General features: G+C 54.7%; 49 protein-coding genes, 1 tRNA gene, 2 pseudogenes and 1 other annotated feature (2 of these 53 running past the window's edge). Of the genes and pseudogenes, 25 read left to right on the forward strand and 27 right to left on the reverse strand.

All coding sequences use genetic code 11. The annotated features are described in order from the left end of the window. The 4 genes from acnA to topA form a co-directional block, all read right to left on the reverse strand. On the reverse strand, positions 1–2,222 hold the 5' portion of the coding sequence (acnA, locus tag ACI2JR_RS01555) for an aconitate hydratase AcnA (protein ID WP_462477669.1). Its footprint begins 451 nt before the window's first position; only the first 2,222 of its 2,673 coding nucleotides appear in the window; the start codon lies at positions 2,220–2,222; the stop codon falls past the left edge of the window. A gap of 392 nt (positions 2,223–2,614) precedes the next feature. Continuing rightward, entirely contained in the window at positions 2,615–2,782 is a 168-nt protein-coding gene (locus ACI2JR_RS01560) for a YmiA family putative membrane protein (RefSeq protein WP_132726447.1), read from the reverse strand. A gap of 244 nt (positions 2,783–3,026) precedes the next feature. Next, on the reverse strand, positions 3,027–4,001 hold the full coding sequence (gene cysB / locus ACI2JR_RS01565) for an HTH-type transcriptional regulator CysB (RefSeq protein WP_004861036.1): 975 nt from the start codon (positions 3,999–4,001) through the stop codon (positions 3,027–3,029). Between the two features lie 331 nt (positions 4,002–4,332). Beyond that, complete coding sequence (gene topA, locus ACI2JR_RS01570) at positions 4,333–6,930, reverse strand: type I DNA topoisomerase (RefSeq protein ID WP_132726450.1); 2,598 nt, start codon at positions 6,928–6,930, stop codon at positions 4,333–4,335. Positions 6,931–7,344: 414 nt separating this feature from the next. Between topA and ACI2JR_RS01575 the strand changes: the two genes are divergently transcribed. Next, positions 7,345–7,596, forward strand: coding sequence for a YciN family protein (locus tag ACI2JR_RS01575; protein ID WP_462477670.1), 252 nt, complete (start codon positions 7,345–7,347; stop codon positions 7,594–7,596). 61 nt (positions 7,597–7,657) lie between these two features. On the opposite strand, the gene sohB is transcribed toward ACI2JR_RS01575, so the two are convergent. Further along, complete coding sequence (gene sohB, locus ACI2JR_RS01580) at positions 7,658–8,704, reverse strand: protease SohB (RefSeq protein ID WP_132726456.1); 1,047 nt, start codon at positions 8,702–8,704, stop codon at positions 7,658–7,660. Between the two features lie 253 nt (positions 8,705–8,957). On the opposite strand from sohB, the gene ACI2JR_RS01585 reads away from it, so the two are divergent. Beyond that, positions 8,958–9,719 carry a YciK family oxidoreductase gene (locus ACI2JR_RS01585; RefSeq protein ID WP_132726458.1) on the forward strand — a complete coding sequence of 254 codons (762 nt, stop codon included), beginning with the start codon at positions 8,958–8,960 and terminating at the stop codon, positions 9,717–9,719. Continuing rightward, positions 9,716–10,306 carry a cob(I)yrinic acid a,c-diamide adenosyltransferase gene (gene cobO, locus ACI2JR_RS01590; RefSeq protein WP_462477671.1) on the forward strand — a complete coding sequence of 197 codons (591 nt, stop codon included), beginning with the start codon at positions 9,716–9,718 and terminating at the stop codon, positions 10,304–10,306. The genes ACI2JR_RS01585 and cobO overlap by 4 nt, the downstream gene beginning before the upstream one ends. On the opposite strand, the gene ACI2JR_RS01595 is transcribed toward cobO, so the two are convergent. The 4 genes and pseudogenes from ACI2JR_RS01595 to rluB all read right to left on the reverse strand — a co-directional run bounded on the left by ACI2JR_RS01595 (position 10,278) and on the right by rluB (position 16,069). Beyond that, positions 10,278–11,252, reverse strand: a complete 975-nt coding sequence (locus tag ACI2JR_RS01595; protein ID WP_132726464.1) for a helix-turn-helix transcriptional regulator — start codon at positions 11,250–11,252, stop codon at positions 10,278–10,280. The genes cobO and ACI2JR_RS01595 overlap by 29 nt on opposite strands. Before the next feature lie 24 nt (positions 11,253–11,276). Next, positions 11,277–13,628 (reverse strand): annotated as a pseudogene (locus ACI2JR_RS01600) (glycoside hydrolase family 3 C-terminal domain-containing protein). Between the two features lie 18 nt (positions 13,629–13,646). Then, a complete protein-coding gene (locus ACI2JR_RS01605; RefSeq protein WP_462477672.1) occupies positions 13,647–15,008 on the reverse strand; it encodes an MFS transporter in 1,362 nt (453 codons plus the stop codon). Between the two features lie 179 nt (positions 15,009–15,187). After that, positions 15,188–16,069 (reverse strand): 23S rRNA pseudouridine(2605) synthase RluB, encoded by an 882-nt coding sequence (rluB, locus tag ACI2JR_RS01610; protein WP_462477673.1) that lies wholly within the window; start codon positions 16,067–16,069, stop codon positions 15,188–15,190. A gap of 113 nt (positions 16,070–16,182) precedes the next feature. Between rluB and ACI2JR_RS01615 the strand changes: the two genes are divergently transcribed. Next, a complete protein-coding gene (locus ACI2JR_RS01615) occupies positions 16,183–16,566 on the forward strand; it encodes a hypothetical protein (RefSeq protein ID WP_462477674.1) in 384 nt (127 codons plus the stop codon). Positions 16,567–16,814: 248 nt separating this feature from the next. Here the strand turns inward: ACI2JR_RS01615 and ACI2JR_RS01620 are convergent, their stop codons facing one another. Together ACI2JR_RS01620 and ACI2JR_RS01625 are read right to left on the reverse strand one after the other, a co-directional pair. After that, a complete protein-coding gene (locus ACI2JR_RS01620; protein WP_032695873.1) occupies positions 16,815–17,435 on the reverse strand; it encodes an L-threonylcarbamoyladenylate synthase in 621 nt (206 codons plus the stop codon). A 15-nt stretch (positions 17,436–17,450) separates the two neighbouring features. Continuing rightward, the gene (locus ACI2JR_RS01625) at positions 17,451–18,314 is read right to left on the reverse strand and encodes a PHP domain-containing protein (protein WP_462477675.1); all 864 of its coding nucleotides are present in this window, start codon (positions 18,312–18,314) and stop codon (positions 17,451–17,453) included. Positions 18,315–18,449: 135 nt separating this feature from the next. Here ACI2JR_RS01625 and trpL point away from each other — a divergent pair, with 135 nt between their 5' ends. From trpL to trpA, 6 genes are all read left to right on the forward strand, one after another. Continuing rightward, positions 18,450–18,497, forward strand: coding sequence for a trp operon leader peptide (trpL, locus tag ACI2JR_RS01630; protein WP_132728090.1), 48 nt, complete (start codon positions 18,450–18,452; stop codon positions 18,495–18,497). Continuing rightward, positions 18,474–18,569 (forward strand) — a sequence feature (Trp leader region). Its footprint overlaps the gene before it by 24 nt. Before the next feature lie 34 nt (positions 18,570–18,603). Continuing rightward, complete coding sequence (locus ACI2JR_RS01635; protein ID WP_462477676.1) at positions 18,604–20,166, forward strand: anthranilate synthase component 1; 1,563 nt, start codon at positions 18,604–18,606, stop codon at positions 20,164–20,166. Next, positions 20,166–21,761, forward strand: a complete 1,596-nt coding sequence (gene trpD, locus ACI2JR_RS01640; RefSeq protein WP_132726481.1) for a bifunctional anthranilate synthase glutamate amidotransferase component TrpG/anthranilate phosphoribosyltransferase TrpD — start codon at positions 20,166–20,168, stop codon at positions 21,759–21,761. The genes ACI2JR_RS01635 and trpD overlap by 1 nt, the downstream gene beginning before the upstream one ends. A gap of 3 nt (positions 21,762–21,764) precedes the next feature. Continuing rightward, the gene (gene trpCF, locus ACI2JR_RS01645; RefSeq protein ID WP_462477677.1) at positions 21,765–23,123 is read left to right on the forward strand and encodes a bifunctional indole-3-glycerol-phosphate synthase TrpC/phosphoribosylanthranilate isomerase TrpF; all 1,359 of its coding nucleotides are present in this window, start codon (positions 21,765–21,767) and stop codon (positions 23,121–23,123) included. A gap of 9 nt (positions 23,124–23,132) precedes the next feature. Further along, on the forward strand, positions 23,133–24,326 hold the full coding sequence (trpB, locus tag ACI2JR_RS01650) for a tryptophan synthase subunit beta (RefSeq protein WP_462477678.1): 1,194 nt from the start codon (positions 23,133–23,135) through the stop codon (positions 24,324–24,326). Next, positions 24,326–25,129 carry a tryptophan synthase subunit alpha gene (gene trpA, locus ACI2JR_RS01655; RefSeq protein WP_132726488.1) on the forward strand — a complete coding sequence of 268 codons (804 nt, stop codon included), beginning with the start codon at positions 24,326–24,328 and terminating at the stop codon, positions 25,127–25,129. Before trpB ends, trpA begins: the two co-directional genes overlap by 1 nt. Before the next feature lie 54 nt (positions 25,130–25,183). Here the strand turns inward: trpA and ACI2JR_RS01660 are convergent, their stop codons facing one another. The 5 genes from ACI2JR_RS01660 to ACI2JR_RS01680 form a co-directional block, all read right to left on the reverse strand. Next, a complete protein-coding gene (locus ACI2JR_RS01660) occupies positions 25,184–26,509 on the reverse strand; it encodes an HlyD family type I secretion periplasmic adaptor subunit (protein WP_462477679.1) in 1,326 nt (441 codons plus the stop codon). After that, entirely contained in the window at positions 26,506–28,611 is a 2,106-nt protein-coding gene (locus ACI2JR_RS01665) for a type I secretion system permease/ATPase (protein WP_462477680.1), read from the reverse strand. Before ACI2JR_RS01665 ends, ACI2JR_RS01660 begins: the two co-directional genes overlap by 4 nt. 12 nt (positions 28,612–28,623) lie before the next feature. After that, complete coding sequence (locus tag ACI2JR_RS01670; RefSeq protein ID WP_462477681.1) at positions 28,624–31,314, reverse strand: calcium-binding protein; 2,691 nt, start codon at positions 31,312–31,314, stop codon at positions 28,624–28,626. A gap of 1,164 nt (positions 31,315–32,478) precedes the next feature. Beyond that, a complete protein-coding gene (locus ACI2JR_RS01675; RefSeq protein WP_462477682.1) occupies positions 32,479–32,877 on the reverse strand; it encodes a hypothetical protein in 399 nt (132 codons plus the stop codon). 500 nt (positions 32,878–33,377) lie between these two features. After that, positions 33,378–33,833, reverse strand: a complete 456-nt coding sequence (locus tag ACI2JR_RS01680; protein ID WP_462477683.1) for a MarR family winged helix-turn-helix transcriptional regulator — start codon at positions 33,831–33,833, stop codon at positions 33,378–33,380. Positions 33,834–33,908: 75 nt separating this feature from the next. Between ACI2JR_RS01680 and ACI2JR_RS01685 the strand changes: the two are divergent. Further along, positions 33,909–34,857: pseudogene (locus ACI2JR_RS01685) on the forward strand (zinc-binding alcohol dehydrogenase family protein). 160 nt (positions 34,858–35,017) lie between these two features. Here ACI2JR_RS01685 and ACI2JR_RS01690 read toward each other — a convergent pair. Beyond that, positions 35,018–35,920 (reverse strand): LysR family transcriptional regulator, encoded by a 903-nt coding sequence (locus ACI2JR_RS01690; RefSeq protein WP_462477684.1) that lies wholly within the window; start codon positions 35,918–35,920, stop codon positions 35,018–35,020. A 121-nt stretch (positions 35,921–36,041) separates the two neighbouring features. Here ACI2JR_RS01690 and ACI2JR_RS01695 point away from each other — a divergent pair, with 121 nt between their 5' ends. The 3 genes from ACI2JR_RS01695 to ACI2JR_RS01705 all read left to right on the forward strand — a co-directional run bounded on the left by ACI2JR_RS01695 (position 36,042) and on the right by ACI2JR_RS01705 (position 38,712). Continuing rightward, positions 36,042–36,743, forward strand: coding sequence for an SDR family NAD(P)-dependent oxidoreductase (locus tag ACI2JR_RS01695; protein ID WP_462477685.1), 702 nt, complete (start codon positions 36,042–36,044; stop codon positions 36,741–36,743). 386 nt (positions 36,744–37,129) lie between these two features. Next, positions 37,130–37,504 carry a helix-turn-helix domain-containing protein gene (locus tag ACI2JR_RS01700; protein ID WP_132726512.1) on the forward strand — a complete coding sequence of 125 codons (375 nt, stop codon included), beginning with the start codon at positions 37,130–37,132 and terminating at the stop codon, positions 37,502–37,504. Positions 37,505–37,548: 44 nt separating this feature from the next. Next, positions 37,549–38,712, forward strand: a complete 1,164-nt coding sequence (locus ACI2JR_RS01705) for a type I restriction endonuclease (RefSeq protein WP_132726515.1) — start codon at positions 37,549–37,551, stop codon at positions 38,710–38,712. A 262-nt stretch (positions 38,713–38,974) separates the two neighbouring features. Here ACI2JR_RS01705 and rcnR read toward each other — a convergent pair whose 3' ends face one another. Then, entirely contained in the window at positions 38,975–39,247 is a 273-nt protein-coding gene (gene rcnR / locus ACI2JR_RS01710; protein WP_462477686.1) for a Ni(II)/Co(II)-binding transcriptional repressor RcnR, read from the reverse strand. Between the two features lie 121 nt (positions 39,248–39,368). Between rcnR and ACI2JR_RS01715 the strand changes: the two genes are divergently transcribed. Continuing rightward, entirely contained in the window at positions 39,369–40,487 is a 1,119-nt protein-coding gene (locus ACI2JR_RS01715) for a nickel/cobalt efflux protein RcnA (protein WP_462477687.1), read from the forward strand. Positions 40,488–40,746: 259 nt separating this feature from the next. Here ACI2JR_RS01715 and ACI2JR_RS01720 read toward each other — a convergent pair. From ACI2JR_RS01720 to ompW, 5 genes are all read right to left on the reverse strand, one after another. Further along, a tRNA-Arg gene (locus tag ACI2JR_RS01720) sits at positions 40,747–40,820 on the reverse strand. An 11-nt stretch (positions 40,821–40,831) separates the two neighbouring features. Next, the gene (gene cspA, locus ACI2JR_RS01725) at positions 40,832–41,044 is read right to left on the reverse strand and encodes a transcription antiterminator/RNA stability regulator CspE (protein ID WP_132726522.1); all 213 of its coding nucleotides are present in this window, start codon (positions 41,042–41,044) and stop codon (positions 40,832–40,834) included. Positions 41,045–41,759: 715 nt separating this feature from the next. Next, complete coding sequence (locus tag ACI2JR_RS01730) at positions 41,760–42,395, reverse strand: DUF421 domain-containing protein (protein WP_132726525.1); 636 nt, start codon at positions 42,393–42,395, stop codon at positions 41,760–41,762. A gap of 8 nt (positions 42,396–42,403) precedes the next feature. After that, positions 42,404–42,850, reverse strand: a complete 447-nt coding sequence (locus tag ACI2JR_RS01735) for a DUF3290 domain-containing protein (protein ID WP_132726527.1) — start codon at positions 42,848–42,850, stop codon at positions 42,404–42,406. A 931-nt stretch (positions 42,851–43,781) separates the two neighbouring features. Continuing rightward, positions 43,782–44,417, reverse strand: a complete 636-nt coding sequence (gene ompW, locus ACI2JR_RS01740) for an outer membrane protein OmpW (protein WP_132726530.1) — start codon at positions 44,415–44,417, stop codon at positions 43,782–43,784. Positions 44,418–44,691: 274 nt separating this feature from the next. On the opposite strand from ompW, the gene ACI2JR_RS01745 reads away from it, so the two are divergent. From ACI2JR_RS01745 to yciA, 5 genes are all read left to right on the forward strand, one after another. Beyond that, positions 44,692–45,105, forward strand: coding sequence for a YkgJ family cysteine cluster protein (locus tag ACI2JR_RS01745; protein WP_462477688.1), 414 nt, complete (start codon positions 44,692–44,694; stop codon positions 45,103–45,105). A 25-nt stretch (positions 45,106–45,130) separates the two neighbouring features. After that, positions 45,131–45,874: a YciC family protein gene (locus ACI2JR_RS01750; RefSeq protein WP_132726535.1), complete on the forward strand. Its 744-nt coding sequence runs from the start codon at positions 45,131–45,133 to the stop codon at positions 45,872–45,874. Positions 45,875–45,928: 54 nt separating this feature from the next. Beyond that, the gene (locus ACI2JR_RS01755; RefSeq protein WP_004860967.1) at positions 45,929–46,468 is read left to right on the forward strand and encodes a septation protein A; all 540 of its coding nucleotides are present in this window, start codon (positions 45,929–45,931) and stop codon (positions 46,466–46,468) included. A 288-nt stretch (positions 46,469–46,756) separates the two neighbouring features. Next, on the forward strand, positions 46,757–48,940 hold the full coding sequence (locus ACI2JR_RS01760) for a TonB-dependent siderophore receptor (protein WP_462477689.1): 2,184 nt from the start codon (positions 46,757–46,759) through the stop codon (positions 48,938–48,940). A 99-nt stretch (positions 48,941–49,039) separates the two neighbouring features. Beyond that, a complete protein-coding gene (gene yciA / locus ACI2JR_RS01765; RefSeq protein WP_095096945.1) occupies positions 49,040–49,438 on the forward strand; it encodes an acyl-CoA thioester hydrolase YciA in 399 nt (132 codons plus the stop codon). Between the two features lie 29 nt (positions 49,439–49,467). On the opposite strand, the gene ACI2JR_RS01770 is transcribed toward yciA, so the two are convergent. After that, positions 49,468–50,004, reverse strand: coding sequence for a YniB family protein (locus tag ACI2JR_RS01770; protein WP_462477690.1), 537 nt, complete (start codon positions 50,002–50,004; stop codon positions 49,468–49,470). Between the two features lie 131 nt (positions 50,005–50,135). On the opposite strand from ACI2JR_RS01770, the gene hxpB reads away from it, so the two are divergent. The 4 genes from hxpB (at position 50,136) to ACI2JR_RS01790 (ending at position 53,921) form a co-directional block, all read left to right on the forward strand. Next, entirely contained in the window at positions 50,136–50,804 is a 669-nt protein-coding gene (gene hxpB / locus ACI2JR_RS01775) for a hexitol phosphatase HxpB (RefSeq protein WP_132726543.1), read from the forward strand. A gap of 149 nt (positions 50,805–50,953) precedes the next feature. Next, positions 50,954–51,715 (forward strand): 2-dehydro-3-deoxy-D-gluconate 5-dehydrogenase KduD, encoded by a 762-nt coding sequence (kduD, locus tag ACI2JR_RS01780; RefSeq protein WP_462477736.1) that lies wholly within the window; start codon positions 50,954–50,956, stop codon positions 51,713–51,715. A gap of 91 nt (positions 51,716–51,806) precedes the next feature. Further along, positions 51,807–52,397, forward strand: coding sequence for a metal-dependent hydrolase (locus ACI2JR_RS01785; RefSeq protein WP_132726548.1), 591 nt, complete (start codon positions 51,807–51,809; stop codon positions 52,395–52,397). A gap of 132 nt (positions 52,398–52,529) precedes the next feature. Next, the gene (locus tag ACI2JR_RS01790) at positions 52,530–53,921 is read left to right on the forward strand and encodes an L-cystine transporter (RefSeq protein ID WP_132726550.1); all 1,392 of its coding nucleotides are present in this window, start codon (positions 52,530–52,532) and stop codon (positions 53,919–53,921) included. Between the two features lie 64 nt (positions 53,922–53,985). On the opposite strand, the gene cedA is transcribed toward ACI2JR_RS01790, so the two are convergent. Continuing rightward, complete coding sequence (gene cedA, locus ACI2JR_RS01795) at positions 53,986–54,225, reverse strand: cell division activator CedA (protein WP_243655201.1); 240 nt, start codon at positions 54,223–54,225, stop codon at positions 53,986–53,988. Positions 54,226–54,436: 211 nt separating this feature from the next. Between cedA and katE the strand changes: the two genes are divergently transcribed. Beyond that, positions 54,437–56,692, forward strand: a complete 2,256-nt coding sequence (gene katE, locus ACI2JR_RS01800; RefSeq protein ID WP_462477691.1) for a catalase HPII — start codon at positions 54,437–54,439, stop codon at positions 56,690–56,692. Positions 56,693–56,797: 105 nt separating this feature from the next. Here the strand turns inward: katE and chbG are convergent, their stop codons facing one another. Together chbG and ACI2JR_RS01810 are read right to left on the reverse strand one after the other, a co-directional pair. Beyond that, on the reverse strand, positions 56,798–57,556 hold the full coding sequence (chbG, locus tag ACI2JR_RS01805; RefSeq protein WP_462477692.1) for a chitin disaccharide deacetylase: 759 nt from the start codon (positions 57,554–57,556) through the stop codon (positions 56,798–56,800). Between the two features lie 12 nt (positions 57,557–57,568). Beyond that, positions 57,569–57,671, reverse strand: partial view of a 6-phospho-beta-glucosidase gene (locus tag ACI2JR_RS01810; RefSeq protein ID WP_462477693.1) — the end only. Its footprint extends 1,244 nt past the window's final position; the window shows 103 of its 1,347 coding nt (coding positions 1,245–1,347); its start codon lies off the right edge, out of view; the stop codon is at positions 57,569–57,571.

Here is a 57,671-nt window from a genome sequence, read left to right on the forward strand (position 1 = left end):
TGTCGGGTCATCCCCCCTTCCACGCCCGGCACCATTTCGTTACGAATGCGGATGTTGGCAAAGGTCCCGCGCATCATCACTTCATGGTTACCGCGGCGGGAGCCGTAGGAGTTAAAGTCAGCGCGCGCCACGCCGTGTTCCTGAAAGTAGCGCCCGGCGGGGCTGTCCGGTTTGATGCTACCGGCGGGTGAAATATGGTCGGTGGTCACCGAGTCGCCCAGCATCGCCAGAATCCGCGCGCCGTGAATATCCTCCACCGGTTCGGGCAGCACGCCCATCTCGTCAAAGAAAGGTGACAGGCGAATATAGGTTGAATCCTCCTGCCAGTCATAGGTATCAGAACGCTCGACGTTAATCGCTTTCCACTCCGGCGTGCCTTCGAACACCTCGGCATACTCTTTGTGGAACATTTCGGTAGAAACCTGCTCAACCGCCTGCGCAATCTCCAGACCGCTCGGCCAGATATCTTTCAGGTACACCGGTTGACCATCTTTACCGGTACCGAGCGGATCGCGGGTCAGATTGACGTTCATATTACCGGCGAGGGCATAGGCCACCACCAGCGGCGGCGAAGCCAGCCAGTTGGTTTTCACCAGCGGATGAATTCGGCCTTCAAAGTTGCGGTTACCGGAAAGCACCGCCCCGACGGTTAAATCCCCTTTTTTGATGGCCTCTTCGATCGGTTCCGGCAATGGCCCGGAGTTGCCGATACAGGTGGTACAGCCATACCCGACCAAGTTGAAACCCAGCTCATCGAGATACGGCGTCAGATTGGCATGGGCCAGATAGTCAGAAACCACTTTTGACCCCGGAGCCAGAGACGCTTTTACCCACGGCTGCGGCTTAAGTCCCAGTTCAACTGCCTTTTTCGCCAGTAGACCGGCGGCCATTAACACGCTGGGGTTAGAGGTATTGGTACAGGAGGTAATCGCGGCAATGGCGACCGCTCCGTCGGGCAGCGAATATTGCTGTCCGTTCAACGTATAGTCAACCGGCAGACGCGCTGTCTGCGTCAGGTTAACCTCCAGCTCGCTGCTGGCGGCGAAGGCCTTCGGCACGTCGCCAAGCGCCACGCGGTCCTGCGGGCGTTTCGGCCCGGCCAGGCTCGCCTCCACGGTGCCCATATCGAGAGCCAGGGTACTGGTAAATACCGGTTCATCGCCGGTCTGGCGCCACATCCCCTGCGCTTTGGCATAGGCTTCCACCAGCGCCACCTGCTCATCGCTACGCCCGCTGAGGCGCATATAGCTCAGGGTCACCGCATCGATCGGGAAAAAGCCGCAGGTCGCGCCATACTCCGGCGCCATATTGGCGATCGTCGCCCGGTCCGCCAGCGGCAGCGAATCGAGGCCATCGCCATAAAACTCCACGAATTTACCGACCACGCCGTGCTGGCGCAGCATCTGGGTTACGGTGAGCACAAGGTCGGTGGCGGTAATGCCTTCGCGCAGTTTCCCGCTCAGCTTAAAGCCCACCACATCCGGGATCAGCATCGATACCGGCTGGCCGAGCATGGCGGCTTCCGCCTCAATGCCGCCGACGCCCCAGCCGAGTACGCCCAGGCCGTTGATCATCGTGGTGTGCGAATCGGTACCGACCAGCGTGTCAGGCCAGGCGACCCACTCGCCGTTTTGTTCTTCGCTCCACACCGCTTTGCCCAGATATTCCAGGTTAACCTGATGGCAAATCCCGGTCCCCGGCGGAACGACGCTAAAGCGGCTGAAGGCCTGCTGCCCCCAACGCAGGAAAACGTATCGTTCGTGGTTGCGATCCATCTCGAGACGAACGTTTTCCTCGAACGCATTTTCGTTACCAAAGCGGTCTACCGTTACCGAGTGGTCAATCACCAGGTCGACGGGGGAAAGCGGATTCACTTTCGCCGTATCTCCCCCCAGACGTTTTACCGCTTCGCGCATTGCCGCTAAATCCACCACCGCAGGCACGCCGGTAAAGTCCTGCATCAGAACGCGCGCCGGACGATAGGCTATCTCCCGGTCGGCGTGAGCGTGCTGCAGCCAGCCCGCCAGCGCCTGGATGTCTTCCGCGGTGACCGAGTCACCGTCCTGCCAGCGCAGCAGGTTTTCGAGTAGTACTTTGAGCGACTTGGGTAGACGGCTCAAATCGCCCAGTTGTTTCGCGGCCAGCGGTAAGCTGTAGTAATGGTAGGTTTTCTCTTTGACCTGTAGCGTATCCTTGCTGGCTGCTCGTAGGGTTGACGACATAGCTCCTCCTTTATCACAGGGATGGCAAGCCCTGATCCTCCTCAGGGTTAATACTAAAGATAACACATACCAGGCATAACACTTTGATAACAACCCAAATTGCTAAAATCGGTAAAATCACCAGCGACAGAAAAGCTGAATAACAACAGGGGGGAATGTTGAAAGAGATTGATGGTTCGGATATAGCCGCGGATGAAATTTATACGAGAGGCCAAAAGGAAAAGAACTAATCGCCAGTGGATTGACGATTAGTTCAACAGAATGGATTATTGATTAAAAGACACTGTGGCGAAATAACTCCTCCTTGTTGCCGTTAGTATATTAAAGTGAATAATTCGTTGCGATTTCTCCGTCATAAAAATGACATATATTCATATTCAGAAAATGCAGGCTCAGCTGATGATCCAAACGTTACAGACGACGAGCGCGATGAGACTCCAGAACATCGCAAGCCCAAGGATGACGGCACTCCAGGCCCTACTCCTTAACACAGGATCAATCTCCGTTTTGTCACTTTCCTGTGACATCGCAAACTTCATATAATCGATATCACGAATCATTTTATCACCACCAATCGCTAAAATTATCAGGTACGATTAAATCTTAATTATGACCGTTCGATTAATCCAGCTAATTCTCTTAGAAATGGATATCTTTCGCCATTAATTTGATCGCGATAGGTATATTTGAAATTGTGGTACGAGGAGTTAACGAAAATTGTGATTTATACGAGGTTTAGCGCTTCGGTTATCGACCATAATAGGTTTTGGCATCCCCGCGAGGATGCCATTATTATTTACAAGGCTACTTTTCTGGCAGCTTAATATCTTTAAACATCGCCTCAATATCTTCATTCGAGCGTAAAGCCACGGCGGTATCGACCACGTCTCGCGTCAAATGCGGCGCAAAACGCTGAATAAAATCATACATATAGCTGCGAAGGAAGGTGCTGCGACGGAAGCCTATTTTGGTGGTGCTGTGGCTGAAAATGCCGTTGGCATCCAGCTTGACCAGGTCAGGATCGGAGACCGGATCAACCGCCATGCTGGCTATCACCCCAACCCCCAGTCCCAGACGAACGTAGGTTTTGATCACGTCGGCATCGGTGGCGGTGAAGACGATCCGCGGCGTCAGCCCGGCGCGGTTGAACGCGGTATCCAGCTCGGAACGGCCGGTAAAGCCAAAGGTATAGGTAACCAGCGGATACTGGGCCAGCTCTTCAATCGTCACCGACCCGCGGGAGGCCAGCGGATGCTCAGGGGTGACGACAATTGAGCGGTTCCAGTGATAGCACGGTAACATGACCAGATCATCGTAGAGATGCAGCGCTTCGGTCGCGATAGCGAAATCAGCATTGCCTTTCGAGACCGCTTCGGCAATCTGCGTCGGCGAGCCCTGATGCATATGCAAGGAGACCCGCGGATAGCGCTCAATAAAGCCTTTAATCACCCCCGGCAGCGCGTAGCGGGCCTGGGTGTGCGTGGTAGCGACATACAGCGAGCCTTTGTCAGGCCAGGTATGCTCCCCGGCCACCGACTTAATCGCATCAACCTTCGACAGGACTTCGCGGGCAATGCGAATGATCTCCTGACCTGCGGGGGTCACCTGAGTCAGGTGTTTGCCGCTCCGGGCAAAAATCTGAATACCGAGCTCATCTTCCAGCATGCGAACCTGCTTGCTGATGCCGGGCTGCGAGGTATACAGGCCTTCGGCGGTAGAGGAGACATTCAGATTATGGTTAACAACCTCAACGATGTAGCGGAGTTGCTGTAGTTTCATGGCTGATATCCGTTAACGCGTAAAATGAATCCGCTTCATACATTTTACGTTCAGGCCGCCTGCTGGTGGGTTACACGGCCCCTGCCATCCCTGCGACTGGCCGTTATGGCGCCACAAAGCATCCTGAAAACGATGATGTATAAGACGATTTAATAATAAAAAAGAGATTAGCTATAACCACTATATCATTTATATCTACAGTGTATAGATACTAACGAAAAATAATAAGCCGGTTATAAGGCTGGCGCCAGGCGCCGCAAGAACGCGCATTTCAGCGGGAAATCCACAGGAAAAAGGGCCGCATGGCGGCCCTTCTGAGAGAGTAAAACGCTTACTTCTTCGCTTCAGTCCATTTGCCGTCAATATAGAAGGCGGACCAACCGGTCGCTTTACCCTCTTTTTCTGACGCCACGTACTGCTGCTTGGTTTTACGGCTAAAACGCACCAGCGTTTTGTTGCCTTCCGGATCCTGCTGCGGCGCATCGGCCAGATAGCGCAGCTTCTCCGCCAGGCGGTCGCGGAAGCGGTACAGCTCCTCCACCAGCGGCGCACGCGTTTCGCGCGATTTCGGGAAGGTGTTGGCCGCGAGGAACACGCCGGCGGCACCGTCACGCAGAACAAAATAGGCGTCCGATTTTTCGCACGGCAGTTCCGGTAGTGGAACCGGATCTTCCTTCGGCGGAGCCACTTCGCCGTTACGCAGAATTTTACGCGTGTTCTTACATTCGTCGTTGGTGCAGGCCATGTACTTACCAAAACGTCCCATTTTCAGGTGCATTTCAGAACCACATTTTTCACACTCCACGATCGGGCCGTCATACCCCTTGATGCGGAACTCGCCTTCTTCGATCTCATAGCCGTCGCAGGTTGGGTTATTACCACAGACGTGCAGCTTGCGCTTCGGATCGATCAGGTAGCTGTCCATCGCCGTACCGCATTTCTGGCAGCGACGCTTGGCGCGCAGCGCATTGGTTTCGGCATCGTCGCCTTCCAGTACGTTGAGCACTTCGTTTTCCGGCACCAGGTTAATGGTGGTCTTGCAGCGCTCCTTCGGCGATAGCGCATAGCCTGAGCAGCCGAGGAACACGCCGGTGCTGGCGGTGCGGATGCCCATCTTGCGACCACAGGTCGGGCAGTCGATGCTGGTCAGTACCATCGGGTTCGGCTGCATGCCGCCCTCTTCCGGATCCTTCTCCGCCGTCTCCAGCTGGGTGGTGAAGTCACCAAAGAAGTGGTCCAGAACCTGGCGCCATTCGGCCTGATGGTTAGCAACCTGGTCGAGGCGATCTTCCATTTGCGCGGTAAAATCGTAGTTCATCAGATCGCGGAAGTTCTCTTCCAGACGATCGGTGACGATCTCACCCATTTTTTCCGCATAGAAGCGGCGGTTTTCCACCCGGACGTAGCCGCGATCCTGAATGGTCGAAATGATCGACGCATAGGTCGACGGACGACCGATTCCGCGTTTTTCCAGCTCTTTAACCAGCGATGCTTCGCTAAAGCGCGCAGGCGGTTTGGTAAAGTGTTGCGCCGGGGTCAGTTCAACCAGGCTTAAGCTCTCGCCTTGATTAACCACCGGTAAAGTCCGATCTTCATCGCCTTTACGCAGCGCGGGCATCACTTTTGTCCAGCCGTCAAAACGCAGGGTACGGCCGCGCGCTTTGAGTTTGAAGTCGCCGGCTTTGACGGTCAGAGTGGTAGAGTCGTACTGCGCTGGCGTCATCTGACAGGCGACGAACTGGCGCCAGATCAGCTGATACAGTTTCAGCGCGTCCGCTTCCATCCCTTTCAGGTCTTCCGCCATCACGTTGACATCAGAAGGACGAATCGCTTCGTGCGCTTCCTGCGAATTTTCTTTGCTGGCGTACTGGTTCGCGTTCTCCGGCAGATACTTTTTACCAAAGTTATCGCCGATATAGCCACGGACCATGCTTAGCGCATCCTGACTGAGGTTGGTCGAGTCAGTACGCATGTAGGTGATGTAGCCCGCTTCATACAGACGCTGCGCCATCATCATGGTTTTCTTTACCCCGAAGCCCAGGCGGGTGCTGGCTGCCTGTTGCAATGTCGAGGTGATAAACGGCGCGCCCGGCTTGCTGCTGGTCGGTTTATCTTCACGCTCCAGCACGCTGTAGCTGGCTTTCTCCAGCAGCGCAACGGCAGCCATGGTTTCATCGCGATTAACCGGACGAAACGGCTTGTCGTTCTTGTGCGTTACCTGCAGCGGTAAAGCCTCACCGCCCGGCGTGGTGGTGCTGGCGTCAATTTCCCAGAACTCTTCCGGAACGAAGGCTTTAATTTCGCGTTCGCGTTCGACCACCAGACGTACGGCAACCGACTGGACGCGGCCCGCGGAGAGACCGCGGGCAATTTTTTTCCACAGCAGCGGGGAAACCATATATCCCACCACGCGGTCCATAAAGCGACGTGCCTGTTGGGCATTGACACGATCGATATTCAGCTCGCCCGGCTTATCAAAGGCCTGACGGATCGCGTTTTTAGTGATTTCGTTGAACACCACGCGGCTATAGCGTTTTTCATCCCCACCGATAACTTCCCGCAGGTGCCATGCAATGGCTTCCCCTTCGCGGTCAAGGTCGGTTGCGAGATAGATATGGTCGGCTTTTTCCGCCAACTGTTTGAGTTCTGAAACTACCTTTTCTTTACCCGGGAGTACTTCATAGTGTGCATTCCAGTCATGCCATGGGTCCACACCCATACGGTTGACCAGTGCGCTACGTTCATCCTTTTTAGGCTTTTTAGCCCCTTTGGTGGAGGTAGAGTCGGCGCTCTTTTTGGAAGCTGAGCCACTGGTCGGCAAATCGCGGATATGACCGACGCTGGATTTCACCACGTAGTCATTACCCAGATACTTATTGATCGTTTTGGCTTTTGCCGGGGACTCAACGATAACGAGAGCTTTACCCATATTCACCTTTACCTAATTTGATTCATCCAGGAATACATCGCACATTTTGATTCACCATCCACTGGCGACGTACGTCAGATGTTGCGACGCCGTCGATGGATATCAACCCTTTGCACGTCCGGTTTCACATCCATAAAACCAGATAGCTGAGTTTACTGACTTTTTCTCAGTCAGGTGACATAGCACGAAGAATTTTTGGCCGAATGTCAAGCAAATCTGTTGCCAGATCGCCGAAAGCGTCACACTGTACCTGATAAAATTCGTTACGCAACTTTATTAGCATGCAAAAGCAAATCCTGCCAGTAAAGTCATGTTTCTTAGACCTTTGCAATTATCCCTGCAATCTAAATGGAAAATTTGCCCCTTCCCGCTACGCGGCGTAAACTAGCGCCCGAAGAATCACAGGAGTGAATTATGCAAGGTACAACCCAACCCATCGATCGCCAGACGCTGCTTGCAATAGCCAATAAACTGATTCGGGAGCATGAAGATACGTTAGCCGGGATCGAAGCCACCGACGTTGTGCAACGTAACGGGGTGCTGGTGTTCAGCGGCGAGTTTTATCTTGATGAGCAAGGTCTGCCGACGGCGAAGAGTACGGCGGTATTTAATATGTTCAAATACCTCGCGCATACGCAGTCTGAGAAGTATCACCTGGCCGATTAAGCCTTCCAGGTTTACCGGGCCGATTACGACAACGCGAGGCATGAGCCTCGCGTTGTGTTATTTACAGCAGCGGCTTTTGCCCCCGCTGCCACCAGCGTAGCAGCAGGCGGTCCGCGCTTTCGGCGGCGCTGCCGGTAAAGCGGTCGAGCATCTTTTTACGCTGCAGATAACGCACGCCGATCACTTCATGGTTGTCGATCAGGCCGAGGATCAGTTCGTCGCTGGTTTCCACCACGTCCACCAGCCCTTTCTCCAGCGCCTGCACGCCATACCAGTGTTCGCCGGTCGCCACCTGCTCGATATCCAGCGTCGGGCGCATTTGGTGGACGAAATCTTTAAACAAACGGTGAGTGTCGTTGAGGTCTTCGCGGAACTTGCGCCGGCCTTCGTCGGTGTTTTCGCCCAGCATCGTTAAGGTGCGTTTGTACTGACCGGCGGTATGCAGTTCAACATCGATGTCCTTATTCTTCAGGAAACGATGAATGTTGGGGATCTGCGCCACCACGCCGATCGAGCCCAGGATGGCGAACGGCGCGGCGACAATTTTGTTCGCCACGCAGGCCATCATGTAGCCGCCGCTGGCCGCCACCTTATCCACCGCCACGGTCAGTGGGATCTGCTTATCGCGCAGGCGCTGCAGCTGTGAGGCCGCCAGGCCGTAGCCGTGAACCACGCCACCGGGGCTTTCCAGCCGCAGAATGACCTGATCGCGCGCTTTCGCCGTTGCCAGCACCGCGGTGATCTCTTCACGTAGGCTGTTGACCTCGTGCGCGTCCATGCTGCCTTTAAAATCCAGCACCCAGGCGCGCGGCTTGCCGTTTGGCTCCGCAGTACCTGACTTCGCCCGCGCTTTTGCCGCTTTCGCCTCCTGCTTGTGCTTTTTCTTTTGCGCTTTGTGCCACTGCTTTTGCTGCGGGCCATCAAGCAGCGCAACCGCCAGCTCTTCACGCATCTCCTTGTATTGCTCGCTAAGATTGGTCACCCGCAGTTCCCCGCGTTGCTTCTTGCGCTGAGTCAGGTTAACGATAATCGCGGCGATCGCCGCAATTGCGACGACAACTGTCGCAATTTTGGCCAAAAACAGGCCATATTGAGCAAGTAATTCCACGTTTTCACCTTGTGCAAACCACTGACGTTGACGCACAGTGTACATCAGCCGTCACAGCGAAGTCTCTGCGCTTTGTGTCCTGTGCGCAACGCCTTCCGGTTTTTTCAGCGACGATGAAATCGTTGCAAGATATTAATTCCGAAAAGAGTTTCCTTTTCGCTGATTGCAATACCCGGCTGTTTCAGGCATAAAACGCAAAAGTGAGATACCGAATACAAAGCGTGATCGTCAGCAGGTCACCCAAGGAGTCGCCGTGCACTATCAACCGCAGAGTCATTTACTCAAAGACCGCATCATCCTGGTTACCGGCGCCAGCGACGGTATCGGCCGTGAAGCCGCGCTGACCTATTCCCGCTACAGCGCCAGCGTTATCCTGGTCGGCCGTAACGAAGAGAAACTGCGCAACGTCGCGCAAGAAATTCAACAGGACGGCGGGATCCCGGCGACCTGGTTTACCCTCGATTTGTTAACCTGCACGCCGCAGGAGTGCCAGCAGCTGGCCCAGCAGATAAGCATCCACTACCCGCGCCTCGACGGCGTGCTGCATAACGCTGGCCTGCTGGGCGACGTCTGTCCGATGGAGCAGCAAAATCCGGAGGTCTGGCAGCAGGTGATGCAGGTCAACGTCAACGGCACCTTTATGCTCACCCAGGCGCTGCTTCCTTTATTACTCAAATCCGAGTCGGGTTCGCTGGTCTTCACCTCTTCCAGCGTCGGCCGCCAGGGGCGTGCCAACTGGGGAGCCTACGCGGCGTCCAAGTTCGCCACGGAAGGGATGATGCAGGTGCTGGCTGAAGAGTATCAGAGCCGTCACCTGCGGGTGAACTGCATTAATCCGGGCGGAACGCGAACCAAAATGCGCGCCGACGCCTTCCCGACGGAAGATCCGCAAAAATTGAAAACCCCCGCCGACATCATGCCGGTTTATCTCTGGCTGATGGGCGATGACAGCCGTCGGAAGACGGGAATGACCTTCGACGCCCAACCGGGGCGTAAACCAGGAATTGCACAATGAGTGATGAACGCTACCGTGAACGCCAGCAGCGGGTAAAAGAGAAAGTGGACGCCCGGGTGGCGGCAGCGCAGGAAGAACGCGGCATTGTGATCGTTTTCACCGGCAACGGCAAAGGTAAAACCACCGCCGGTTTTGGTACCGTAACCCGCGCCATCGGGCATGGCAAGAAAGCGGGCGTTATCCAGTTTATTAAAGGTACCTGGCCCAACGGCGAGCGCAATCTGCTGGAACCGCAGGGCGTTGAGTTTCAGGTCATGGCCACCGGTTTTACCTGGAATACCCAGGATCGTGAAAGCGATACCGCTGCCTGCCTCGCGGTCTGGGAACATGCGCGACGCATGCTGGCTGACGAGACGCTGGATATGGTCCTGCTCGACGAGCTGACCTATATGGTGGCGTATGACTATTTGCCGCTTGCCGAGGTGCTTTCCGCGCTGCGCAATCGCCCGGCACAGCAAACGGTGATTATCACCGGGCGCGGCTGCCACCGCGAGCTCATTGAACTGGCGGATACCGTCAGCGAACTGCGGCCGGTGAAGCACGCATTCGATGCCGGTATCAAAGCGCAGATGGGGATTGATTACTAAGCGCCAGACGCTCGACCAGCGCATGATTGAGCGGCAGACACAGGCAATCCTCGCCTGATGCCAGCGCACTTTGGTGAATATTTTGCCGTGAGACAAAACGCTTGCGGTACTCGGTTGGCGTCATACCGCAGTATTTGTTAAAGGCGGCAATCAGCGACTTATGCTCCTGAAAACCGCAGCTATGGCTGATATCGGTGATCGGCGTACGGGTGTCGCGCAACAGCGCCCGCGCCTTATTCAGCCGCACCAGCGTCAGATACTCTTTAAAATTGTGCCGGCTCACCTTCTTGAACAGCCGCGAGAACCACGAATAGCTCATGCCGCTATGGTTGGCGACCTCGCCGAGCGTCAGGGGCCGGTCAAAGTGCTGGTTAATGAAATCAATCCCTTTTTTGATCATCGCCTCTTCGCGCAGGGAACTCGCCACCTGCGCCGCCGGCTCGCCCGCGCATACCAGCGCATCCAGCAGCAGGTAGGTCGTCGCGATACGCTGAAACGGCGCAGAGTTATCAACCAGCTGGTTTAATAGTGCGATGAGCCGCCGATGCACCTGGCGATCCGCCGGCGTTTGAGAACGCCCCCGGGTACACCAGTTGAGCAGCGGCGCAGGATGCAGTTGATCAAACAGCCCGGGAGAAAACTGAACCGTCACCAGCGAGCTGGCCGCCTCTTCCGCGCACAGCGAATGCACCGCTTCAGCATTGATATACAGCATCTCACCCTGAACCAGCTCCACGCTCTGCTGACCGATAGCGATAGAAAAGCGCCCCGACAGGACGGCGATCAGTTCCGGCGCGGGGTGCCAGTGAGGCTCGCAGTAGCGTACCTCAGCGGCAAAGGCGTTGAGCTTTTCCGCATCGAAGGCGATCAGCTCATAGCCGCTGCTCACCGTATGCCGCCCGGTCTCTGTCGCCGGCCGAGGATGGGTGACGGAAAATGGAAACATGCGTAATCTCCTGGCGCGGGACGATTATTCACGCCCGGCAAGTACGGTATTCAGTTCATCGCGATCGATATCAAGCGCTAAAAACTCCGTCAGCGCAATCAACAGCCCGCAGAACAGATCCGGCGCCAGCTGGATCAGCCGTTCGCGGATCTGCGCCGGCGGCAGCTGGCTCTTGCGGGCGATCAGCGCCACTACCCGACTCAGCGCTTCGGGCTGCTGAATCAGCTGCTGCAGCGAATTGTCGTCACGCAGAGGCACATAGCGAGGCGGGCAATCCACCGTCAGCGGCGCCCCCAGCGTCAGATCGCGCGAGGAGCTCCCCACCCGAATCTGCCAGATCCCCGGCGTAATCACCCAGTCCGCAAGGCCCGGATGATAACAGGCCAGTTCGCTGACCGGTAGCCGCAGGCTGAGGCGGCGGGTTTCGCCAGCGGCCAGCGCCACTTTTGTAAACGCTTTAAGCGCTTGTTCTTCGCGAATCAGCTCCCCGGACGGCGCGCTAACGTACAGTTGTACAATCTCCTTGCCCTCGCGATCGCCGCGGTTAGTCAGATCGAAAGAGACGGTCAGCGTCTCGCCCTCCCCGAGCCGTGACGCAGAGAGCTGCAGCGCGCTGTAGGTAAACCGGGTATAGCTTAAGCCAAAACCAAACGGGAACAGCGGCGTCAGGCGACGTTTATCATAATAGCGATAGCCGACGAAGAGTCCTTCGCCATAGTGATGGCGCAGGTTTTCCCCCGGATAATTGAGCCAGGCGGGTGTCTCTTCGAGGGCGTTCGGTACCGTCACCGTCAGTTTACCGCACGGGTTGCGCTTGCCGAACAGAATTTCCGCCACGGCTCGCCCCATTCCCTGCCCGGCGAAGAAGGTTTCCAGCAGCGCTTTACACCCGGGAAGCCAGGGCATCACTACCGCATCGCTGTTCGCCAGCACCACCACCACATTGGGCTGCACCGCCGCCACTTCGCAAATCAGCTGTTCATGTACCGCAAGGATATTCAGATCGTGACGATCGCCGTTCTCGCCATCTTCACCGACGGCGGTGCTGACGAAGATAACCGCCACGTCCGCCTCCTGAGCCACGGCTCGCGCTTCGGCCAGCGCCTGCTGACAGCTTTGCATATCATCCGGGGCGCCAATCGCCCAGCTCACGTTAAAATCATCCCCGGCGAGATCGAAAATTTCATCAAGCGGACGATCGAGTAAATAAGGAACCGTTGTGGCACAGCCAGACCCCTGAATCACCGGCTCCTGCGCCGGCTTGCCCAGCACCGCAATCCGCCGGGTGCGTTCCGCCCGCAGCGGCAGCAGGTTATCGTCATTCTTCAGCAACACGATAGATTCAGCCGCCAGCTGCTGCGCCAGCGCGTGATGAGCCGGGAAATCCGCCTCGGTTTCCGGGCGGCGATGGCGCTGAACCTTCTCCAGCAGCGCCAGCATCCGCTGGCAGGCGCGGTCAACGACGGCCATCGGCACCTCGCCAGCCTCAATAGCCGCCAGCAGCGTCTGCTTGTCGCGACGGGTTTCCGGCATCGCCAGATCGTTGCCTGCCAGCAGCGATGCCGGACGGTCCTTAATACCATACCAGTCGGACATGACCAGACCGTCATAGCCCCATTCATCACGCAGAACCTAGGTCAGTAAAAAGGGATCCTGCGAGGTCTGTACGCCATTCAGACGGTTGTAGGAAGACATGACCGTCCACGGTTGAGATTTCGCTATCGCCCGCTGGAAGCCGGCAAGGTAGATTTCACGTAGCGCCCGCTCCTCGATGATGGAATCCATTTCCGTACGCCGGTATTCCGAATTATTGGCCGCAAAATGTTTCAGACTGGCGCCGACCCCTTCCTGCTGCAGGCCGTTGATTAACGCCGCGGCAATATCCCCGCTGACTACCGGGTCCTCGGCATAGTATTCGTAGCCTCGTCCGGCCAGCGGCGTACGGCGGATATTGATGCCCGGCCCCAGTAAAATGCCGACGCCCATCTGCTGACATTCGCGCCCGAGCGCCTGCCCCATCTGATAAACCAGCTCCACGTCCCAGCAGCAGGCCAGGCTGGAACCATTGGGAAAACAGGTCGCCGGTAGCGAGGCGCTGAACAGGGCTTCGCTGCCGCCCTTCGCCGCAGGTTCTTCCACGCAGGCCTGGTCGGCGGTCTGGGTGATCACCGAGATAAAGTCGTCCATGCTCCATTTTTCATCACCGTCTATTTGCGCGCTGCTGTAGCGCACGCCGTAGGTGCCATCGGTCATCACGATGTCGGCAATACCATGCTGCGCTAACGAAGCGGTGCGCCACAGGCCGCTGCCGGTCAACAGCGCGACCTTTTCTTCTGCGCTCATCGCGGCAAGAAGGGGGTTAAATTCGGTATTCATCTCTCTGACTCCCTGCGGCTAAAGCGCATTCTGCTTACGCAGGCTAATTTTCTGAACAATGTCACGATAGGTTTTTTCATCCAGCGAATAGCACGCGACAAATATCGCGCTAATCGCAAACATCGCGCCCGGGAATAAGGTCATCAGAATATTAATCCCGTTAATTGCGCCGGCGGTAATGTTCCCCGCATCATAATGGTAGTAGTCCAGCAGCCAGCCTGCACAGCCGCCGCCAATGGCCATCGCGATTTTGGTAATAAAATTAAAGAAGCCATAGATAGCCCCTTCCGTACGTACCCCGTGGTGCCATTCGGCATATTCTACGGTATCGGCAATCATCGTCCACATGGCCACAAACCCCATCCCCAGAGTAATACTGTAGAGACACACCCCGGTCATAATTAGCCACAGATTATGGCCCGCGACAAAATACTGCATCAGCACGCCCAGCACGCCTATCAGTAAGGCCACCAGGGCCATTTTCTTTTTCCCCATCAGGGCAATCGCTTTTTCTGAAACCACCGTTCCGACAATATAAGCCGCAGACTGAATCATAAAGAACGTTGCGGTATAGCCTTCATGACCAATGATGTATTTAATAAAATAGATAGCAATCGCCATCCACACGGTGTAGGCAATATAGAAAAATACGGTAAATAGCGACAGATTAAGCAGCGGGGCATTACCCATCACCGCCCGCAGCATTTCACGCAGCGTCGGAGCAGCCATCTCCTCCTCTTCGCCCACCCGCTCTGTCGTCATCCCGAAGCAGGCGAGGAACAGAAAGGTCGCCAGCAGCGCAAAACAGGAGACGGCGAAGACGTAGCCTGCCTGCTTATCAGTAAACGGTGAAATCAGTATGTCGGCTGTGGTTGAGACAATTAAATAGCCGACAATAGCCAGCACAAACCGATATACCGACAGCGATGAACGGGAAGCTTCGTGCTGGGTCAGACGATTGGTCAGCGCCGAATAAGGGGTATTCACTGCCGTATATGCCAGGCAATACAGCGTATAAGAGATCAGCGCAAAATAAAATTTTGCCTCACCGCCTACCGGCACAAAACACAAGACGGTTAACAAGCCTAATGGTAGCGAACCATAGAATAACCAGGGACGCAACTTGCCATATCGGCTGTGGGTTTTATCAATAGCAAAGCCGATCGCAATATTAAAAACCGCATCAATAACCCGGGCTATAACAAATATCAGGCTAGCCTGTACCGCACTGATACCGTAAATATTGGTATAAAAAAAGAGTAAAAACAGAGAGACAAAGCCGAAAGATAAATTTGAGGCAAAGTCACCAAAGCCATAACCTATTTTCTCTTTGACGCCGATAACCACATAGCTTGCCGATAGTGTTCCTGCTGTATCCATTTTTGGCGACCTGTTTTGTAATCAGTGGCGACAGTATATGGCGTTAGCGGAAACCGCACTTTGCGTTATTTGTCCGGGCGTTTCCTGTTTTTTGTCTTTATGCAGAAGTGTGAAAAGAATCACATGCAAGGAAGGTAGCGCAGAGAAATCCGGCGGGAGCCCCGCCGGATTTAATAAGATTAGCCGTTGCTACGGCTGCCGCCCGAACGGCGGTTGTTGCTGTTCCCCACCTGGGAATGGCGTTTCACCGCACGGCGAATCTGATTCGCCTTCATCCGGCGGCGATCTTTCTCTACCGCGACCTTCGAGGTGGTTTCCGCAGGCAGTTCAACCAGCTCACGCAGGTAGTTGGTTTGCGCCAGATCCAGCTCGGTATAGCCGCCGCGAGGCAGGCCTTTCGGCAACGGAATATCGCCGTAGCGGACGCGGATCAGGCGGCTGACCTGAACGCCGACCGCTTCCCACAGGCGACGGACTTCACGGTTGCGCCCTTCGGTCAGCGTCACGTTGTACCACTGGTTAATCCCTTCACCACCGGCAAATTTAATGGTTTTGAACGCCGCCGGGCCATCTTCCAGCTGCACGCCGCGTGACAGCTGACGCAGTTTGTCATCATCCACCTGGCCGAACACGCGCACGGCGTATTCACGCTCAACTTCGCGGCTCGGGTGCATCAGACGGTTTGCCAGTTCACCATCGGTGGTAAACAGCAGCAGGCCACAGGTGTTGACGTCCAGACGCCCCACCGCAATCCAGCGCGCGCCGCGCAGTTTCGGCAAACGGTCAAACACCGTCGGGCGGCCTTCCGGATCGTTACGGGTACAGAGCTCGCCTTCCGGCTTGTAGTACGCCAGCACGCGGCAAATCTGCTCGGCAGACTCTTTCACCGAAATCAGATGACCATCGATACGAATTTTTAAACCAGCCACGATCTCTACGCGATCGCCGAGGGTGGAGATTTTACCATCGACGCTGACGCGACCAGCTTCGATTTTAGCTTCAATTTCACGGCGGGAGCCGTGGCCGGCGCGAGCCAGCACTTTCTGTAATTTCTCGCTCATTGAGCTTCCTTAAGGTGTCGCCTTCCCAGGCGTCTGGTATGCATTCAAAAACAACGAGTTAGCTTGAACTTAAACTTAACTCACTGATCTGTAACTATTTCATGGTACACAGTATGGCAAACAACGTGTCACACAAGCTGTCACACACTATGATTCGTGGGCGCACATACTACACGAATTTTAGACTAAATGATTCAACTAGTTTTGTACGTCTGAGTCTCGGTACTGACAGTCAAAAACAAGCTGGAGTGATCATAAATCAGATCCGCCCGTATATCCCTCTCGTGCAGAACGGGACTATGGATATTGAGGAATTTAAGAGAAAGATACAGGGCTACCGCACCGCCACTAAACAGGGCTTTGCTCACTACCTGCGACGTGCCCTTGAAAGCGATGTCGAGGTGATACAAAGCGCGGCTAAAATGGTCACACCACATGATGACTATCATGATGGCTATGTCGATTCGGGGCCGGCGGGCTGGGTAACGAGATTTTGAGCAGTACTCAACAGCCGGAAATTGGCACTGGCCTACAGAGTGGTTTCGTGGTGGTGCTGATTGCCATCCTGCTGGATCGGCTGTCGGCAAGCTTTGCAGGACGCGACGCCCCCCTTGCGCCAGAAAGACGATGCTTCATGGGCTGTTTCGACTCAGTGCGAAATAGCGCGGCGGGGGGTGTTATCCTGCATCAGGAATGGGGACCCCGACAGCCAGGGTCGCAATGCTGCCGGGGAATACGGAGTCCGTTACTGGAACGGTTTAACGTCGCCGACGCCTTCACGCAGCACGACCGGCGCGTCTTCGGTCAGGTCGATAACGGTGGTGGGCTGCTGGCCCAGATAGCCGCCGTGGATAATCAAATCCACCAGCTTCTCCAGCCGGTCCTTGATCTCTTCCGGGTCGGATTCAGTGAATTCGCTGCCGGGCAGCATCAGCGATGTCGACAGCATCGGTTCGCCGAGGGTCTCCAGCAGCGCCTGCGCGATCGGATTCGACGGCACGCGCATGCCGATGGTTTTCCGCTTTTCCTGCAGCAGGCGGCGCGGCACCTCTTTGGTCCCCTTGAGGATAAAGGTGTAGTTCCCCGGCGTGTTGTTTTTAATCAGCCGGAACGCCACGTTATCGACAAACGCATAGGTCGACAGCTCGGACAGATCCCGGCACATCAGCGTGAAGTTGTGGCCATCTGGCAGCTGACGAATGCGGCAAATACGCTCCATAGCGCCTTTATCTTCGATTTTGCATCCCAGCGCGTAACCGGAATCGGTGGGATAAACGATCACCCCCCCCTTACGCACAATCTCCACCGCCTGGTTAATCAACCGCGCCTGTGGGTTGTCCGGATGGATATAAAAAAACTGGCTCATACTTCCCTCTCAATTTTATTCTGCGGCCGTTTCCCAGCTGTGCCAGATCCCTTCAACGCCGGCGGGTAGCCAGAGTTTGCGGCCCAGTTCGATCCACGGGCAAGGCTGATGAAAATCAGAACCTTGTGAACCGAGAAGACCAAACTGTACGGCGTACGAGGCAAGCTGCGTACGCTCATGCGGGGCCTGCTGGCACTGTGCCAGCTCCATCGCATCGCCACCCTGCTCGCTAAAGTGGGCCAACAGCCGTTTCAACCACTTGGCGGAGAGGTCGTAACGCCCGGGATGGGCGATAACCGCTTTGCCGCCAGAATGATGAATGACATCAATCGCTTGTTTTATTGTACACCACTGTGGTGGAACGTAACCGGTTTTCCCGCGGGCGAGATATTTTTTAAAAACGTCGGCGATATTACCGGCATGACCGGCTTCGACCAGAAAGCGAGCAAAATGTCCGCGCGTCACCGCCCCGCCGTCAGCAAGCTTCATTGCCCCTTCCCAGGCGCCGGGGATCCGCGCCTTCTCTAAACGCTCGGCGATCATCTGCGCCCGCAGCTGACGCCGCGCCTTCTGCTCCTCCAGCAGGCTGGTCATCGCCGGGTGCACAATATCAATATTCAAGCCGACAATATGAATCTCATGGTTTTCCCACAGAGTGGAAATTTCCACCCCGCTCACCAGAGTAAGGGGTAACTCCGCGCGGGCAATTTCCGCGCGGGCGGCGGGGATCGCGGCGACGGTGTCGTGGTCGGTAATCGCCAGCGTCCCGACCCGCATCTGGTGAGCGCGATGAACAAGTTCTTGCGGAGTCAGTCGCCCATCAGAGGCGGTGGTGTGGCTGTGCAGATCGTAAATCACTGCATAATTAGTGTCGCTCAAGGTGACTCCTGCTGGACATGGACTTAAATTAGCGCATTATCATAACGACTCGCGGAGAAAATCTGCAAACAGGGGTTGACTTTATTCCTCTGGACTAGTTAACTAGTACGAAAGTTCACATGAAGGGGTATCACGATGAAAACGCAAGTTATCACTCTGCACGGCTGGTGGCGCACCTCCTGATATCGGGCGGCGTGATCGCGTTTTGCACTCAGCATACAGATACCCGGCCCGCCAATGAGCGGGCTTTTTATTGGACAAAATATTATACCGAAAGGCGAGAACAATAATGCAAACATCAAAACCGGCACTCGAGCTTCTCACCAGCGACGCCATCTACCGTGAAAACCCGACGGCACTGTTCCACCAGCTGTGCGGCGCCCGCCCGGCCACGCTGCTGCTGGAATCAGCGGATATCGACAGTAAAGATGATTTAAAAAGCCTGCTGCTGGTGGACAGCGCGCTGCGCATCACCGCCCTGGGTGACACTGTCACTATCCAGGCGCTGTCCGCCAACGGCGCGGCGCTGCTGGATTTACTCGATAACACCCTGCCCGCGGGCATCGAAAACCAGCGTCAGCCAAACAGTCGGGTGATGAAATTTCCGCCGATCAGCGCCCTGCTGGATGAAGACGCGCGCTTATGCTCGCTATCCGTCTTCGACGCCTTCCGTTTGTTGCAGGAGCTGGTGATCGTTCCGCCGGACGAGCGCGAAGCGATGTTCTTCGGCGGCCTGTTTGCCTATGACCTGGTGGCCGGTTTCGAAAACCTGCCCGAGCTGGAGAGCGACACCGCCTGCCCGGACTACTGTTTCTACCTGGCCGAAACCCTGCTGGTTATCGACCACCAGACTAAAAATACCCGTATCCAGTCGAGTCTGTTCACCCCGCTGGAGAGTGAAAAACAGCGTCTGACCCAGCGTATCGCCCAGCTTCGCCAGCAGCTCAACGAGCCGCCAGCGCCGCTGCCGGTCACCAAAGTCGAAGCGATGACCTGCGACTGCGATCAGAGTGATGAAGAGTACGGCGCCGTGGTGCGTAAAATGCAGCGCGCCATCCGCGCCGGCGAGATTTTTCAGGTTGTGCCTTCACGTCGCTTTTCTCTGCCCTGCCCATCGGCGCTGGCAGCCTACGACGTGCTGAAAAAGAGCAACCCGAGCCCGTATATGTTCTTTATGCAGGATAACGACTTCTCGCTGTTCGGCGCATCGCCGGAAAGCTCGCTGAAATATGACGCCGTCAGCCGCCAGATTGAGATCTACCCGATTGCCGGCACCCGCCCGCGCGGCCGCCGTGCCGACGGGTCGCTGGATCGCGATCTCGACAGCCGCATCGAACTGGAAATGCGTACCGATCACAAAGAGCTTTCCGAGCATTTGATGCTGGTTGACCTCGCTCGTAACGACCTCGCGCGCATCTGTACGCCGGGCAGCCGCTACGTCGCCGACCTGACCAAAGTCGACCGTTACTCCTTCGTGATGCACCTGGTGTCGCGTGTGGTCGGTGAACTGCGCAGCGATCTCGACGTCCTGCATGCCTATCGCGCCTGTATGAACATGGGCACCCTTAGCGGCGCGCCGAAGGTCCGGGCAATGCAGCTTATCGCCGCCGCCGAAGGCAAGCGTCGCGGCAGCTACGGCGGCGCGGTGGGCTATTTTACCGCCCACGGCGACCTTGATACCTGCATCGTGATTCGCTCCGCCTATGTGCAGGATGGCATCGCCACCGTCCAGGCCGGCGCCGGTATCGTTCTGGATTCAGTGCCTCAGTCCGAAGCGGATGAAACCCGCAATAAAGCTCGCGCGGTGCTGCGCGCAATCGCCCAGGCCCACCACGCTAAGGAGACTTTCTGATGGCCGACATTCTGCTGCTCGATAATATCGATTCTTTTACCTATAACCTGGCAGACCAGCTGCGCGCGAACGGCCATAACGTGGTGATTTACCGTAACTCGGTGCCGGCGCAGACCTTAATTGAGCGTATCGGCACCATGGACAACCCGGTGCTGATGCTCTCCCCGGGCCCGGGTACCCCCAGCGAAGCGGGCTGTATGCCGGAGCTGCTGACCCGAATGCGCGGCAAGCTGCCGATCATCGGCATCTGCCTCGGTCACCAGGCGATCGTGGAAGCCTACGGCGGCTACGTCGGCCAGGCCGGCGAAATCCTGCACGGTAAAGCCTCCAGCATCGAACATGACGGTCAGGCGATGTTTGCCGGCCTGCCCAACCCGCTGCCGGTGGCGCGTTATCACTCGTTGGTCGGCAGCAATATTCCGGCCGGGCTGACGATTAACGCCAACTTTAACGGGATGGTCATGGCGGTGCGTCATGATGCCGATCGCGTCTGCGGCTTCCAGTTCCACCCGGAGTCGATTCTCACCACCCAGGGCGCACGTCTGCTGGAACAGACCCTGGCATGGGCGCTGCAAAAGCTCGAACAGACCAACGTCATCCAGCCGATTCTCGAAAAGCTGTACCAGGCGCAAACCCTGAGCCAGCAGGAAAGCCATCAGCTGTTCTCTGCGGTGGTGCGCGGGGAAGTCAAGCCGGAGCAACTGGCGGCCGCGCTGGTGAGCATGAAGGTGCGCGGTGAACAGCCGCAGGAGATTGCCGGCGCCGCCACCGCCCTGCTGGAAAATGCCGCCCCGTTCCCGCGTCCTGACTACCTGTTCGCCGATATCGTCGGTACCGGCGGCGACGGCAGCAACAGTATCAATATCTCCACCGCCAGCGCCTTTGTCGCCGCGGCCTGCGGTCTGAAGGTGGCGAAGCACGGCAACCGTAGCGTGTCGAGCAAATCAGGCTCTTCCGACCTGCTGGCGGCGTTTGGCATCAATCTGGATATGCCAGCCGATAGGTCCCGCGCCGCGCTCGATGAGCTGGGCGTCTGCTTCCTGTTTGCGCCGAAGTATCACACCGGTTTCCGCCATGCGATGCCGGTCCGTCAGCAGTTGAAGACCCGTACCCTGTTCAACGTGCTGGGGCCGTTAATCAACCCGGCGCATCCGCCGCTGGCATTGATTGGCGTCTACAGCCCGGAGCTGGTCCTGCCGATCGCCGAAACCCTGCGCGTGCTGGGCTACCAGCGCGCGGCGGTGGTTCACAGCGGCGGGATGGATGAAGTGTCGCTGCATGCGCCGACGGTGGTCGCCGAACTGAATAACGGCGAAATCAAGAGTTATCAACTGACGGCAACCGATTTTGGCCTGACGCCTTACCATCAGGAGCAGCTGGCTGGCGGTACGCCGGAAGAAAACCGTGACATTCTGACACGCTTGCTACAAGGTAAAGGTGAAGCCGCTCATGAAGCCGCAGTCGCCGCCAATGTGGCCATGTTGATGCGTTTGTACGGGCACGAAGACCTGAAGGCCAACGCACAGCAGGTCATCGACGTGCTGCACAGCGGAGCGGCCTATGACAGAGTGACCGCATTAGCGGCAAGAGGGTAAATAATGCAGACCGTTTTAGCAAAAATCGTTGCCGACAAAGCGATTTGGGTAGAAGCCCGCAAACAACAGCAACCGTTAGCCAGTTTTCAGAACGACGTCGTCCCGACCCAGCGTAATTTTTACGATGCTCTCGCCGGGACGCGCACCGCGTTTATTCTGGAGTGCAAGAAGGCCTCGCCGTCGAAAGGGTTGATTCGTCAGGATTTTGACCCGGCGGCTATCGCCGGCGTCTATAAAAATTACGCCTCGGCCATCTCCGTCCTGTGCGACGAGAAATATTTCCAGGGCAGCTTCGACTTTCTGCCGATCGTCAGCGCCATCGCGCCGCAGCCGATTCTGTGCAAGGATTTCACCATCGATCCTTACCAGATCTACCTGGCGCGCTACTACCAGGCCGACGCCTGCCTGCTGATGCTGTCGGTGCTTAACGACGACCAGTATCGCCAGCTGGCCGCCGTGGCCCATAGCCTGAACATGGGCGTGCTGACCGAGGTCAGCAACGAAGAGGAGCTGGAGCGCGCCATCGCGCTGAAGGCCAAAGTGGTCGGCATCAACAACCGCGACCTGCGCGATATGTCGATTGATCTGAACCGCACCCGCCAGCTGGCGCCGCGCCTGGATCATGATGTGACGGTTATCAGCGAATCCGGTATTCATACTTATGCCGAAGTGCGCGAACTCAGCCATTTTGCCAACGGTTTCCTGATCGGTTCCGCCTTGATGGAGCAGGCGGATCTCGATGCCGCCGTGAAGCGCGTGCTGCTTGGCGAGAATAAAGTCTGCGGCCTGACCCGCCCGCAGGATGCGCAGATCGCCTGTGAGTCCGGGGCGATTTATGGCGGGCTGATCTTTGTGCCGTCCTCCCCGCGCGTCGTCAACGAGCCCCAGGCGAAGGAGATTATTCAGGCCGCCGGGCTGCGCTACGTGGGCGTGTTCCGCGATGCGCCGATCGACGAGGTGGTTGCCCGGGCGCAAAACCTGCGGCTGGCCGCCGTGCAACTGCATGGTAACGAAGATCAGGCTTATATCGACGCCCTGCGCGCGGCCCTCGCGGAGTCGGTGCAGATCTGGAAAGCCCTCAGCGTCAGCGACACGCTGCCGCCGCGCAACCTCAACCATGTCGATAAATACCTTTTCGATAATGGCCAGGGCGGCAGCGGGCAACGTTTCGACTGGACGCTGCTGCAAGGCCAGGACCTGCGGAACGTCATTCTGGCGGGCGGACTCGGCGCCGATAACTGTGTAGACGCCGCCAAAAGCGGCTGTGCCGGACTCGATTTCAATTCAGGCGTAGAGTCGCAGCCGGGTATTAAAGATGCCAGCAAACTGGCCGCGGTATTTCAAACCCTGCGCGCATATTAAGGAGTAATAATGAGCACTTTACTGAACCCCTATTTTGGCGAATTTGGCGGGATGTACGTCCCACAGATTCTGATGCCTGCCCTGCGCCAGCTGGAAGAAGCTTTCGTTAGCGCGCAGAAAGATCCTGAGTTTCAGGCTGAATTTAGCGACCTGCTGAAAAACTACGCCGGTCGCCCCACGGCATTGACCAAATGCCGTAACCTGACCGAAGGCACCCGCACCACGCTGTACCTGAAGCGTGAAGATCTGCTGCACGGCGGCGCACATAAAACCAACCAGGTGTTGGGCCAGGCGCTGCTTGCCAAACGGATGGGTAAAACCGAAATTATTGCCGAAACCGGCGCCGGCCAGCACGGCGTGGCTTCCGCGCTCGCCAGCGCCCTGCTCGGCCTGAAGTGCCGCATCTATATGGGGGCAAAAGACGTCGAGCGTCAGTCGCCAAACGTCTTCCGTATGCGTTTAATGGGCGCGGAAGTGATCCCGGTCCACAGCGGTTCCGCCACGCTGAAAGATGCCTGTAACGAGGCGCTGCGCGACTGGTCTGGCAGCTACGAGACCGCGCACTATATGCTCGGTACCGCAGCGGGCCCGCACCCGTTCCCGACCATCGTGCGTGAATTCCAGCGGATGATTGGCGAAGAGACCAAAGCGCAGATTCTGGAAAAAGAAGGACGTCTGCCGGATGCGGTTATCGCCTGCGTCGGCGGCGGCTCTAACGCTATCGGCATGTTTGCCGATTTTATCGATGAAACCAGCGTCGGCCTGATCGGCGTGGAGCCGGCGGGTCACGGGATTGAAACCGGTGAGCACGGCGCGCCGCTGAAGCATGGTCGCGTCGGCATCTACTTCGGGATGAAGTCGCCGATGATGCAAACCGCAGACGGCCAGATTGAAGAGTCCTACTCCATTTCCGCCGGTCTGGATTTCCCGTCCGTTGGCCCGCAGCACGCTTTCCTCAACAGCACCGGCCGCGCCGATTACGTGTCGATTACCGATAACGAAGCGCTGGAGGCCTTCAAAGCGCTCTCCCGCCATGAAGGGATTATTCCGGCGCTGGAGTCCTCCCATGCTCTGGCTCACGCGCTGAAAATGATGCGTGAAAACCCGGAAAAAGAGCAGCTGCTGGTGGTTAACCTGTCCGGTCGCGGCGATAAAGACATCTTCACCGTACACGATATTCTGAAAGCGCGAGGGGAAATCTGATGGAACGTTATGAGACGCTATTTGCACAACTGAAAACCCGCCGGGAAGGCGCGTTTGTTCCCTTCGTCACCCTCGGCGATCCGAACCCTGAACTGTCGCTGAAGATCATCGATACGCTGATTGAAGCCGGCGCCGACGCCCTGGAACTGGGGATCCCCTTCTCCGACCCGCTGGCGGATGGCCCGACGATTCAGGGCGCGACCCTGCGCGCCTTTGCCGCGGGCGTTAACCCGGCGCAATGTTTTGAAATGCTGGCGGCGATTCGCCACAAACACCCGACTATCCCGATTGGCCTGCTGATGTACGCCAACCTGGTATTCAGCCCGGGTATCGACGAATTCTATGCCCAGTGCGAACGCGTGGGCGTCGATTCGGTGCTGGTCGCCGATGTCCCGATCGAAGAGTCCGCGCCGTTCCGCCAAGCGGCGTTGCGCCACAACATCGCGCCGATCTTCATCTGCCCGCCGAACGCCGATGATGACCTGCTGCGCCAGATTGCCTCCTGGGGCCGCGGCTATACCTACCTGCTGTCGCGCGCCGGCGTTACCGGAGCAGAAAACCGCGCCGCGCTGCCGCTGCACCACCTGGTGCAAAAGCTGGCAGAGTACAACGCCGCCCCGCCGCTGCAGGGTTTTGGCATCTCCGCGCCGGAGCAGGTGACCGCCGCGCTTGAAGCCGGGGCCGCCGGGGCGATTTCCGGTTCGGCGATCGTGAAAATCATCGAGCGCAACGTTAACGATCCGCAGACCATGCTGGCCGAGCTCAAAGCATTCGTGCAGAGCCTGAAGGCGGCGACGCGCTAATCTCGAACGCGACATAAAGTAACGAGGTAACGGCTTTAACCGCGAAAGCCGTTACTAGCGCTGTTTACCCACCCCATCCAGCGCTTCCATCACGGGACTCAGCAGATAGCTCAGGATTGTCCTGCGTCCCGTTTTTATTTCGCCGGTGACCTGCATTCCCGGCTCAAGAGGCTTTTCCTCTCCTTCAACCAGCAACGTTCGCCGTTTCAGGGAAATCACCGCCCGGTAAACCAGCCCCAGCTCCCGATCCTCAATAGCATCGGCCGAGACCTGCCGGAGTTCACCCGCCACCCAGCCATAGCGGGTGAAGTCAAAGGTACTGATTTTCACCGCCGCCTTTTGCCCGGGCCGTAGAAAACCGACGTCCTGGTTCCTGACCATGACTTCCGCTACCCGTTCACCGCTATCGGGAACGATCTTCAGCAGCTCCTGCGCAGGCTCCACGGCGCCGCCGGCATCCCTGAAGACCAATGACTCCACCGTTCCGCTAACCGGCGCGCGCAACAGGTATTGTGCGCTCAGGGACCGGAGCTGATTGAGCTGGGTTTCCAGCACCCGGTTTTCATCGCTGCGCTCCGCGCGCTCTTTGGCAAGGGCATTGGTTTTATCGGCCGTTCTGGCCTGCGCTTCTTCATCTATCTGATGGAGGCTGTCACGCACCTCCTGTAAGCGGGTTTCTGCGGCCACCACCCGATGGCGGGACTCGGTATATTTTTTCCCGCTCTCCAGCAGGCTGTCCCGACTGGTGAGCTTTTTCTGGTACAGTGATTCCAGCGCCTGATACTGTTCTCTGAAAACCGGCAGCAAATTTTCAGCCAGCGCTTTTTCCACCTCCCCCTCAGCCAGCTGCGCCAGCAGAACCGCTCTTCTGCTGTCAAACACCGCTTTTTCACGGCGATCCGCCTCGATTTCCGCCGTTAGCCGTAACGCCGCCTGTTCCGCCAGGGCAGCATCCTCTTGTTGATACGCGGGAGGAAGCTGAGCGGCAACGATCCCCTGATGATAGTAATGGTAAAGCAATGTCAGGCGCGCGATGTGAAACCGGTTAATACGCTGACGCAGCCGGTTCTCTTTTATTTGCGCCTGTAAATGGCCGTCGTTAAATTTGATCAGCGGCTGCCCCTGGGCCACGTGCATCCCCTCCCGCACCATCACCGCCGCAACTTCTGCGGTGACCGCGGCATTCACCGGGCGCGACAGTTCGCTCACCACGATTTTCCCCTGCGTCACGGCAACAATATCAACTTCGCCCCAGGCTGCCCATAAGAGCGCCGCGGACATCGTCAACATCACGCACCAGATGATGCCCCTGCCCGCAGGCGAAGGCGGCGTATCCTGAACTTCCAGCACCGCGGGGAGAAATTCCCGGTAGCGCTTCATCCGGCCATCCCCTGCTGTAGCGCATATAAACGCGCGTACAGACCATTCTCGGCAAGCAGCGCAGCATGCGTTCCCTGCTCGCCGATACCGCCCCTTTCCATCACGATAATACGGTCGGCCAGCCGCACGGCGGACAGGCGGTGGGCGATAATAAATACCGTCCTCCCCCGGCATATTTCCACCATATTGTGGTGAATAATCCGTTCAGATTCGTAGTCCAGCGCGCTGGTGGCTTCATCGAGAATCAATACTTTCGGGTCAGTTACCAGCGCACGGGCAAGGCCGATACGCTGTTTCTGCCCGCCGGAAAGCTGCCCGCCGTGTTCGCCAACCGGTGTGTCATAGCCCATCGGCAGTTCACTGATAAACTCATGGGCGCCGGCCAGCGCGGCAGCGGCCATCACCTCCTCCTGAGAAGCATCCGGCACGGCAAGGGCGATATTCTCCCGCAGGGTACCGGAGAAAAGCTGAGTTTCCTGTAACACAACGCCAACCTGACGGCGTAACCATTGCGGATCGGTATGGGCAATATCCGTACCATCGATAAATATCTGGCCGGCAGAAGGTAAATACAGCCTTTGCATCAGCCTCGCCAGGGTACTTTTCCCCGAGCCAGAGCGCCCCACAATGCCAATGACCTCACCTGGCCTTACGGATAACGTCACTCTGTTCAGTACCTGGACGCCGCCGGGATGGTAGGCAAAACTGATCCCAGCGAACCTTACCGCCCCCTGCATTTGGGCGAGCGCGATGCCGCTCACCGGCTGTTGTTCGGTAGGCATATTCAGAATATCCCCCAGCCGTTTGATGGAAACCGAGACCTGCTGGATGTCCTGCCATAGCTGTACGAGGCGCAGCACCGGCGCGGTAACCTGACCGGCAAACATGTTAAAGGCAATCAGGGCGCCGACCGTCATTTCGCCCTGAATAACCTGCTGCGCGCCGTACCACAGGATCGCCACGCTGGTTACCCGGCTGATAAAGCGGGAAATCTGCCCGGCTATATTGCCCAAATTCTGCGTTCTGAAGCAGCTGCTGACAAAAGCGGCGATTCGGGTATCCCAGCGACGGACCATATGATGCTCAACCGCCATCGCTTTCAGCGGCTCGATCGCCGTGATGCTCTCCACCAGAAAAGCCTGATTTTGTGCTCCCTGACGAAACTGATCGTTGAGACGGCGGCGTAGAGATGGCGTGATAATTGCCGATAAAATGGCATAAAAAACCAGTGAAATGATGACGATAAGGGTCAATGGAATACTGTAGAACGCCATGACGACAAAAAAGATCACCATAAAGAGCAGATCGGTACAGAGCGTCAAAGCGCTGCCGGTGAGAAATTCCCGTACCGTTTTGAGTTCGTGAACCCGCGCGACGGTCACTCCTGCCTGCCGTTCCTTAAACCACGCCAGCGGCAGAGCCAGAAGATGACGAAAAAGCAACGAGCTCAGGGTGACATCAATTCTTTGCGCGGTATGTGCCAGCTGGTAGGTTCGGAGTCCATCCAGCATGACTTCAGCAACGGTAACGCAGAGCATTCCCAGCGCCAGGACGTCCAGCGTCGTCAGACTCTGATGGGCCAAAACTTTATCAACCACAACCTGGAAAAAAAGGGGGGTGATCAATGCCAGCAGCTGAATAAAAAATGAGGCCAGCAAGACTTCACCCACCAGCCTGCGATACTGCATAAACGCCTGCCAGAACCAGCGCAGATTAAACTCGTTAGCCAGCTTCTCCACAGAGAAGCGCTGGCTAAATAAAAAACCGCCGATCCTGGCCCCCTCCACAGGCGAGTACACGGAGGGTTGCGGCCGATCGACCTCCTGAACCAGCCATTGCCCGTCCTTAACCGCCAACAGCACGATATATCCCCGATCGGGTAAATGAACCAGCGCCGGCAGAGGTAAGCGCGAAGTAACGCGCAGGCGGGGATAGTAGCGACAACGAAAGCCACAATGGCGGGCCGCACGCACCAGTTGCAGGGTGATGTGATGTTCCGTATCGACAAAAAATTGCTCACGCAGGGCGCGGATATTCACCGCCGTACCGTGGTAGCGGGCGATCAATCGCAACCCCTGCCATAGATTATCATCCGATGACATAACGCAGCTCCACTAATAGCCAACGGCTGTGCGCCAGCTTTCCGCCGTCGTTTGCGCGGTAGCCAGCGGTATAGCAACCCCGGCATCGTCCGCATCATCAACGTCGCCCGAGGCCAGAAACTGGCAGATCTCCTGCTTCAACAGCGCGATGTCTGTCGTGCTTTCCGCGGTGTCCATGACCGGTAAAGGAATATTGTGTTCGATATAATTCAGCACGTCCTCCGGCAGCCATAGCGTGCCATCGGCGAAGGCGATCTGCTCCACCTGATAGTAGTCCAGACTGAAGTAACCCCGGATAATCACGCTGTCCGCCCGGTCGCGGAAGCTGAGCACCAGGCTGTCATGGCCCTGCACCCGCTGCCGGGAGAGCACCGCCTGCTCCGCCAGCAGCCCTTCTCCCAGCCGCAGCGTGTCCGTCCCGCTGCTCTCGATAATCGTGTCCTGCCCGTCTCCGGCGTTAAAGAGGTAAATATCGTTACCGCTGCCGCCTTTCAGGGTGTCTTTTCCCGTTCCGCCGTGGAGCAGATCGTTGCCGAAGCTGCCGTCGAGGGTGTCATCTCCCGCCTCGCCGTACAGCGCATCGTTGCCGCTGTCCCCGGTCAGCACGTCATTCCCGCCTCCGGCGCGGATCTCACTCCCCTCCCGGTAGGCCTGCAGGCTCTGCGCCGCCGCCGTTCCTGCCAGCAGCATCGCCTTCACGGTGGCCACGTCCCAAACCGTGCCGTCGGCAAAGACAATCTGCTCCACCTGATAGTTGTCCAGACTGAAGTACCCCTGGATAATCACGCTGTCCGCCCGGTCGCGGAAGCCGAGCACCAGGCTGTCATGGCCCTGCACCCGCTGCCGGGAGAGCACCGCCTGCTCCGCCAGCAGCCCTTCTCCCAGCCGCAGCGTGTCCGTCCCGCTGCTCTCGATAATCGTGTCCTGCCCGTCTCCGGCGTTAAAGAGGTAAATATCGTTACCGCTGCCGCCTTTCAGGGTGTCTTTTCCCGTTCCGCCGTGGAGCAGATCGTTGCCGAAGCTGCCGTCGAGGGTGTCATCTCCCGCCTCGCCGTACAGCGCATCGTTGCCGCTGTCCCCGGTCAGCACGTCATTCCCGCCTCCGGCGCGGATCTCACTCCCCTCCCGGTAGGCCTGCAGGCTCTGCGCCGCCGCCGTTCCCGCCAGCAGCATCGCCTTCACGGTGGCCACGTCCCAAACCGTGCCGTCGGCAAAGACAATCTGCTCCACCTGATAGTTGTCCAGACTGAAGTACCCCTGGATAATCACGCTGTCCGCCCGGTCGCGGAAGCCGAGCACCAGGCTGTCATGGCCCTGCACCCGCTGCCGGGAGAGTACTGCCTGCTCCGCCAGCAGCCCCTCCCCGAGCCGCAGCGTGTCCGTCCCGCTGCTCTCAATAATCGTGTCCTGCCCGTCTCCGGCGTTAAAGAGGTAAATATCGTTACCGCTGCCGCCTTTCAGGGTATCGTTCCCTTTCCCTCCCCACAGTACATCGTTCGTGTTTTTTCCCGTCACGACATCCGCATTGTCACTACCGATAAATGTCAACGCCTCAGGAATCCCTAATCTCATGCGGACGTCCGCAAAGGATGGCAGGTATTCCATATATGCATACAAGACATTACTCACCCGCAAATAACGCTCCATATCCGTATGCATCAAAGTATTCAGATGTGCCTCAAATGCTTCAAAGTTCAGCGTCAAACCGCTGAGATCGGAGTCAAGTTGCAGATGAATGAAATCAAAATCGCTGGCATACAGTGTTGAGGTCAGCAGGCAGGCTTCGGTATAGGCAGCAAAACGGCGGTATTCATCCTGTAATAAGGCCGCGGCATTGCTCAGAGGGTTAACCGTACCGTTAACCGTGTTCTGGTATCCCCTGCCAGCAGCGGTTTCGATAACCGCAAGCTTGCGGGCATCGATATAGCTCCCGCGACTGTTTTCCGCGATATCCGCTACGCCAGCCCAGGTAAAAAGGAGCTTTTCGATGAGGCCAGACGCTTTAGCGGCCAGAGGATCGGCCACAAACTGCTGAACCAGTGCGATAAGTTGCGGATTAAGACTCATCGCCGTATGCAGATCGGCCATATTGCCAAACCCGCGGATATACGGTAGAGCCTGAATTTCAGCGGACAGGGTGACATTGCCTGTGTAGCGTGAGTATCCCTTGTTCGCCGCAAACCAGACGTCCGTCGATTGGCCGACAGAGCCATCGGTATGCGTAATGCTGCCGGTTTGCCGGTGGGCATTTCCCTGTTCATCAACATATTGCGACGTGCTGTATCCGGTGCCAATGGCAGCCACACCGGCCTCTTCGAGAGAAAGTAACTCTCCTTCGTCAACCCGACCATTACTGTTACCATCCTGCCAGATACGTAACGATGCCCAGATAGCGTCATTGCTGTTCAACTGCCCGTCTTTATTTTCATCCAGTTCCTGCAAGGCCTGATAGCCATTGGCCGCCAGTTTGCCATTTTTCAGCAGCGTATTATTGCCAAAGAGTTCACTTCCGCTATCAATCTGCCCGTTACCATCACGATCAAATATCAGTAACCCGTCGTCCGGGGCCACCCAGCCGGTATTTTCCGCAAACTGGTTACCATCGTGATCGAAGAAAACACCGCTGCTGACGGATAAGGTTTCGATGCCATCGCCGTCGAGGTCAATAATAATGGGGCTGGCCTGGTTTTCCGCATTTGACATATCGGGTCCTTCTGACGAAAGAAGCGAATCCAGCATACCGGGAGGAAGAATAAACCGCCCTGTTTCAGCATCAAAAAGCCCATATTTATTCACACTATCAAGCCAGATCCCTGCCATAGTTTTCGCCGTGTCTGATGTCAGGAATGATGCAATTCCCAGAGTTGTCGCTACTCCAGCAACAAAGGGATTAGCTGTATATCCTGCAACAATTGTGGCTAAATCGGCGCCTACACCTAACCAGTCACTAACCGTATCAGTTCCGTTTTTATATTTATCCATTAAGTTGATAAGAGAGGCAGTTGCGCCAAATTTCCCACTCACAACGCGGATAAATTGCGCCTTGTCAGGTACATGGCCAGCAAGAAGTATTTCAAGGTAGTTTTGAGCATTATCAACCAATACAAATGATAACTCATGCTCTTCAGATATGCTTTTTTTATCATCACTCATAGGTATCCACCTCTGACAACATTAAGAATAAATGAAAGATCGTATATAACAACAAGAAAAGAAGTTGCATACCATCGTATTAAATTAAGAAACATCAAGAGCCATGACGATTCTTTTTTTCGGCGCATCTGATCCTCCTTAACATAATTAAGTCAGATGTGGCAAACCAGCAAGACAAAAGAGAAAAGAAAACAGTCATAGATAAAATAACAACTGATAGCCACCCTGCCAACTCATTAGAACTTCGATGTATATAAAATAAGTACCCAATGCCTTGCGATGGAAAGAGGACCACCATCAAAACAATCATTATTGCGAAGTTTTTCTTTTCCCTTGCAGCTAGATTATCTGTCATTGCATCCTCTTATGTGTTAGTCCAATATCTTTTTTATTAACTATAAATGGCCGACATCTCACCACGGTAAATAAATTAATTATCTTTAATAGTTGCGGTGTATGACATAAAATCATCCTAATTTTATTACTTACCATAATGACGTCGAAAAAGTAACGTATAGATGGAAAAATCCGCGCCAGAACTATAAAGCTCCGGAATTATAATGTAGGACCCAGTGTCCATCTTGCGTAAGTAATCATAACCTACACCGCTATTCTCTAATAGTGGCTCAATGTCGGGGTAAGCATTAATCTTCGGTATCAATATTTCATGCAAGAGTTCCCCGGTTTGAGCGTCATAAATACGGTTCGTCCCAGTCAATTCATTTTTAAGTAAGATCTGATCCTCTCAAAAGCCCTATTAAAAACAACATCTACTACCTTGAGGTCCTCCGACGTAAGCTTACTCGTTGTTCTTCTTTCCCGTGGACTATCTGTATCAAAGTAAATCCCCACGATATAATTCCCAGACTTTTCCACCGTAACATAAAGCTGATTAGGAGACAGTTTTCTTAATGGCTTGTTACCAACGTTCCCCTCTGCTGTGGATTGCGCCACTGCTGCACTGGATTGCTCCGCGTGGGTATATGGCGATATGGCCAGGAGAAACAATCCGACCAGAACAGCAACAGTACGCCAGCAGCGTTTTATAAAAAATATGTTTTGGGGCGAATCGAACTGCCTTTGCCTGGGGGTGATACAGAGCTGACCTTGCATACAAAATCCTTATCCTTGTTAGTGCTAATTTAATTGGATTTTATTTACTCCTGTTCTTCAGTGAGATCAAATGAAATCAGACAATAATTTTATTGTTATAAAATTCAATATATTAACCTGTTCTTTCATAAAAGAAAGCAAGTATATTCATTCATTGTATTTATCAAATACAGAATAATATTCACTAAAGAAACCAATGAAAGAAAGTCAGATTTTTATTTCATCATAAGTAATATAAAAGATCTTATGCTTTTGTCTTTTTCATTCTCCATCGTGATAAATAAAGACCTCTGTCTCTGGCTTTTATCAATGGCCTTGCCATTATCATCCAATTCGACAAAATGCTCGGCCGCAAGCCCTGCTGTTTTCTCACCAACGGATTATTATTGCGGCTGAGGAATACGCCACAACAAGTATGGGGGACGGCAATGCCTATAATCTTCGAAACCGCAGTTCGGTTACGAGCGTTTGTCCAGATGTTGAAGGCGGACACCAGACGACTACTTCCGCTGCAAGCTGTCGGCGTATTTGCGCGTCAGGCGAAACAGCGCCTCTACCTCTTCCTCAGCCCACTCTGCCAGCACCTGATTCATCAGTCGTGTCCTCGCCACCGCGATGCGTTCAACCACTGTTTTTCCCTGCTCGCTCAAGGTGACTTCGCTGATCCGCCGATCGTGGGCATTAGGCTGTTTTAGCGCCAGCCCCTGCGCCTCCAGTTTTTTTACCTGCCGACTGACGGTGGTGTAATCGCGCCCCAGGCTATCCGCCAGCTCAACCACCCCAACCGGACCATAGCGCCCGATGGCCACCAGCAGCGGAAACAGGATCTGATCGAGCTGAACGTCTGCCGCCTGCAGCAGCTGTTCATCACGTACGGGCTGATTCATCACGCTGATAATATCGAGCAGCGCGCAGTGGAAATCAGTGATGTCGTAAACATTATGTTCATATTGCATATATTTTTTAACCGGGTATAGTGCCGTTATCCATTATGTGCATTTTACACATAATTGCCTTCAGGAGATAACATTATGAAAGCAGCCGTCGTTTTCGATCTGCAGCAGGGTCCTGTCTGGGCCGATTTTACACATCCACAGGCCGATGCCCGTCACGCCCTGGTAAAGGTGAATGCCGCCGCCATCAGCCATGTGGTGAAAGGTCGCGCCTCCGGTAAGCATTACAGTTTCGACGGCCGGCTACCATTTGTGGTCGGCATCGATGGCGTCGGGAACGCTTGCCGATGGGCAGCGGGTCTATTTTGCCTTCCCTGCTGCGCCCTGGGGCAGCATGGCGCAGTGGGCGCCGGTCCCCCATGAAAACTGCCTGCCAATACCGGACGGGCTGGAAGAGACCACCGCTGCGGCGATGGCTAATCCCGGTATGTCCGCGTGGGCCGCGCTGGTTAAACGCGCCGGGTTCAAAGCGGGTGAAACCGTGCTGATTAATGGTGCGACCGGCAGCGCCGGGCAGCTTACGGTGCAGGTCGCACGTTTCCTGGGTGCCAGAAAAGTCATTGCTACCGGGCGGAATGCGCAGGCGCTGGCCGCCCTTGGCGCCGATGTTTGCATCCATTTAACGGCGGACGATCCGACGCTGCACGCGCAGTTTAGCGAGCAGGCCGCGCAGCAGATTGATGTGGTCGTGGATTATTTATGGGGTCATAGCGCCGAATTACTGTTGCCGGCGCTGGCAAAACAGAGCCCAGGTCACGCGCCGGTGCGCTATGTGCAGGTCGGCTCGCTTTCCGGCGCTGAAATTGCGCTCAACGGCGCGGTGCTGAGAGCCGCCCCGCTACAGCTGATGGGTAGCGGTATTGGCAGCCTGTCGATGTCGCAGCTGCTGGCGGCTACCGGTGAAATGTTGCAGGCCGCCGTGGCGGGCGGTTTTACTATCGCCATCACTCCCCTTCCGCTGAGCGAGGTGGCGAGCGCATGGCCGCGCGATGACAGCCAGAAACGCACCGTTTTTGTGATTAATTAAAAAAAATCGCTTCCGCACAAAAGATGGGGTTGATATCTTAGATGAGAACTATTATCTTTCTCATTACCGAATAGTTGAGCAAAACACTCAGGTATTCGGTACGACATTGCTCACATTGCTTCCAGTATTTTTCGCCCGCACTTGTGCGGGCTTTTTTTTGTCACGCCCTCTGCTGGCAAACGCTGAGCACCTGCTGACGTAACCACCGGTGGCCAGGCTCATGCTCCTGGCGAGGATGCCACATCTGTGAAACGGTAATCTCCGGGGTTTTAACCGGGAGCTCAAAAACAACCACGCCCTCGGGCACGCCATAGCGTAGATAGGATGCCGGCACCAGCGTAAGCAGCTGAGAACGACAGGCAACCGCCAACGCAGCCGCAAACCCAGGTACCACAGCGGCAATTTTACGGCTCAGGCCACATTGCGCTAACGCGTCATCCACGGGTCCGCGGACCATTCCGTGGCGGGAAGCGATCACGTGCTCGCAGGCAGCGTATTGCTCCCGGCTCATCTCTCCAGACTGCGCCAGCGGATGGGTGGTACTGAATACGCCAACAAAACGGTCGCGAAACAGCGCCTGCAGGCGAATTTCCGGCCCCATATTTTTCAGGACGCCAATCTCGAGATCCACCCGCCCATCGCGCAGAAATTGCGGGTCTTTCTCACTCTTCACGACAAAGTTAAGCATCACCCCCGGCGCCTGCGCCGCACAGGCGCGAATCAGTGCCGGACCAAAGGTTTCGACAAATCCCTCATTAGTCCGCAAGGTGAATGTTTGTTCCAGCGTCGGGAGATTGAGCGGCGCAGCCGGGCTGTGCAATACCGATCGCATCTCGAAGACCACATTTTGCGTTCGCGCTTTTATGCTTTGCGCATGGGGCGTTAGTACCATTTTACGCCCGGCTCTCACCAGTAACGGGTCGCCGGTCACAACACGCAGGCGGGTCAGCGTACGGCTCATTGCCGAAGCGCTAAGGCCCAAGCGCCGTGCCGCCCTCGCGACGCTCTCTTCCGCCAGTAAAACATCCAGCGCGACAAGTAAATTAAAATCGGGGTCGTTCATCTGCGTTCCTGAATTGAGATAAGGCGTTTGTTGCATCTTATAACTGCAAATGCTGCGTCTTCCGCCTGATATATCCTATCACTATAGTCAGAGACTCACGTTTTACTTAAGGAGTTTGATTATGACCACGATCGTTCGTCCGACAGTACTGATTGTCGGCGCTTCACGCGGGCTCGGCCACGCCATGGCGGGAGAATTCCTGCGCCATGGCTGGAATGTGATCGGCACCGTACGCGACATTCAGCATCCCACTCCGCTTCATCAACTCGCGCAGGACCACCCTGAGCGGGTGCGCATGGAAACGCTGGATATTTGTGATGATGACCAGCTGGCCGCGCTGGATACAAAGCTCGCCGCTGACCGCCTGGATATGCTGTTTGTCAATGCGGGAACTACCAATCGCGATCCGACGCAGACCATCGGCGAAGTCTCCAGCGAGGAGTTTATTCAGGTGATGCTGACGAATGCCCTTGCACCAATGCGGGTGCTTGAACGTCTTCAGCACCATGTGGCTGCACAGGGATTACTGGGCGTGATGTCCTCAGGTCAGGGCAGCCTGACCAATAACATCAGCGGCCAGCGCGAGCTGTACCGTGGCAGCAAAGCGGCACTCAATATGTTTATGCGCAGTTTTGCCGCCCGTTCGCCGTCACATCCGCTGGTGGTGATGGCGCCGGGCTGGATCCGCACCGCGCTAGGCGGTGACGACGCGCCGCTGAGTATCGAAGAGACGATTCCTCATCTGGTTACCGTTCTGCTGGCAAAACAGCAGAGGCCTGGCCTGGAATACCTGGATTATCAAGGAAGAACCGTTCCGTGGTGAACCCGGCATCCCGCTCTCTTTCAGCGCGTACCCGCCCTGAAAGAGAGCGGGACGATTAGCCCGCAGAGTGCATCCCCCACCGCGGCAGGACGCCGGTGTTGAATTTGACGCCGGAACAGCCATCGCCAGGAAGATCGTCTCATATCAAAAAAAAGACAGCATCATGAATGAATGCTGAAGAGATATAAAATAAAACGTAAAAAAGAATCCCAACTATCCTATTTCATTGTTAAAAAATCACATAACAACGTATCAAAGAAAATAAATATCCTTCAGTTTGTTATTTCACTCACAAAAAATGTCTATGAAACCGTCTATCTTCAGGAAAAAACACAATTTGTGCTTTATCCTGAACACGAATAGAGGTTACGAGGACGCGCCACTATATGCTGAAAGGAGAAAACGAAAAGATAGCATCCCGCCTGAAAGAAGCACGAGGGATGCGAGGGGTTTCACAAAAAGCACTAGCCGAGATGTGCGGCTGGACTCAATCTCGCATTGGCAATTATGAGTCGGGAATACGTTGCATCGGCGTCAGTGATGCAATAATTTTATCCAAATTTTTAGGGATGGCCCCTGCTGAGCTGATGTTTGGTAAAGATGACAGCATGTCCTTATGCAATGATGAGAAAAAATTACTGCATATATTCAGGCAGTTACCAAAGCCCGATCAAAAACAAATGCTACGAGTATTTAGCCGCAGATTAAAAGAAATTGATGAATATGTCGAAAAATACCTTAAGGGCCGTCATCCACGTTAAACGCCCTTTTAAATCTACTACACACGCAAAGGTAACTGAAGGTAATGGAAAACTTCAAATTAAGACTTAAAAATCACATTGAACATGTCAAAAATGTTGGTATTCATTGCACAACTGAAGAAACAACCAAACAGGCATTGATATTACCGTTTTTGGATACTCTTGGCTTTAATTCGTATGATCCGCAGAAAGTAAAAGCAGAATATGGTGCTGATTTCCCCGGTGTAAAAGCGGGAGAAAGAGTCGACTATGCTCTCTTTTGCCAGGGGGTGCCGGTCATGTTCATTGAGGCAAAAGCCTTTAAAGAGAAGATTGATAACCACTGCCCACAGCTTTCACGCTACTTTAACTGTACTCCAGAGGTAACAATCTCAGCGATAACAAATGGATTAGAATGGCGTTTTTTCACTGATCTCCAGGAAAAAAACATCATGGACCCAACACCATTCTTAAGAATTAGAATGGACAGCATTACTGACGCAGATGCCGAGCAACTATTTAGGTTTCGTCATGATAAATTTAAACCTGAAGCGCTAAGAACTCTTGCTGAAGAAAGCGTATACATCTCCGCCTTCTCAAAAGTTATAAGCTCTAGCCTGAAAGATATTGATTCTGAATTTGTAAGATATGTTGCATCGCGTGCAAATATTGGTCGTCAACTCAATCAACGATTTATTGACTCAATCACACCTTTAGTCAGAGAGGCGGTACAACGTTCCGTTAGCGCTATGGTGGTATCCGGTCTTTCCGCAAATGCGCAGATCGTCGATGAAACGACTGCTCAAGAAGTCAGTGAGGTCGCGGTCACTGACGCCGCAGCCGATGTGGTTGATCCAGATAATCCAAACATTGTGACAACACCAAATGAGCGTTCGCTTTTTGAAAAGATAGTTTCAATAATAGGTGCCGATAAAGATGTTCAGGCTAAAGATACTGAATCATATTATGGTGTTCTCTATCAGGGAAAAACAAACAGATGGATCGTGCGCTATTATGATAAAAAGAGCCGTTCGTCTATACAAATACCTATTGAATTAACACCAATTGCAATCAATGAGATCTCACGAGCCCGACTTGAGCATGATGGTACAAGAATATACCTCGACAAACCTGAGGATATTCTAAGGATATCAGGATTGATATTAGATGCTTTCCAGTATGTAACCAATGATGAAAACTTCAAAAAGAAAAAAAATGAAACCGCCTGAAGCATCCTAAATCCCGCTATATGCGGGATTTTTTAACAACCTTTCTGAATGGTCAACATCGCCAGGACCACAGCCGGTCGAGGACATCAATATCCACAGTTTTGCGCAGGTACCGGCGACCGATGTTGAATTCTCGCCAGCGATTTTCATCGCGGCTTCTGGCTTTGCACAATGGGGAGTGGTATGAGATCGAGGATTGATGATAGCCACGGCCGCCGCCCTGGCGCTCGAACCAACGCAATCAGACTGGCGTGTAGATTGTCTATTTAATGTAGGAATCCAGTACCTTCAATACCACCTCCAGATCCTCCGCTCGTTTCGCCTCTTCTCCCTCATGAACGATATGCTCTACCAGATGGCCCTTTATGACCTCACGCATTAACCCATTTACCGCCCCGCGTATCGCGGCAATCTGCTGCAGTACCGCCGCACATTCATGCGGTTCATCGAGCATTTTTTTCAGCGCAATAACCTGGCCCTGAATCTTGTTGGTACGGGCTTTAAGCTTTTGCTGGTCACGGATTGTATGCGACATACTGAAATCTCTTACGCAAAAAAACGTGCTTAACTATACCATTACCATTCTACTGGGGGGTAGTATATTGTACTGGGGGGGAGTAGAATTCCGACATTGCACATTCTCAGGAATCTTTCCCATGCCCGAATTTACCGCCCTTCTTCAGCAAGGGAATGCCTGGTTCTTCATTCCCAGCGCTGTTCTGCTAGGCGCCCTCCACGGGCTGGAACCCGGGCATTCAAAAACGATGATGGCTGCGTTTATTATCGCCATAAGAGGCAGTGCCAGGCAGGCTGCCATGCTTGGTCTGGCGGCAACCCTTTCCCATACCGCTATCGTGTGGATCATTGCCTTTGGTGGAATGTATATCAGCCAGCGATTTACCGCCGAATCGGCTGAGCCGTGGCTGCAGCTGGTTTCTGCGGTCATCATTCTGGCTACCGCATCCTGGATGTTCTGGCGTACCTGGAATGGAGAGAGAAACTGGCTTGCTGCTATCCAGGAAAGCGAAAAACAGCACCATCACGATGAATCAAAGGTGATCGATACCGGGCATGGCAGCGTTGAAGTGTCCATTTTTGCCGAGAATCAACCTCCACACTGGCGTTTACGCACGCTCAGCGGCAGGAAATGGGAGGCCAATGGGGTGTCATTAGTCACACAACGTGAAGGAGGTACATTCTCTCAGGTTTTTGATTTTGTTGATCATGGTGAGTACCTGCAATCCGCATCAGCGATTCCTGAACCACATGCTTTCAGCGTCCGTCTTTCTCTGGGCCATCGCGGCCATGTTCACGATTATGCCCTGCAGTTCCATGACCATGGGCACCCTCATGACCCCCCCACGCTCGATGGGTTTGATGTGAACTCAAAAGCGTATCAGGACGCCCACCAACGGGCGCATGCTAACGACATTCAGCAACGCTTTAGCGGGAAAGAGGCCACAAACTGGCAGATTTTGCTGTTTGGTCTGACGGGGGGATTGATACCTTGTCCGGCGGCGATTACGGTCATGTTAATCTGCATTCAGCTAAAAGCGTTGGCCCTGGGAGGGGCCCTGGTGGTTTGTTTCAGCATTGGGCTGGCCCTGACGTTGGTTACGGTTGGCGTTGGCGCTGCGGTTAGCGTCCGCCAGGTTGCAAAACGCTGGCCTGGTTTGAATACGCTTGCCAGAAGAGCCCCTTATTTTTCAAGCGCATTGATTGCCGCAGTGGGAATTTATATGGCGATCCACAGCGGACTCAGCCTGGTGCGCTGAGGTTCGCTAATAAACAAAAATCGGGGTAAAACTCACCACAGAAAAAGGATTTTTCCAATGCGTGGCGGACAGCGTTAGCCAATAAAGTCATCGCGAGTGGCACCGGGTAAAAATAAATAAGCGCCTGAGCGCAATACCGGTGAATTGACAGGTAAATTTCCAACGGGCGTCGTTCTGGCCTTTACCCGTCAGCTGGAATATTTCAGGCTTCAGAAACCACACAACCCTGCCATGAGGCAGGGTTGTGTGTAGAGATTGATCCGCCATCGAGTACTCGAACCCCGAACCGTAGAGGTAGAAGCTCTATGCTCTATCCCGTTGAGCTAATGGCGAATTTAACTCATTTAAATTGCAGAGACATTGCCAGCAGAAGGACCTTTCTGGCCATCCTCAACGGTAAACTCAACCTTCTGGCCTTCGTTCAGCGTTTTAAAACCGCCGCTCTGGATGGCAGAGAAATGCACAAACACGTCTTTGCTACCATTATCAGGGGTGATAAAGCCAAATCCTTTGGACTCATTAAACCATTTTACTAAACCAGTCATTTTGTTAGACATAAATAATACCTTTCTATAAACAGTAGCCTTACGGCGAAATGGCCTTCGCACAGAAAACAATTACTCACGATAAGAAGGCTCAAAAGAAAGGATTATCTATGGATAACACTTGAGATGAGGACTGCTTTACTAAACCGCTTTATCATGTCTGTGTACTAAACCGACTCTCCATTAGTCACACGAATCCTTCTTTATCGCAAGCGTTATTTATAACTTATTTATAACAAAGTCCGCCGGTCGGCATGATTAGCCAGGCCAAATTGGCCGTCAATCTACCGCCCGGCGGAATGTGCCCCCTGAGATCGGTTGTTCCTGATGAGGACAGGCATAAAATATCCGCCGGGTTTTCAGGAACCAGGAGCGTTGCCTGTTCACCTGCCCCAGGCGCAAAGACTGACCCACAGATTTAACCGAACCATATCAGCAAAATTATGCTCAATCGCGGCAATGTTTCGCCCAGGAAAGCGTGAGAAAACTGGCCATATGATGATTAAGATTGCATTTAACATCGTTCTCCCTATACCACCGCTACCCTTCTAACACTCCGATAAGCCCATTTTTTAAGACATTTTAATCGTTATCGCCGGACAAAAAACTGCCGGCCATCGCGATGGCCCCTCTCAGCGAGATAAATAGCAGATAGCATGCGCATGATTTAACAACGAGTACCCTCTCAATAATTGCCAGAACTTAAAGTCAGACTTTAATCTGGCTATCATCTTTCATATCCATACAAATTAATTCTGCCAGACAAATATTCACCTAAATAGACTTCACTGATTTTGCCAAAACCTTGCTCTGCAATTTTTGCCTCGAGCCATTCTTTGTCCTTATTAATAATCTCAAGAAGATCATGATTAGCTAAGCCATCCACTATTATTGGATAACGGATGTTCTCATCTCCGCTTTGGATAATAGTCAACTGACCATTTTGCTCGAGAACCACGCGCTTCAGTTCTTCCACTTCATAAACACCATTAGCTCTTAATTTAAACATCAAGTCATTGGCCGAAACTCCATTTCTTAGACACTCTTTAACATCAACCGTGCCATTATGTACTAGCGTAATGGGTTTACCATCAATAACTCGCTTAATAAAACGATTATTTTCTTTTAAAAACTTAAGAACAAACACCAGCAATGTCCAGATAATTAGCACCAGAACAAATTGCAGTACGGTAATCGATTCATTGTAAATCACGCCTCCGATAATTCCACCAAGAACATAGTTTTGCACCTGATCCATTGCAGATGAGGGAGCCAGATTGCCTTTCCCCATGAGATTTATTTGCACAATCAGACACAGTATTCCGAGTCCCAATTTTATAATAATAGGCATGTATATGATCATCTCGTTCCTCATTTTACTATGATAGTGGCATCCGGATTGGTTAACCAGGCTGGCACCAGGCTATAAGTGTTTTGATCGGCACTTAAATTCACCCGATAATAGCGATCATTAACTTTAACAATCACGCCATCCGATAACTGCAGCGAACTGGTAAAAATAGAATCCATGCTGACACTTTTTTCTTTTGCCAATACCCTGACAAAATTAACCATTTGCGATGATTGTGAGTGTATATTTTCACTGTTCGTATAATCAGAATATTGAACACCTGAAATGAAAAGCAAAAACAAGAAGGCGATAATCGTTAAGTCCCGGTACTTAGTCTGCAGACGATGACGCATATACAGACTAAAAACAACAATCAAAATAAACAACGCGCTGAAGATAATAATATACTTCAAATAATCATTTAGATTCGACTGCGTTTGCAGATAACTTATGCCATAAAACTTCATATAGCTACCATTCCTGGTTGTTTAAGGTTTTTGGTTTCTGTAATTATAGTAAATTACTATCAATCCACTCTCTGATGATAAGCAATAATTATCTAATAGCATCAGAGGTTTGTCATTGAGTTTTTCATCCGCAGTCACGGATACGCAGTATAAAGCCCCGATCGTCACAGCGCCCGCGAGGGTGATTTATTGTCTGATGCCGCCACTTCCCGCTGCGCGATTGGCCAACGTCGCCAGGATTATCGAGTGAGGTAAGTCCTAAAGTGATTTCCGGGCTTAACTGATGGATGGTTTTACCAGCAGCGCGAGAGTAATATTTTCTGGCTATGGTCTGCCACCATAGCGACTTGCTCACCTGCGGGCTCTTGCATACGGCTCACAGGTGAGCATCCCAATCCTACGAGGAAGTATTTGTCAATTATCTTCCTCCCTGCAGCGATCGCTTCTACGCACCTGCTTTCGCGTAATGTTATTCAACAGCGCCGGGCGTCACACTCTATCACTTCAGGCTTTGCATACAGTAAAGCTCCATCTATTCCTAATACTAAAGAGGTGCGCAATCAGTGATATATCTGCAGATGATTAAATGACGTGAAGAACTTAATTCTCCTGACAATGAACCTGGTGGTGTTCTCGTTACCCCCCTATAATATTAGGGTGAATAAATTACTATCACCTGGATATCTGGATATATAGTTTATCCTGAGATGTCTGGTTCATTTTACCGGGATATTTACAGTAGTAATAAAAGAAGTATTATTTGAGGAGGCAGCTGATATTCAAGCGCTCTATCTATCAGAGAAATGACACGCAGATTTTCCCGGCCATAGCAGTAAGACGCTGACCGATCGCTACACTGATGCGCGCAGGATAACGCGGACAAAACTGGCCATATGATGACCAGTTTTGTCGCTGGGTTTTGCACAAAAACTCAGAACCGATATCCCGCAGAGAACATAAACACCCACGGGTCGATACGGGTACTGACTTTCTGGTCCACGCCGCCGGCTTTGAATTTCACATCGGTGTCGATATCCATGTACCACACCGACATGTTGATCAGCCAGTCACGGTCAATCAGGTAATCCAGCCCCACCTGACCTGCCGCCCCCCAGGAATCCTTGAGGCTCAGATCGGACAGCCCGGCGTCTTTACCGGTGTCGTTGAAGTCTTCATTGAAGAAGGTGGTGTAGTTAATACCTGCCCCGATATATGGGCGCACTTTGCTCTGCGCGTCACCGAAGTACCACTGCGCCATTAACGTTGGCGGCAGTTGATGTACGGTGGCGATGGTGCCCGTCGGCCCGGTCCCCACCTTGTGGCGAAACGGCGTGGCCGCCAGCAGTTCAACGCCGATATTGTCTGTCGCCATATAGGTAAAGGTTAACCCCAGCTGAGTGTTGTTACTGACGTTAAACCCACCGAGGCTGCCTAACACATTATCAGAGCCTTCCGTCGGACGGACGGTGGCCGAACCTGCCCGAATAAAAAACTCCCCGGCTTCATGCGCCCAGACGCTGCCGGAAAGCGTACTTAAAATGATGCCAACCGCTGCTAACTTCTTCATATCCACTTCCTCATTATGGTTATTCAGCGCGGGTCAATATACCCATAACGAGTTACTTTTGATCCGTTCTGGATCACATAAAGTCGTGAGATTTAACATTTATTGATCCAGATTAATTTTTACTTTCATAGCAATACCGGAAAACTCACTTTCGCATCAATTTTCAGTTTCCAGACAGCAAAAAAAATTTTTCGCCTCCTCTTGCCGGCCGCGAGGCGTCTGGATAATTTATCTGCCGACAATCTGTGTTGATGCGTTTTTATCAGGTGTAATCATGAGTGAAATCAACCCGTGCATGACGTGCGGTGCCTGTTGTGCGTATTTTCGAGTCTCCTTCTACTGGGCGGAAGCCGACGACGCCGGCGGCGTTGTGCCAACGCAGCTTACCGAGCCGCTGACCCCTTTTCTGCGCTGCATGAGCGGCACCAACCAACGCCAGAGCCGCTGCACCGCCCTGCAGGGCGAAATCGGTCAATCGGTGCACTGCTCGATTTATCCGAATCGCCCCTCTCCCTGCCGCGAATTCGCCCTGTCCGGTGAACACGGCGAGGTGAATGAAGCCTGCAACCGGGCCCGCGCGCGCTACGGCCTGCCGCCGCTCATCCCTCTTTACAAAGATATACCTGGACTGACAACGGCAGAGGCTGCTACCCAGGAGGGATTTGCGGTACAATCGCCGGCTAGTTAACACCTGCAATACTCAAGGAGAGTGCATGTCTATCACGGCGAAGTCCGTCTACCGTGACACGGGGAATTTTTTTCGTAATCAGTTCGTCACCATTTTACTGATTGCGTTGTTATGCGCGTTAATTACGGTAGTCCTTGGCCATGCTTTTTCACCCAGCGAAGAGCAGCTCTCGATTCTGAGCGAAGGGGATAATCTGGCGGGTAGCGCCGGGTTGTTTGAGCTGGTACAGAATATGACCCCCGAGCAACAGCAGATCCTGCTGCGCGCCTCGGCCGCATCGACCTTCTCCGGTCTGGTGGGGAACGCCATTCTTGCCGGCGGCGTGCTGCTGATGATTCAGCTGATCTCGGCCGGACAGCGAGTCAGCGCGCTGCGCGCTATCGGCGCTTCCGCGCCGGTGCTGCCGAAACTGCTGCTGCTGATCCTGTTCACCACCTTTGTGGTGCAGATAGGCATGATGCTGGTACTGGTGCCGGGCGTGTTGTTGGCTATCGTCCTCGCCTTTGCCCCCATCATGCTGGTGCAGGACAAGCTGGGGATATTCAGCGCCATGCGCAGCAGCATTCGCCTGGTGTGGGCCAATATGCGCCTGGTCGCTCCGGCGGTGCTCGGCTGGCTGCTGGCGAAAACGCTGCTGCTGCTGTTCGCATCCAGCTTCGCGGTGCTGACGCCGAACGTCGGCGCGGTGGTGATCAATACCCTCAGTAATCTGATTTCCGCACTGTTGCTGATCTATTTGTTCCGCTTGTATATGCTTATCCGCAACTAAACTTAATCTGGGCCGGGAGCATTCCCGGCCCAACCTGAACGACGGGCCCGATGTATGAAGCAGTTTCTCGATTTTTTACCGCTGGTAGTCTTCTTCGCATTCTACAAGCTCTATGATATCTACGCCGCGACCACCGCCCTTATTATCGCCACCGCTATCGTGCTGATCTACACCTGGGTACGCTATCGCAAAGTCGAGAAAATGGCGCTGATCACCTTTGTGCTGGTGGCCGTTTTTGGCGGTCTGACGATTTTCTTCCATAACGATGAGTTTATTAAATGGAAGGTCACCGTCATCTACGCCCTGTTTGCCGGCGCGCTGCTGTTCAGCCAATGGGTCATGAAAAAGCCGCTGATTCAGCGCATGCTGGGCAAAGAGCTGACCCTGCCGCAGCAGGTCTGGTCGCGTCTGAACCTCGCCTGGGCGCTGTTTTTCATTCTCTGCGGGCTGGCGAATATCTATATCGCGTTCTGGTTGCCACAGAATATCTGGGTCAATTTCAAGGTCTTCGGTCTCACGGCGCTGACGCTGGTTTTCACCCTGCTGAGCGGCGTTTACATCTATCGCCACATGCCCCAGGACGATAACCACTAAGCTGCGCTATCGCGACACGCATCGCTCCCTGCGTGTCGCTTTTCCGGTGTTTTCCCCAGCTATTTCGCTCGCGCTATCATACCCCGGCTTTAGGCCACCTCTGCGCCAATAAGCCCCTTTCTGCCATCTGAGCATCCTGTTTTTTTATTCACTCTTTCTGCTACAACAAGGGAAAATTGCGCCAATTGTGAGGATTTACTGGAGATCGCGCCTCACATATTGTAATGATAATTATTATCATTGATATTCCCAGTCTCATTTTTTAACGATTTGATATGGATTTTTACAATGAGACCACACAAATATTATGCCCTTACTCCCCTTGCCCTGGCGTTTGCTGGCTTACTCACTCCTGATGCCTTTGCTGAAGAAACAGAACAAGATACCGAAACCATGGTGGTGCACAGCACGGCTGAAGAGGCGCTGAAGCAACAGCCTGGCGTGTCGATCATTACCGCTGAAGATATCGCTAAGGACCCGCCGGTCAACGATCTTTCAGAGATTATTCGCAAGATGCCGGGCGTCAATTTGACCGGCAACAGCGCCAGCGGCAGCCGCGGCAACAACCGACAAATTGATATTCGCGGTATGGGCCCGGAAAACACGCTGATTCTGATTGACGGCGTTCCCACTACCTCGCGTAATTCGGTACGTTACAGCTGGCGTGGAGAACGCGATACCCGCGGCGACAGTAACTGGGTGCCGGCGGAAATGGTCGAACGCATTGAAGTTCTGCGCGGCCCGGCGGCGGCTCGCTACGGTTCGGGCGCGGCCGGCGGCGTCGTCAACATCATCACCAAACGCCCCACCAACGACTGGCATGGCTCGCTCTCGCTTTACACCAATCAGCCGGAAAATAACAAAGAGGGCGCCACCAATCGCGCTAACTTTAACCTCAGCGGGCCGCTGGCCGGCGATGCGCTGACCATGCGCCTGTACGGTAACATCAATAAAACCGACGCTGACGCCTGGGACATTAACCACGCGCAAAACGGTTCCTATGCCGCCGGGCGCGAAGGGGTGCGGAATAAAGATATCAACGCCCTGCTGTCGTGGAAACTGACGCCGCAGCAGATCGTTGATTTTAACTATGCCTATAGCCGCCAGGGCAACATTTACGCTGGCGATACCCAATACAGCAACGGCAACCTGAGTCCCGACGGCCTGGTGAGTAATCTCTACGGCCATGAGACCAACCGTATGTATCGCCAGACCTGGGGAGTGACCTATAACGGCCTTTGGGACTGGGGGCAGTCAAAAGCCGGGGTCTACTACGAAAAAACCAATAATACCCGGCTGCAGGAGGGATCGACCGGGCGCGTGGAAGGGATGATCAACAGCGATGAGTACGCCACCAGCCGCCTCGAGTCCTGGCGGTCGACCGGCGAGCTGAATCTCCCCTTCCACTGGCTGACCGCTCAGACCCTGACCCTCGGCATGGAGTGGAACCGGGATGAACTCAACGATCCGGCTTCGATGCAGTCGACCAGCGTCACCAACGAGACCATTCCCGGTACCTCGGGCGATCCTTCGCAGCGCAACACCAAAAACAGCGCCACCCTTACCGGCCTCTATCTGGAAGATAATATCGAAGCGACGCCGGGCACCAATATTATCCCGGGCCTGCGCTTTGACTACCACAATGAGTTTGGCAGCAACTGGAGTCCAAGCCTGAACCTGTCGCAGGAACTTGGCGAGATGTTCAAAGTGAAAGCCGGTATCGCCCGCGTCTTCAAGGCTCCTAACCTCTACCAGTCCAGCGAAGGCTATCTGCTGTCTACCCGCGGTAACGGCTGCCCGAACACCATCAGCACCGGCAGCTGCTATCTGCTGGGCAACCCGGATCTCGACCCGGAAATCAGCATCAACAAAGAGCTCGGCCTGGAATTTAACCTCAACGGCTATAACGCCGGGATTACCTGGTTCCGCAACGATTACAAAAACAAAATCGTCTCCGGTACCGAGGTGCTTGGCTATACCTCCGGCGGGAATAATATTCTGCAGTGGCAAAACGGCGGAAAAGCGGTGGTGGAAGGGCTGGAAGGAAATCTGCTGGTTCCGCTCATTGCCGATACCCTTAACTGGCGTACCAACGCGACCTATATGATCAAATCGGAAAACAAAGATACCGGCAACCCGCTGTCGATCATTCCGAAATATACCATCAACACCATGCTCGACTGGCAGGTGAACAGCAAGCTGTCGGCAAACGTGAACTGGACCATGTACGGCCGCCAGAAGCCGCGCCAGTACGCGGAAATCCGCAATGAAACCGGCTCGCTCGCCACCAATGAAGTCGGCGCCTATTCCGTTGTCGGTATCGGCGCGAACTATCAGCTGATGAAAGATCTGCGCCTGAACGCCGGCATCAGCAACCTTTTCGATAAGCAAATTTATCGCGAAAACGAAGGGGCTTCGACCTATAACGAACCCGGTCGCGCCTATTACGCCGGCGTCACCCTCTCCTTCTGATCCCCAGCGCCCGCTTCTGCGGGCGTATTCCCCTGTTTTCTCCCTGCCATTTTCATAGTAGCATCGCGCTGATCTTCTTTGACCAGCACAGAGTACAGAATGACTACAACAGATCTCGCCCCGAAGGGCGAAATGGTTTTACGCACCCTGGCCATGCCGGCGGATACCAACGCCAATGGCGATATTTTTGGCGGCTGGCTGATGTCGCAGATGGATATCGGCGGCGCGATTATGGCCAAAGAGATTGCGCACGGTCGCGTGGTAACCGTGCGCGTCGACGGGATGACCTTTTTGCGGCCGGTGGCGGTGGGCGACGTCGTATGCTGCTACGCGCGCTGCGTGAAGCGCGGCAATACCTCGATCACCATCAATATCGAAGTGTGGGTGAAGAAGGTGTCGTCAGAGCCGATTGGCCAGCGTTACAAAGCCACGGAAGCGCTGTTTATCTACGTGGCCGTGGATAATCAGGGTAAGCCGCGCGCGATACCGGGCGAGTAACAGAGTGCCCGGCGTGCCGGGCCATTCCTCTACAGGAAGCCGAGCAGAGAGAAGAAAATATAGCCAAGAACGATAATCACCACCGGCAGCACGTACAGCGGAAAATATTGCACCAGAATGGTATGGCGAGGCACCACGATACGTTCAGCAATTTGCTCACGCGTTAAGCCTTCCGCCCCTTTCGCCTGTTCCAGAATCAGCTGATCCTCAATGCCTTCGCGGAGGAATTTCGCCTGACGCGCCATACGCGCGCCGGAAGCCTGCAGCGCCATACCGACAAACACCAGGATATAGATAATCCAGAAGCCAATATTCAGGCTGTGTTTAAAATCCGGCAGCGGCGAGTTGTACCAGAAAAAGTTAAGAAACGGCGTATTGAAGCGCATCATTTCGATCATCACATGCGCAAAATCCATCATTACCGCATCAATGCCCGGCTTTTTTTCGCTGTGCTCGTACATAAACTTCAGTACCGAAATCAGCGTTGAAATCACCGTTGGAATAAAAATCACCCAGCCCAAAATACGTTTAAGTACCGCAATGCGTCCAGCTTGTTGATACGTCATGGATTCCCCTTGTTGAAGACGCCTTATCCACCCTAAGTCTACCCTCAGCGGCGAATTTCGCCCAATAATGCGCGGTATGATATACCATGAGAACAAATTCGTTATCTACTTACGCTACAGGAGAGGGACTTATGTCAGCCAGGCGACAAATTCATGCCGCTATTTTCGATATGGATGGATTACTGATTGATTCCGAGCCGCTCTGGGATCAGGCGGAGCTGGAGGTGGTCGCAAGCCTCGGAGTCGATATCAGCCGCCGCGGCGAACTGCCCGACACGCTGGGACTGCGCATCGATTTAGTCGTCGACCTGTGGTTTGCCCAACAGCCATGGCCAGGCCCGGATCGCGACGACGTCACCGCCCGGATTATCAGCCGGGCGATTGAATTGGTGGAAGCGTCCCGTCCGCTGCTGCCCGGCGTACGCGATGCCGTAGCGCTATGTAAAGCGCAGGGGTTGAAAGTTGGCCTGGCATCCGCGTCGCCGCTGCGAATGCTGGAAAAAGTGCTCGCCATGTTTGAACTGCGTGACCAGTTCGACGCCCTTGCCTCCGCAGAATCGCTGCCCTACAGCAAACCGCATCCTCAGGTCTATCTCAACTGCGCCGCCAGCCTGGGCGTAGACCCGATGAGCTGTGTCGCGCTGGAAGATTCCGTTAACGGCATGATCGCCAGCAAAGCGGCGCGTATGCGCTCCATCGTCGTTCCTGCCAGGGAGAACAGCCACGACCCGCGCTTTGTTCTCGCAGACGTTAAACTGACATCGCTGGAATCACTTGTCGCCGCCGATCTTCTCGGCTAAACGCCTGCCGCATGGCGAGGGAGCGAAGGCTGTCTCGCCATTAAAGAAATAAAACACCGTTTCAATTTAAATTGTTTTTTCCTCCTTCAGCCTCTATGCTTGAGCAAAACAGCGTGGTTTAACGCAGCAATCAGCATACAGAGGTGCATATGGTACTTAACGCCTTCGACCTTACGGGTAAGGTCGCTATCGTGACGGGATGTGACACCGGACTAGGCCAGGGAATGACGTTGGGCCTCGCGCAGGCCGGGTGCGATATTGTCGGCGTCAATCGCAAGATTCCACATGAAACCGCCGAAAAGGTTCAGGCGCTGGGCCGTCGGTTCACCGCGATTCAGGCCGACCTCAGCCGTCAGGATGAAGTGACCGGGATCGTGGAGACTGCGGTCGCCGCCATGGGCCATGTGGATATTCTGGTGAATAACGCCGGCACGATTCGCCGCGCCGATGCGCTGACCTTTAGCGAAAAAGACTGGGACGACGTCGTTGATCTCAATCTGAAATCGGTGTTTTTTTTATCGCAGGCGGTGGCCAGGCAGTTCATTGAGCAAGGCAGCGGTGGGAAAATTATTAATATCGCCTCGATGCTCTCTTTCCAGGGAGGCATTCGCGTGCCCTCTTATACCGCCTCCAAGAGCGGCGTTCTGGGATTGACCCGCCTGCTGGCTAACGAATGGGCCGGGCATCAGATCAACGTCAACGCCATCGCGCCGGGATATATGGCCACCAATAATACCCAGCCGCTGCGCGATGATGCCGATCGCAGCAAGGAGATACTTGACCGTATTCCGGCCGGGCGCTGGGGGGGAGCGGACGATCTGCAAGGGCCGGTGGTGTTCCTGGCCTCCAGGGCGGCGGATTACGTCAATGGCTACACCCTGGCGGTAGATGGCGGATGGCTGGCACGTTAATGATTTTGTGACAAAGAGTTACACCGTCACCTCTTTCACACACTGTATAAAAACCCTATACTGTATGGATTGACAGTTTAGGGTTTTTATCATGACGGCGGAAGGCCATCTCTTCTTTTCTATCGCCTGTGCGGTATTTGCTAAAAATGCGGAACTCACCCCCGTACTGGCACAGGGCGACTGGTGGCACATTGTCCCCTCCGCGGTGCTGACCTGCCTGCTGCCGGATATCGACCATCCGAAGTCATTTCTCGGGCAGCGCTTAAGCTGGATATCAAAACCGGTGGCCCGCGCGTTTGGCCACCGGGGATTTACCCATAGCCTGCTGGCGGTATTTGGCGCGATGACGCTATTCTATCTGAAAGTACCCGAGAGCTGGTTTGTGCCCGCCGATGCCCTCCAGGGGCTGGTTCTCGGCTATCTCAGCCATATTCTTGCCGATATGCTCACCCCCGCAGGCGTACCGCTGCTGTGGCCCTGCCGCTGGCGTTTTCGTCTGCCGATCCTCGCGCCGCGTAAAGGCAACCAGCTGGAGCGGGCGCTGTGTATGGCGCTGTTTGTCTACGCCGTCTGGATGCCGCAAACGATCGCCGAAAACAGCGCCGTGCGCTGGTCATCGGGGATGATTAATTCACTGCAGATCACCTTCAATCGCTTTATTAGTCACCAGAGCGGGCGATAAACAGACAAAACAAGCGAAATAGTTATAACCAATTCCATTTGAATATAAGTAATAAAAGCCTCTTCTGCTAACCTTGCGCCATTAAAGCTGGTACCAGACCAGCCGGAATAAAAATCTATCAGGAGAACGGGGATGAACTTTCCATTAATAGCGAACGTTGTCGTGTTCGCGGTTTTGCTGTTTGCGCTGGCCCAAACCCGCCACAAGCAGTGGAGCCTCGCCAAAAAAGTACTGGTCGGCCTCGTCATTGGCGTGGTGTTCGGCCTGGCGCTGCAGCTTATTTATGGCGCTGACAGCCAGGTGCTGAAAGATTCCATTCAATGGTTCAATATCGTCGGTAACGGCTATGTACAGCTGCTGCAGATGATCGTGATGCCGTTGGTATTCGCCTCAATCCTCAGCGCGGTCGCCCGTCTGCACAATGCGTCTCAGCTGGGTAAAATCAGCTTCCTGAGCATCGGTACGCTGCTGTTCACCACGCTGATTGCGGCGCTGGTCGGTGTGCTGGTGACCAATCTGTTCGGTCTGACCGCCGAAGGTCTGGTTCAGGGGAGCGCGGAGACCGCACGTCTGAACGCGATTCAGAGCAACTACGTCGGTAAAGTGGCTGACCTCAGCGTACCGCAGCTGATCCTCTCCTTCGTGCCGAAAAACCCGTTTGCTGACCTGACCGGCGCCAATCCGACCTCGATCATCAGCATCGTTATCTTCTCCGCCTTCCTCGGCGTCGCCGCGCTGAAGCTGTTGAAAGATGACGTGGAGAAAGGTCAACGCGTCCTGACCGCCATTGACACCCTGCAAGGGTGGGTGATGAAACTGGTGCGTCTGGTGATGCAGCTCACCCCGTACGGCGTGCTGGCGCTGATGACCAAAGTCGTTGCCGGTTCGAACCTGCAGGACATCATCAAGCTCGGTAGCTTCGTTGTCGCCTCTTACCTCGGCCTGGGGATCATGTTTGTGGTTCACGGTCTGCTGCTGGCGGTTAACGGCGTGAGCCCGCTGAAATACTTCCGTAAAGTGTGGCCGGTGCTGACTTTCGCCTTCACCAGCCGTTCCAGCGCCGCGTCTATTCCGCTGAACGTCGAAGCGCAAACCCGTCGCCTGGGCGTCCCGGAATCTATCGCCAGCTTCTCCGCCTCTTTTGGCGCCACTATCGGTCAGAACGGCTGTGCCGGCCTCTACCCGGCAATGCTGGCGGTGATGGTCGCGCCGACGGTGGGAATCAACCCGTTTGACCCGCTGTGGATTGCGACGCTGGTCGGCATCGTCACCGTGAGTTCCGCAGGGGTCGCGGGCGTCGGCGGCGGCGCAACCTTTGCGGCGCTGATCGTCCTGCCGGCCATGGGTCTGCCGGTGACGCTGGTGGCGCTGCTTATTTCCGTCGAACCGCTGATCGACATGGGCCGTACGGCATTGAACGTGAACGGTTCAATGACGGCCGGTACCCTGACCAGCCAATGGCTGCGCCAGACCGACAAAACGATTCTCGACAGCGAAGAAGACGCCGAACTGGCGCATCGCTAAGCCGCCAGGCACAAAAAAACCGCAGATAACCCTCTGCGGTTTTTTTTTATTTCTCGCGCCCCGGTCAGGAGGCCATTTCGCCATCCTGCCGCGTCTGCACGGCCCAACGCTGCGCCGCTTCCGGTACGCTAAACGGCGGGGAGCGACGGAAATGCTCGCCCATCAGAACAAAGGCGACATACTTACCGCGCAGCAGCCACACATCGCGAAAACCGTCCATTTTGACGGCGTGTTCCGGAGGGGCTGGTTCCACCCGAGGCACGTAGCTAATGACAGGGCGGTTTTGTTGGCGAAGTGTTTTCATAACCAATAGATTCACTAAACAAAGCGGGAAACAGAAACAGCTATCATAGCCGATTGCCTGACCTTTCGTCGCCCCTTACGTGTGTTCTGTTCTCCCCGCCGGGCGATAGTTTTCACGCCTCCAGCCGGTTCATCTGGTGAGATGTTCTATAGTTAGAAGGGTTTTGGTACCGCAACGACCATTTTTCAGTAATGAAAACAGGAGACGAGCAATGTCTGATAAGAACCATAAATCACAAAACCACAAAGCGCCCCACGACGCCAGCGAATCGCAACCCGGTCTGGATGCTCTGGCTCCGGATGATCAATCATGGCGCCCGACGCCGCACCCCACGGCGCCCGGGGAAGAACCCAGCGCGCCGGGAAGCCTCAAAGCGCCCGATATCCACAGCCGTAAACTTGACGCGCTGGCTCATCAGCGCAAAGACAGCGAAAACGTCCCCCTGACCACCAATCAAGGGGTACGTATTGCCGACGATCAGAATTCGCTACGCGCGGGGAACCGGGGGCCCACGCTGCTGGAAGACTTTATTCTGCGTGAAAAAATTACCCACTTTGACCATGAGCGGATCCCGGAACGAATCGTCCATGCGCGCGGATCGGCGGCGCACGGTTATTTTCAGCCCTATCGCAACCTGAGCGACGTCACAAAAGCGGATTTCCTCTCCGATCCCGCAAAGAAAACCCCGGTATTCGTACGTTTCTCTACCGTCCAGGGCGGGGCCGGTTCGGCCGATACGGTGCGCGACATTCGCGGCTTCGCCACCAAATTTTATACCGATGAAGGTATTTTTGACCTGGTCGGGAACAACACCCCAATCTTCTTCATCCAGGATGCGCTGAAATTCCCCGATTTTGTGCATGCCGTGAAGCCTGAACCGCACTGGGCTATCCCGCAAGGACAAAGCGCCCATGACACCTTCTGGGATTACGTCTCGCTGCAGCCGGAAACGTTACATAACGTGATGTGGGCGATGTCCGACCGCGGGCTACCGCGCAGCTATCGCACCATGGAAGGCTTTGGCATTCACACTTTCCGCCTGATCAATGCCGACGGTAAGGCCACCTTTGTCCGTTTTCACTGGAAACCGCTGGCCGGGAAAGCCTCTTTACTCTGGGATGAGTCGCAAAAGCTGACCGGTCGGGACCCGGATTTCCATCGCCGCGATCTGTGGGAAGCGATAGAAGCCGGCGATTATCCGGAATATGAGCTGGGCCTGCAGCTGATCCCGGAGGAGGATGAACAGGCGTTTGACTTCGATCTGCTGGATCCCACCAAGCTGATCCCCGAGGCGCTGGTTCCGGTACAGAGGGTCGGAAAAATGGTGCTTAACCGCAATCCGGATAACTTCTTCGCCGAAAATGAACAGGTGGCGTTCCACCCAGGCCATATCGTACCGGGGATAGATTTCAGCAACGACCCGTTACTGCAGGGCCGCCTTTTCTCGTATACCGATACGCAGATTAGCCGTCTGGGCGGGCCTAACTTTCATGAAATCCCGATTAACAAACCCACCTGCCCGTATCACAACTTCCAGCGCGACGGCATGCACCGGATGGATATTGATACCAACCCCGCCAACTACGAGCCGAACTCGATCAACGATAACTGGCCGCGCGAAACGCCCCCGGCCCCTAAGCGCGGCGGTTTTGAGACGTACGCCGAGCGTGTCGACGGTGAGAAAATTCGCCAGCGCAGCCCCTCGTTCGCCGAGTATTACGCCCAGCCGCTGCTGTTCTGGCGCAGCCAGACGCCGATTGAGCAACAGCATATTATCGATGCCTTTAGCTTTGAGTTAAGCAAAGTGGTCCGGGGATGGATCCGTGAACGGGTGGTCGATCAGCTGGCGCACATCGATATCCCGCTGGCGCAGGCCATCGGCAAAAATTTAGGCATCACGCTCAGCGACGAGCAATGCCAGATCACGCCGCCGCCGGACGTTAACGGTGTGAAAAAGGATCCCAGCCTGAGCCTGTATGCCATCCCCGGCGGGGAGATTAAGGGCCGCGTTGTCGCCGTGTTGCTCAACGAGCGCCCGGCAGCGCACGATGTGCTGACCCTGCTGCAATCCCTGAAGGCGAAAGGCGTTCATGCCAGACTGCTTTATTCACGGATGGGGGAAGCGATCGCCGATGACGGCACGCGGCTGCCTATCGCCGGGACCTTTAGCGGCTCGCCATCGCTGACGGTCGATGCGGTGATCGTCCCGGGCGGCGACTTGTCCCTTCTTAGCAACAGCGGGGAACTGCATTACTACCTGCTGGAGGCTTATAAGCATTTAAAACCGATACTGCTGGCGGGCGACGGTCGCCAGTTTAAGACCCTGCTGCAGGTCGCCAGTCAGGGAGAAGAAGGCCTGGTCGAGACGGACGCCATTGACGCTCCGGCGATGGATACGCTGTTCGCGCTGATGGCGGCGCATCGGGTGTGGTCCCGCGCCGGCAAAACGGCGGCTATTCCTGCCTGATAGCGGAGCGCGGGGCGGGATCCCGTTCAGCGGATGTCAGATCGCACGCGATTCGCTGCACGGGTGAAACCAGGGGAAGCAATGCGCTTCCCTTTAACCCTCGCGCTAAACGTCGCGGTAGGTCCCTAAACGGTACCCGCGCTCGGCAACCGCGTACTTGAGTGACGCCGAGGTCAGCACTTCCAGTTCTGTCAGCCGCGGGTAGCAATAGGCGCTGCCCATGATGGTATTATCAACAAACGCCGGGTGGCACATCACCTCCAGCGACGTCTCTTCACGCTGGAGAGACGCATCAAGGGATTGCAGAAATAGCGCCTCAGAAATAGCGTCACCGTAAAATTCGCTGGTAAACCCCTCGCTGCTGCGCGCCGCATCCTGCGCCAGGCCGTCACGCTGCGCCAACTGACGATCGATACGTAGCGCCACCCCGTTTTCCCGGGCGAATGCGGCCACGATCGGGTAAATCGGGGCAATCATATGCACATGGTGATGGCTATCGATATGCGTCGGTTCGCAGCCAAACAGCGCGATAAAACGGCGATACTGGCACGCCAGCTCATGCGCAATTTCCTCCAGCGGCAGGCTCCCCTCTTCCGCCATCTGCCAGATCCACTTCCCGAGACGCCCTTCGCGGGTCAGCCCCGGCATCGCCGACAACGGTTCCCCCAGAGTCAGGACAAAATGCATCCCGACCCCCAGCTCCGGCACGCAGCGGCTCAGCTGGGCCGCGTGGCTAATCGCCGCCCCGTTAACCAGCGCCGTTGTCGAGGTGACCAGGCCATTTTTACAGGCTTCAATAATGCCGTAGTTCTGGCCCTTGCTCAGGCCAAAGTCGTCGGCATTAACGATTAACACGCGTTCCATCAGCCGCTCCCGTTACTGTTTCAGTTTCTCAATCGTCGCTGCAAAGTTGGGCAGCCATTTTTCATGCGCAAGAATCATTTCCCGCGCCAGCTGCTCAGCATCGCGGTCAGAGTGA

The sequence above is a fragment of the Klebsiella sp. NPDC088457 genome, assembly GCF_044900465.1.
In the GTDB taxonomy this organism is placed as follows: Bacteria; Pseudomonadota; Gammaproteobacteria; order Enterobacterales; family Enterobacteriaceae; genus Klebsiella.

Excerpts from the sequence above, each read along its gene's own strand:
- ACI2JR_RS01560 (WP_132726447.1), bottom strand. The coding sequence starts at position 2,782 with ATGATTCGTGATATCGATTATATGAAGTTTGCGATGTCACAGGAAAGT.
- cysB (WP_004861036.1), bottom strand. The coding sequence starts at position 4,001 with ATGAAACTACAGCAACTCCGCTACATCGTTGAGGTTGTTAACCATAAT.
- topA (WP_132726450.1), bottom strand. The coding sequence starts at position 6,930 with ATGGGTAAAGCTCTCGTTATCGTTGAGTCCCCGGCAAAAGCCAAAACG.
- ACI2JR_RS01575 (WP_462477670.1), top strand. The coding sequence starts at position 7,345 with ATGCAAGGTACAACCCAACCCATCGATCGCCAGACGCTGCTTGCAATA.
- cobO (WP_462477671.1), top strand. The coding sequence starts at position 9,716 with ATGAGTGATGAACGCTACCGTGAACGCCAGCAGCGGGTAAAAGAGAAA.
- ACI2JR_RS01595 (WP_132726464.1), bottom strand. The coding sequence starts at position 11,252 with ATGTTTCCATTTTCCGTCACCCATCCTCGGCCGGCGACAGAGACCGGG.
- ACI2JR_RS01605 (WP_462477672.1), bottom strand. The coding sequence starts at position 15,008 with ATGGATACAGCAGGAACACTATCGGCAAGCTATGTGGTTATCGGCGTC.
- rluB (WP_462477673.1), bottom strand. The coding sequence starts at position 16,069 with ATGAGCGAGAAATTACAGAAAGTGCTGGCTCGCGCCGGCCACGGCTCC.
- ACI2JR_RS01615 (WP_462477674.1), top strand. The coding sequence starts at position 16,183 with ATGGCAAACAACGTGTCACACAAGCTGTCACACACTATGATTCGTGGG.
- ACI2JR_RS01620 (WP_032695873.1), bottom strand. The coding sequence starts at position 17,435 with ATGAGCCAGTTTTTTTATATCCATCCGGACAACCCACAGGCGCGGTTG.
- ACI2JR_RS01635 (WP_462477676.1), top strand. The coding sequence starts at position 18,604 with ATGCAAACATCAAAACCGGCACTCGAGCTTCTCACCAGCGACGCCATC.
- trpD (WP_132726481.1), top strand. The coding sequence starts at position 20,166 with ATGGCCGACATTCTGCTGCTCGATAATATCGATTCTTTTACCTATAAC.
- trpCF (WP_462477677.1), top strand. The coding sequence starts at position 21,765 with ATGCAGACCGTTTTAGCAAAAATCGTTGCCGACAAAGCGATTTGGGTA.
- trpB (WP_462477678.1), top strand. The coding sequence starts at position 23,133 with ATGAGCACTTTACTGAACCCCTATTTTGGCGAATTTGGCGGGATGTAC.
- trpA (WP_132726488.1), top strand. The coding sequence starts at position 24,326 with ATGGAACGTTATGAGACGCTATTTGCACAACTGAAAACCCGCCGGGAA.
- ACI2JR_RS01660 (WP_462477679.1), bottom strand. The coding sequence starts at position 26,509 with ATGAAGCGCTACCGGGAATTTCTCCCCGCGGTGCTGGAAGTTCAGGAT.
- ACI2JR_RS01665 (WP_462477680.1), bottom strand. The coding sequence starts at position 28,611 with ATGTCATCGGATGATAATCTATGGCAGGGGTTGCGATTGATCGCCCGC.
- ACI2JR_RS01670 (WP_462477681.1), bottom strand. The coding sequence starts at position 31,314 with ATGTCAAATGCGGAAAACCAGGCCAGCCCCATTATTATTGACCTCGAC.
- ACI2JR_RS01675 (WP_462477682.1), bottom strand. The coding sequence starts at position 32,877 with ATGCAAGGTCAGCTCTGTATCACCCCCAGGCAAAGGCAGTTCGATTCG.
- ACI2JR_RS01680 (WP_462477683.1), bottom strand. The coding sequence starts at position 33,833 with ATGCAATATGAACATAATGTTTACGACATCACTGATTTCCACTGCGCG.
- ACI2JR_RS01690 (WP_462477684.1), bottom strand. The coding sequence starts at position 35,920 with ATGAACGACCCCGATTTTAATTTACTTGTCGCGCTGGATGTTTTACTG.
- ACI2JR_RS01695 (WP_462477685.1), top strand. The coding sequence starts at position 36,042 with ATGACCACGATCGTTCGTCCGACAGTACTGATTGTCGGCGCTTCACGC.
- ACI2JR_RS01700 (WP_132726512.1), top strand. The coding sequence starts at position 37,130 with ATGCTGAAAGGAGAAAACGAAAAGATAGCATCCCGCCTGAAAGAAGCA.
- ACI2JR_RS01705 (WP_132726515.1), top strand. The coding sequence starts at position 37,549 with ATGGAAAACTTCAAATTAAGACTTAAAAATCACATTGAACATGTCAAA.
- rcnR (WP_462477686.1), bottom strand. The coding sequence starts at position 39,247 with ATGTCGCATACAATCCGTGACCAGCAAAAGCTTAAAGCCCGTACCAAC.
- ACI2JR_RS01715 (WP_462477687.1), top strand. The coding sequence starts at position 39,369 with ATGCCCGAATTTACCGCCCTTCTTCAGCAAGGGAATGCCTGGTTCTTC.
- cspA (WP_132726522.1), bottom strand. The coding sequence starts at position 41,044 with ATGTCTAACAAAATGACTGGTTTAGTAAAATGGTTTAATGAGTCCAAA.
- ACI2JR_RS01730 (WP_132726525.1), bottom strand. The coding sequence starts at position 42,395 with ATGATCATATACATGCCTATTATTATAAAATTGGGACTCGGAATACTG.
- ACI2JR_RS01735 (WP_132726527.1), bottom strand. The coding sequence starts at position 42,850 with ATGAAGTTTTATGGCATAAGTTATCTGCAAACGCAGTCGAATCTAAAT.
- ompW (WP_132726530.1), bottom strand. The coding sequence starts at position 44,417 with ATGAAGAAGTTAGCAGCGGTTGGCATCATTTTAAGTACGCTTTCCGGC.
- ACI2JR_RS01745 (WP_462477688.1), top strand. The coding sequence starts at position 44,692 with ATGAGTGAAATCAACCCGTGCATGACGTGCGGTGCCTGTTGTGCGTAT.
- ACI2JR_RS01750 (WP_132726535.1), top strand. The coding sequence starts at position 45,131 with ATGTCTATCACGGCGAAGTCCGTCTACCGTGACACGGGGAATTTTTTT.
- ACI2JR_RS01755 (WP_004860967.1), top strand. The coding sequence starts at position 45,929 with ATGAAGCAGTTTCTCGATTTTTTACCGCTGGTAGTCTTCTTCGCATTC.
- ACI2JR_RS01760 (WP_462477689.1), top strand. The coding sequence starts at position 46,757 with ATGAGACCACACAAATATTATGCCCTTACTCCCCTTGCCCTGGCGTTT.
- yciA (WP_095096945.1), top strand. The coding sequence starts at position 49,040 with ATGACTACAACAGATCTCGCCCCGAAGGGCGAAATGGTTTTACGCACC.
- ACI2JR_RS01770 (WP_462477690.1), bottom strand. The coding sequence starts at position 50,004 with ATGACGTATCAACAAGCTGGACGCATTGCGGTACTTAAACGTATTTTG.
- hxpB (WP_132726543.1), top strand. The coding sequence starts at position 50,136 with ATGTCAGCCAGGCGACAAATTCATGCCGCTATTTTCGATATGGATGGA.
- kduD (WP_462477736.1), top strand. The coding sequence starts at position 50,954 with ATGGTACTTAACGCCTTCGACCTTACGGGTAAGGTCGCTATCGTGACG.
- ACI2JR_RS01785 (WP_132726548.1), top strand. The coding sequence starts at position 51,807 with ATGACGGCGGAAGGCCATCTCTTCTTTTCTATCGCCTGTGCGGTATTT.
- ACI2JR_RS01790 (WP_132726550.1), top strand. The coding sequence starts at position 52,530 with ATGAACTTTCCATTAATAGCGAACGTTGTCGTGTTCGCGGTTTTGCTG.
- cedA (WP_243655201.1), bottom strand. The coding sequence starts at position 54,225 with ATGAAAACACTTCGCCAACAAAACCGCCCTGTCATTAGCTACGTGCCT.
- katE (WP_462477691.1), top strand. The coding sequence starts at position 54,437 with ATGTCTGATAAGAACCATAAATCACAAAACCACAAAGCGCCCCACGAC.
- chbG (WP_462477692.1), bottom strand. The coding sequence starts at position 57,556 with ATGGAACGCGTGTTAATCGTTAATGCCGACGACTTTGGCCTGAGCAAG.